The following is a 55,455-nucleotide window of genomic DNA, read 5'->3' on the forward strand; positions in this document are numbered from 1 at the left end:
GGCATCAGCTCGACACCGAGCTCGCCCGCCATCTCGGGGACGTACTTGATGTAGGAGTTCCAGAAGTCGGAGTCGGCGCGCGGGTGGTCGATGCCGACCTTGCCGCCTTCCCCTCCCGCTGCCGGGGTCGTGGTGGCGTCCGAACCGCACGCGGCGAGGGCGGCGACGAGGGCCGCGCAGGCGGCCAGCGGCTTGAGCTTCATCAGGGGGGTTACCTTTCTGGATGGTGCGGGCGGAGCCTCAGCCCCTGCATGCCGCCGTCCACGGCCAGGGCCGTGCCGGTGGTGGAGCCGGACTCGGGGCCGGCCAGATACGCGATGGCGGCGGCGACCTCTTCGGCGCTGACCAGGCGGCCCATCGGCTGCCTGGCTTCCAGCGCCGCCCGCTCGGCCGCGGGGTCGTCGGCGGCGTCGAGCAGCCGGGCGACCCAGGGGGTGTCGGCGGTGCCCGGGTTGACGCAGTTGACGCGGATGCCCTCGTGGATGTGGTCGGCGGCCATCGCCAGCGTGAGCGACAGCACCGCGCCTTTGGTCGCGCTGTAGAGGGCCCGCATAGGGAGACCGGCGGTGGCCGCGATCGAGCACGTGTTGACGATCGAGGCGTGCTCCGACCTGCGCAGGTACGGCAGCGCGGCCCGGCTGACGCGGACCATGCCGAACACGTTCACGTCGAACACCCGGCGCCACTCCTCGTCCGGGTTGTCCTCGACCGTGCCCTGGGCGCCGATGCCGGCGTTGTTGACGAGCACGTCGACGCCGCCGAGCCGGTCGGCCGCCTCGGCGACGGCCCGGCGCACCGCGGCGTCGTCGGCGACGTCGGCCGCGATGCCGATCAGCGGCTCGCCGGGCGGGTTCAGGTCGAGGCAGGCGACCTTCATGCCCCGCCCGGCGAGCAGGGTGGCGGTGGCCAGGCCGATGCCGGAACCGCCGCCGGTCACGATGGCTCTCAGGTTCACGTGTTCCTCCAGACCTCTCCGCCGGGGTAGGTGTGGGCGGCGATCGACTCGGCGTGCATCTCGGAGCTGAAGCCGGGCGCCGACGGGGCTCGGTAGCGGCCGTTCTCGATCACCACCGGGTCGGTGAAGTGCTCGTGCAGGTGGTCGACGTACTCGATCACCCGGTTCTCCATGGTCCCGGTGACGCTCACGTAGTCGAACATCGACAGGTGCTGCACCAGCTCGCACAGGCCCACGCCGCCGGCGTGCGGGCACACCGGCACCCCGAACCTGGCCGCGAGCAGCAGGATCGCGATGTTCTCGTTGACGCCGCCGACCCGGGCGGAGTCGATCTGCAGGTACGAGATCGCGCCGGCCTGCAGCAGCTGCTTGAACACGACGCGGTTCTGCACGTGCTCGCCGGTGGCGACCGGGACGGGTTTGATGCCCTCGGCGATGGCGGCGTGGCCGAGCACGTCGTCGGGGCTGGTCGGCTCCTCCACCCAGTGCGGGCCGAACGGCTTGAGCGCGGTCACCCACTCGATGGCGGAGGCGACGTCCCAGCGCTGGTTGGCGTCGACGGCGATGGGATAGTCGGGGCCGCACACCTCGCGGGCCACGGTGAAGCGGCGCACGTCGTCGGCGAGGTCGGCGCCGACCTTGAGCTTGATCTGGCCGAAGCCCTGGTCGAGCGCCTCCTGGCAGAGCCGGCGCAGCTTGTCGTCGTCGTAGCCGAGCCAGCCGGGCGAGGTGGTGTAGGCGGGGTAGCCGGCGCTCTTGAGGTGCTCGATGCGCTCCCGCTTCCCGCTTTCCGCATTTTTCAGGATCTGGAGGGCCTCGTCCGGCGTGAGCGCGTCGCTCAGATACCGGAAGTCGACGAGCTCGACGATCTCCTCAGGCGTCATCTCGGCCAGCAGCAGCCAGAGCGGCTTGCCCGCCCGCTTGGCCTTGAGGTCCCACAGGGCGTTGACCACGGCGGAGATCGCCATGTGCATGACGCCCTTCTCCGGCCCCAGCCAGCGCAGCTGCGAGTCGTAGACCATCTCCTTGTAGAGCGCGCCCAGGTCCTCGGCGTCGCGGCCGATCACGTACGGCTCCAGCGCGGAGATGGCGCCGGTCTGCACGTCGTTGCCGCGCCCGATGGTGAACGCGAACCCGTGCCCGGCGTACCCGTCGTCGGTCCTGAGCACCACGTAGGCGGCCGAGTAGTCGGGGTCGGGGTTCATCGCGTCGGAGCCGTCGAGCTCCCGCGAGGTCGGGAAGCGCACGTCGTGCGTCTCCATCGCGACGATCCGGTACGAGCCCGCGCCCTGTGTCGTCGTCATGCCTGACCCACCGTCTGCCGCTGCCGGCCGAGGCCCTCGATCTCCAGCTCCACGACGTCACCGGCCCGGAGGTAGGGCTGGCCGGGCATGCCCATGGCGACCCCGGCCGGGGTGCCGGTGTTGATGAGGTCGCCGGGCTCCAGCACCATGAAGTGGCTCAGGTAGCGGACGATCTCCGCCACGTCGAAGATCATGTCCTTGGTGGAGCCGTCCTGCCGCCGCTCGCCGTTCACCCAGAGCCGCATCGCCAGGTCTTGCGGGTCGCCGACCTCGTCGGCGGTCACCAGCCAGGGGCCGAGCGGGTTGAAGGTCTCGCACGACTTGCCCTTGTCCCATTGGCCGCCCCGTTCGAGCTGGAACTCCCGCTCGGACACGTCGTTGGCCACCGCGTACCCCGCCACCGCGTCGAGGGCCTCCTCCCGCGACTCCAGGTAGCGGGCGCGCCTGCCGATCACGACGGCCAGCTCGACCTCCCAGTCGGTCTTCACGCTGCCGCGCGGCACCAGCACCTCGTCGTACGGCCCGACCATGGTGTCGCTCGCCTTCATGAAGACGACGGGCTCGGCGGGCGGCTCGGCGCCGGACTCGGCGGCGTGGTCGCGGTAGTTCAGCCCGATGCACACGATCTTCCCCGGCCGGGCGACGGGGGCGCCGACGCGCAGGCCCCCGGCGTCGGCGACGGGCAGCGTGCCGCGCTCCAGGGCCTCCCGCACGCGCGCCACTCCGCCGGAGGCGAGGAAGGCGCCGTCGATGTCGGGCTCCCCGATGTCGCGGAGGTTACCGTCGGCATCCATCGCCACCGGTCGTTCCTGGCCTACGGGTCCTACTCGCAGCAGCTTCACACCGCGTCCTTCAGTCATACATCGGATGTCTCGCCTCCCGATGCTGAAGGCGGCCTCGGGTGCGTGTCAAGAGCCTCACGCTGGTTAAATCCGATCCGTGACCTGAGGGTCCGGCCCGCCGCGCTCTGACTGCCCGCCGCACGGAACAGGAGAAACATCGGAGGACATCACAGGCTTACGCGCAGGTGAAACAGCCGTTACAGGTTGACCGGCCGCTTTCCCGTCAACTTGACGGCCGTACAGACGCGTAATAGAACCCGTTTCAGCAGGGTTTCGCGAAGTGTTCGATCAAGAGGGTGAGCCGGGTGCACATCGACCTCGTAGACCAGGACCGTTACGCTGACGCGGGCCCCCCGCACGAGCAGCTCGCCTGGCTCCGGGAGCACGATCCGGTTCACTGGCACGAGGGCGAGCCGGGATTCTGGGCCGTCACCCGCCACGAGGACGTGGTGCACGTCTCGCGCCACTCGGAGCTGTTCTCGTCGGCACGGAAGCTGGCCCTGTTCAACGAGATGCCCGAGGAGCAGCGGGCGCTGCAACGCATGATGATGCTCAACCAGGACCCGCCCGAGCACACCCGCCGCCGCTCCCTGGTCAACCGCGGCTTCACGCCGCGTGCCATCGGCGCACTCGAACAACACATCCGCGACATCTGTGACGACCTGCTGGACCAGCTCGGCACCGAGGCCGACTTCGTCACGGAGGTCGCCGCCCCCCTGCCGCTCTACGTGATCTGCGAGCTCCTCGGCGCCCCCGTCGAGGACCGTGACAAGATCTTCAACTGGTCCAACCGCATGATCGGCGCCCAGGACCCCGACTACGCCGCCTCCCCGGAGGAAGGCAGCGCCGCCGCCGCCGAGGTGTACGCCTACGCCAACGAGCTGGCGGCCAAGCGCCGCGCCAACCCGCGCGACGACATCGTCACCAAGCTCCTGCAGACGGACGAGAACGGCGAGACGCTGTCGGAGGACGAGTTCGACCTGTTCGTCCTCCTGCTGGTGGTGGCCGGCAACGAGACCACCCGCAACGCGGCCTCCGGCGGCATGCTCGCCCTGTTCGAGCACCCCGGCCAGTGGGACCGCCTGGTCGCCGACCCCTCGCTGGCCGCCACGGCCGCCGACGAGATCGTCCGCTGGGTCTCCCCCGTCAACCTCTTCCGCCGCACCTCCACCAGGGACCAGACGCTCGGCGGCAAGACCATCAAGGAGGACGACAAGGTCGTCGTCTTCTACTCCTCCGCCAACCGCGACACCTCGATCTTCCCGGACGCCGACGTCTTCGACATCGGCCGCAACCCCAACCCGCACATCGGCTTCGGCGGCGGCGGCGCCCACTTCTGCCTGGGCAACCACCTGGCCAAACTGGAGCTCCGCGTCCTCTTCGAACAGCTCGCCCGCCGCCACCCCCGCCTCCGCCAGACCGGCCCCGCCCGCCGCCTGCGCTCCAACTTCATCAACGGCATCAAGGAACTCCCGGTCGCCATGAGCTGACGACGTCCGCGACACAGGGGTGGTGACAGTATGTGACCATGCGACCACCCCCAGCGAAGACCTTCAACACCGCCGGTCCGTGTGACCCCCGGCTTCACTACATGATCCCGCCCACGCCGCGGCTTCCCGAGGCGCGGGCGCTGATCGACCTGGACCGGTACTTCGTGGTCCACGCGCCCCGGCAGACCGGCAAGACGACCGCGCTGGAAGCCCTGGCGTCCGAGCTGACCGCCGAGGGTGACACCGCCGCCCTGATGTTCTCCTGCGAGACCGCCAAGGCCGCCGGCGAGGACGTCGCCCTCGCGGAGTCGCTGCTGCTGGATTCCCTCCGCGACGCCGCCGAGTGGTCGGGATGGCCGGAGGAGCTGCTGCCGCCGGATCCCTGGCCGCACTCCTCTCCCGGCAGCCGGCTCCGTGCGGCGTTGCGTGAATGGTGCCGCCGCAGCCCGCGCCGGGTGGTGCTGCTCCTGGACGAGATCGACGCCCTCCAGGGCAACAGCATGATCAGCATCCTCAGTCAGCTCCGTGACGGTCACAACTCGCGGCCGAAGGGGCGTCCGTTTCCCGCGTCCGTGGTGCTGTGCGGGCTGCGCGACGTGCGTGACTACAAGGTCGCCTGCGGCGGCGACGCCGACCGGTCGAACCCGATCAGCCCGTTCAACATCGTCACCAAGTCGCTGCGCCTGGGCGACTTCACCGCCGGCCAGATCGGCGAACTGTACGAACAGCACACGGAGGCGACCGGACAGGAGTTCACCAAGGACGCCGTCGACCGGGCCTTCGAGCTGACCCAAGGACAGCCATGGCTGGTCAACGCCCTCGCCCACGAGATCATCGTGGAGATGGGGGTGACCGATGCCGTCACCGTCGCGCGGGTGGATGAGGCCAAGGAGCGGCTGATCCGGGCGCGGGCCATGCACCTGGACTCTCTGATGGCGCGGTTGCACGAGCCCCGGGTCAAGCGGGTGATGGAACCGATCGTGGCCGGCGACCTCTACACCGACTCCGCCTTGTCCGACGATCTGTCCTACGTCCGTGACCTGGGGCTGATCAAGCAGAAACCCCCGCTGGAGGTGGCCAACCCGATCTACCGGGAGGTCATCCTGCGCGTGCTGGGCGATTCGTCGCAACAGAACGTGCGCGCGGATCCGCGGAGTTTCGTGCTGCCGGACGGCCGGTTCGACCTGCCCCGGCTGCTGGAGGAGTTCGTGGTCTTCTGGCGCGAGCACGGCGAGGTGCTCATCCGTCAGGAGAACTACCACGAGGCCGCCTGCCAGATCATCCTCATGGCCTTCCTGCACCGCCTGGTCAACGGCGGCGGCTACCTCGATCGCGAGTACGCCGCCGGCACCAAACGCCTCGACGTGCTCGTCCGCTGGCCCTACACCGGCCCGGACGGCGAACGCCTGGTGCAGCGCGAAGCGATGGAGCTGAAGGTCTGGCGAGCAGGCAAGGACGACCCGCTGACCGAAGGGCTGGCCCAGCTCGACGGCTACCTGGACCGGCTCAGCCTCACCACCGGCGTCCTGGTGATCTTCGACCGGCGCCCCGAGGCCGCGCCATGGAACCAGAGAGGCGCCTTCGAGGAGGCGACCACCCCGTCCGGCCGCCAGGTCACCGTTCTCCGTGGATGACCCCGAACGCGCCACGTAAAGGGGGTTCTACCCGTACCACCTGCCGCGGCGGGAGGTGCGGGGGCGGCGGGTGGCGCGGATGCGGGCGAGGATCCGCACCATGCCCTCGGGGCCCGGCTGCCACCCGCCCTCGATCAGGGCGTTGGCCACGGCCTCCAGGAGGTCGGCGGCCCGGCCGGGGATGACGTCGGGGCCCGCGACGACGATCCGCCAGCCGAGGCCGCGCAGCTCCTCCCGGCGCGACTCGTCATGGCGGCGGTCGGCGGGGGTGGTGTGATGCTCGCGGCCGTCGTACTCGACCGCCACCTTGTAGGCCTCCCATCCGAGGTCCAGGCAGGCGTGGCGGCCTCCGGGGAGAGTGACGCGGAGCTGCGGAGCGGGTCTGGGCAGCCCGCAGTCGGCGAGCATCATCCTCAGCAGGCTCTCCCTCGGGGACGCGGCCCGCCGGTCGGCGAGGGTGAGCACGTCACGGGCGCGGCCGGAAAGGGTGCGGTGCCACAGCGGGCCGAGGTCGACGCCCCGGCGCAGGAACTGGTCAAGCACCACCACCGCCTCGGCCCTGGGCAGCCAGTGGGCGCAGTCGAAGGCGGTCCTGGCGGGGGTGGTGACGCGGATGCCGGCATGGTGGGTGACGTCGCCGGCGAGCAGGGCCGCCGGATAGGTGACGCAGCCGGGAGCGTCCAGCCCTTCCGGGGTGATCAGCTCCAGGGGTTGCAGCGTGCCGAGGGGGTGCGACGTCTCCACGCCCCAGACGCGTGCCGCGCTCGCCCGGCACACCACGGCCTCGGGAATCGCCCGCGTGACCCGCCGGGCCTGGACCAGCAGGAGGACCCGTTCGCGCGCCCCTGCCCGCTTGCGCTCCTTCTGCGGGACCGGCTGAACCGCCGGGCCGAAACGGGGCTGCGGCTCCCGTGGCCTCCAGGAAGCATCGTCAGACTCACCGTGAGTACGGTCCGCGGGTTCAGACGATGTGGAGGCGGTCATGGGTTCAGGGTGCACCGGTGGCCCGCGCAAAGCGGGAGGTGAGCGGGGTTCTGTGGATGGGCGACGGCCGTCCACAGGACGTCACGGGTGCAGGTGGAGGCCCTTGAGGGTTTTGTCCACGGCGTTCTTGGGGCCGTACACCGCCAGGCCGACGAGCTGCAGGTCCGGCGCCGCCACCGCGCGCACGGCGGCCCGGTTGGCGTCGTCGTGGCCCGTCTTGAACATCTCCTCGATGTAGACCGCCACCCGCAACCCCCGCGCCACGGCCTTCTCACGGACCGAGGCGAGCGAGCCGGCCGTGTAGACGAGCACCGGCTGGCGGAACATCGGCAGGTAAGCGTTGCCCGACCCGTCCTCGTACGGCTCCCCGATCGTCTCCGGCGCGCCGCCGGCCACGGCGCTCGCGAGGAAGGCGGTGACGTTCAGTTTCTGCCAGGTGGCCAGGTCGTCGCGGACCACGATGCCGATCTTCGTGTCGAAACGCATGGCGTCCAGGCTGCCGTCACCGCCCCCCCGGGGTCTTGAACGCTGGTGCGGCTATCCGGCCAGCACCGGCTGCCAGCCGGGCACCTCGTGGTAGCGGCGCAGCTCGGCCAGCCCGGCGAGGTTGCCTCCCCAGGCGGCGAAGGGCGGGCGGTCGAAGCCGCTCTGGATCATGGTGAGCCGGGTCTTGCCGCCGGTGCCCTCCAGCTCCCAGGTGCCGACGCCGGTGGCGCCCCAGTCGACGCTGACCTTGCGGTCGGTCTCCAGCTCCAGGATCTTGGCCGGGTGGGGGTTGTTCTCGATCCGGCCCATCGCGAACCGCCCGCCGACGTGCGGCTCGATCTCGATCGGGTAGCCGAACCAGCGGGTGGCCGACTCGGAGTCGATCAGCGAGTGGAACACCTGCTCCGGGGACGCGTCGACCAGGACCGAGGCGCGCAGGTCGCCGGTGGCGGTGAAGTCGATCTTCGGGGTGAGCTCGCGGCCCTCGAAGTGCTCGGCCAGGTTGGTCAGCGCCAGGCACCAGTACGTCTGCAGCACTCCCCTGATCGAGCTCTCCGCCAGCGCCTCCTCCATGCTGAAATGGCTCTGCTCGACCGTGACGATCGTGGTCTCGGGCCCCTCCTCCTCCAGCCGGAGCTCGGTGGTCGTCTCGACGCCGTCCAGCGTCCAGGCGAACCGGACCGTACGGTCGTCGGCGTGCAGCAGCCGCTGGTGCGGCGCGTCGCCCTCGGGGGTGTGGCGGCCCCAGAAGGCGTAGCGGTCGGGCAGCTCCACCTCGGCGTGCTCGGCGAGCCAGACGCGCAGCGCGGCGGGGTCGGTGAGGGCGTGCCGGACCTCCTTGACCGGGGCCTGCACGCGGGCACGAATGATCATGGGCTCTCTCCCTTGGGGTAACAGGCGAGGGCGAGCTTGAAGGCGTCGCCTTCGGCTCCCCCGTAGCGCGTGAACAGGTCCCGCATCACGGTCTGCAGGTCGTCGAGGAACTCCTGCCGCTGCTCCGGCCGTACGTGGATCTCGCCGGACAGGCCGATGGACGGCAGCTCCGGGGCGGTCCTGTCGAGCGCGGCGATGTCGGCCTGGACCTCCTCCATGAGGTCGAGCAGGTAGCCGAGGCTGAGCTCGTCGCGTGCCCTGGTCAGCCCGATGCGGCCCACCAGGCGCGGCGACAGCCAGTAGGAGCGGGCGCCGGCCTGGTAGATGCCCTCGCTGATGCCGCGCACCTTGCGCTCGGCCACCTGGTCGACCAGCCCCGCGTCCACCAGCCGCTTGACGTGGTAATAGACCCGCTGCGGGGTCTGACCGAGCCGGGCCGCGACCTCGCTGCAGGTGCGCGGCTCGGCGAGCTGCCGCAGCACCTCGACGCGCTGCGGCTTGAGCAGCGCCTCGGCCTGCTCGATCTCTTCCAGATACAGGACTTCTCTCATCGCAAAAATCATCCTTTACGTAAAAACACTGTTTGTCAATAGAATCGGAGGCGTGGCACGTGAATGGTCCCGCTACTGGAGGTCTCCCGACCGGCCGATCGAGGCCATGCACGCCCACTTCGCGCGCCACGTCTACCACCGGCACAGCCACGAGACCTACTCGTTCGGCATGACCGAGGACGGCGCGCAGTCGTTCACCTGCCGGGGGTCGGCGCACACGAGCACCCCGGGCATGGTCATGGCCTTCAACCCCGACGACCCGCACGACGGCCGGCCCACCGACGCCCTCGGCTTCACCTACCGCATCGTCCATCTCGGCCCCGGCCTGATGTCGGAGGTGCTCGACGACCTGGCGGGCCGCCGCACGGGCCTGCCGCTGTTCGCGGAGCCGGTGGTGCACGACCCGGCGCTCGCCGCCGCCCTGCGCGCGCTGCACGCGGCCCTGCTCGGCGGCGCGCCCGCGCTGCGCCGCGACGAGCTGCTCGCCGACACGGTCAGGGCGCTGGTACGGCGCGCGGCCACCGGGGCGGTCACCGTGGCGGGCGGCTCCGGCGGGGTGGCGGCCAGGGTCAGGGCGGTGCTGCGTGACCGCCCGCTCGACGACGTGACGGCCGACGACCTGGCCAGGGAGGCGGGCACCAGCAGGTTCGCCGTCTACCGGGCGTTCCGCGCCGCCTACGGGATGGCGCCCAGCGACTACCAGCGCCTGCTCAGGCTGCGGGAGGCGCGACGGCTGATCGCGGGCGGGACCCCGATCGGCGAGGTGGCGGCGCTCACCGGGTTCGCCGACCAGAGCCATCTGACGCGCTGGTTCGGCCGCTGCTTCGGGCTCACCCCCGCCGCCTACCGCGCCGCCGCCTTGTGACCCGTCACGGCCAGGAGGACTCCTGGTCGGGGTCGCCGCCGTCGGTCAGCAGCCGCAGGTCCGACTCGACCATCATCGCCACCAGCTCGTCGAACGACACCGTCGGCTCCCAGCCGAGCTGCACCCTGGCCTTCTTCGGGTCCGCGCACAGCAGGTCGACCTCGGCGGGCCGGTGCAGCGCCTGGTCGGTGACCACGTACCGCTCCCAGTCGAGCCCCGCCGCCGCGAACGCGGCCTCGGCCAGCTCCCTGACGGACTTCATCCGCCCGGTGCCTATCACGTAGTCCTCGGGCTTATCAGCCTGGAGCATGAGGTGCATGGCGCGCACGTAGTCGCCGGCGAACCCCCAGTCGCGCCGCGCCTCCAGGTTGCCCAGCCGCAGCTCGCCGGCCAGGCCGAGCTTGATGCGGGCCACCCCGAGCGAGACCTTGCGGGTGACGAACTCGGCCCCGCGCCGGGGCGACTCGTGGTTGAACAGGATGCCGGAGACCGCGAACATCCCGTACGACTCGCGATAGTTCTGCGTGAGGAAGTGCCCGTACGTCTTGGCGACCCCGTACGGCGAGCGCGGGTGGAAACCGGTGCTCTCGTTCTGCGGGGTCTCGCCGACCTGGCCGAACATCTCCGAGGAGGAGGCCTGGTAGAAGCGGATCTGCCCGCCCGACGGGCGCCCGCCGCGTGAGACGCCGGAGCACACCCGGATGGCCTCCAGGACGCGCAGCACGCCCATCCCGGTGACCTCGGCCGTCAGCTCGGCCTGCTCCCACGACATCGGCACGAACGAGATCGCGCCGAGGTTGTAGACCTCGTCCGGCTGAACGCGTTCCACCGCGGAGATCAGCGAGCCCTGGTCGAGCAGGTCGCCCCTGACGAGGTGGACGTCGGCCAGAAGCTTGCGGATGCGCGACACGCGCGGGTTGGCCTGGCCGCGGGCCAGCCCCCATACCTCGTAGCCCTGATCGAGCAGGTGCTCCGCCAGATAGGAACCGTCCTGGCCGGTGATGCCGGTGATCAGAGCGCGCCTGGCCAAGGGTCCTCCAACTCTCGCCTACCCGGGGAATACTATCTAGAACACGTTCCACCGAACAACGCTCGGTCAGGCTAATGCCGCAGTTCGCACGGCTTGTCCGTGTGACTGTGAACCATTCCAGATGACCTACCGAATGGTAGCCTTCTCGGACTAAGGTCATCTTTCACGGTACACGCCCGCGTTCCGGGCCTACCGGCGGAGAAAGGGGTGTCCGTGAGCACGGACTCGCTGCGGATCGCGCTGCTGTCCTACCGCAGCAAGCCCACCTGCGGCGGCCAGGGCGTCTACCTCCGCCACCTGAGCCGCGAGCTGGTCGCGCTCGGCCACCACGTCGAGGTGTTCTCCGGCCAGCCGTACCCCGAGCTCGACGAGGGCGTCATCCTGCGCAAGGTGCCCAGCCTCGACCTCTACCGCGACGAGGACCCGTTCCGCACCCCCAGACTCGGCGAGTACCGCGACTGGATCGACCTCCTGGAGGTCGGCACCATGTGGACCGCGGGCTTCCCCGAGCCGCTCACCTTCACCCTGCGCGCCCACCGCGAGCTGAAGAAGCGCGTCGGCGACTTCGACGTGGTGCAGGACAACCAGACCCTCGGCTACGGCCTGCTCGGCATCCAGAAGCTGTTCCCGGTGGTCGGCACCATCCACCACCCGATCAGCGTGGACCGGCGCATCGAGCTGGAGGCCGCCCAGGGCGTCAAGAAGCTGACCATGCGCCGCTGGTACGGGTTCGTGAAGATGCAGGCCAAAGTGGCCCCCCGGCTGAACCCGATCCTGACGGTCAGCGAGTCGTCGCTGGCCGACATCCACCGCGACTTCAACGTGCCGCAGGCCAACATGCGCCTGATCCCGCTCGGCGTCGACACCCGCTACTTCCACCCCCGCCCGGACAAGCCCCGCCGCAAAGGCTCGATCGTGGCCGTGGCCAGCGCCGACTCCCCGATGAAAGGGGTCGCCACGCTGCTGCGGGCCGTCGCCAAGCTGGCCACCGAGCGCGACGTCAACCTCACCGTGGTGAGCCGGCCGACCCCCGGCGGGCCCACCGAGCAGCTCGTGCAGGAGCTGTCGCTGCAGGACCGGGTCCGGTTCGTGCACGGGATCTCCGACGACGAGCTGGGCGAGCTGATCGCCACCTCGGAGATCTCGGTCGTCCCCTCGCTGTACGAAGGGTTCTCACTGCCCGCCGTCGAGCACATGGCCTGCGGCACGCCGCTGGTGGCCAGCCGTACGGGGGCGCTGCCGGAGGTCGTGGGCGACGCCGCGGTCCAGGTGTCGCCGGGCGACGCCGAGGAGCTGGCCGCGGTGCTGCGCCGGCTGCACGACTCGCCGGAGGAGCGCGAGCGGGTGGGCCGGGCCGGCTACGACCGGGTCATGGAGCGCTACACCTGGCACGTGGTCGCCAAGAAGACCGTCGAGGCCTACCGGGAGGCCATCGCCGCCCGCCGGTCCCGCTGATCGCCCGTCCGAAGACAGGAGAACGTTTCTCGTGCTGACCGTCGACTTCGACCGGCTGCCCGTGGGCCCTGGGGTGCGCGTGCTCGACCTGGGGTGCGGCGGTGGCCGGCACGCCTTCGAGGTGCTGCGCCGCGGCGCGAACGTGGTCGCCTTCGACATGGACCAGACCGAGCTGGACAGCGTGGCGGCGATGTTCGCGGCGATGGACAAGGCGGGCGAGGTGCCCGGCGGGGGCACCGGCGAGACCGTCCAGGGCACCGCGCTCGACATGCCGTTCGAGGACGCGAGCTTCGACCGCGTGATCGCCGCCGAGGTGCTGGAGCACATCCCGGACGACATGACGGCGATGCGGGAGATCTTCCGGGTGCTGAGGCCCGGCGGCACGGCCGCGATCACGGTGCCGAGCTTCCTGCCCGAGCGCATCTGCTGGGCGCTGGACGAGGACTACCACACGGCCCCCGGCGGGCACGTGCGCATCTACACGCTGGCCGAGCTGTCGGCCAAGCTGAAGTCCACCGGGTTCGTCATCGGCCCGCACCACCACGCCCACGGCCTGCACGCCCCCTACTGGTGGATCAAGTGCGCCGTCGGCGTCAACAACGACGACAACCCGCTGGCGAAGGCGTACCACGAGCTGCTCGTGTGGGACATCATGAAGCGCCCTCCCGCCACCAGGATCGCCGAGGCTCTGCTGAACCCGATCATCGGCAAGAGCGTCGTGCTCTACGTGCGGAAGCCCGAGGCGTGATCTCGCGCGAGCAGGTCGTACAGACGGCCGAGAGCATCGCGGCCATCCAGCAGGACGACGGGGGCGTGCCCTGGCCCGAAGGACACGTCGACGCGTGGAACCACATCGAGTGCCTGATGGCCATGGCCGTCGCCGGGCTGCGCGAGCCGGTCGAGCGGGGCTACGCCTGGCTGGCGGCGCACCAGCGCGAGGACGGCTCCTGGCCGATGAAGGTGGTCGGCGACGCCGCGGTGGAGCGCGGCGGCGAGTCCAACCACGCCGCCTACATCGCGGTCGGGCTCTGGCACCACTGGCTGGTGACCGGCGAGCGGGCCTTCGCCGAGGAGCGCTGGCCGATGGCCAAGGCGGCGCTCGACTACGTGGCGGGGCTGCAGACCGAGCGCGGCGAGATCGTCTGGGAGCGCGACGCGCACGGCCGGTCGGCCACCTACGCGCTGCTGACCGGCTGCGCCTCCATCCACCAGGGGCTGCGCTGCGGGGTGCTGCTGGCCGACCGCCTGGGCGACCCGCAGCCGCACTGGGAGCTGGCCGCCGACCGGCTGGCGCACGTGCTCGCCGCGCACCCGGAGGCGTTCGCCGACAAGAGCCGCTACTCGATGGACTGGTACTACCCCGTGCTCGGCGGCGCGGTGCGCGGCCAGGCCGCCTTCGAGCTGCTGGAGCGGGAGTGGGGCACGTTCGTGGTCCCCGGGCTCGGCATCCGCTGCGTGTCGGACCAGCCGTGGGTGACCGGCGCGGAGACGTGCGAGCTGGCGCTGGCCCTGGACGCGCTGGGCGACCGTGACCGCGCGGTCGCGCTCTTCGCCGACATGCAGCACCTGCGGCACGAGGACGGCTCGTACTGGACGGGCTGGCAGTTCGCCAACCGCAAGCACTTCCCGTACGAGCGTTCCGGCTACACGTCCGCGGCCGTGATCCTGGCCGCGGACGCCCTGCAGGGGCTCACCGGCGGGGGCGGGATCTTCCGCGACACCGCCGCGCCGTCCGGCCTCACCGGCCGCCCGGAGCTGTGCGGCTGTACGCCCGCGCGGGCGTGACGCGCAAGCGGTTTTGCCGCGTCTTTGCGCGCGAGGCCCGTGCGGCTCCGTGAAAGCGCCCAATGCGGTTACTAGCTTCGGGAGCGACCGTACGAGGCGTCTTCGGGGGAAGCGTGGGCGACACGGGCACGACATCGTTCTTGGAGCACGCCGGAACCGAGCCGGTGGCGAGCCCGGCCCGAGGATGGCGGCGGCTGCTGTCGAGGGATCCGAGCGAATCGGACCTGAGCAGGCGGAGGTTCCGGCTCACCCGGCCGGCCTCCAGGGCCGTCATCGAAGGCGCGGAGAAGTCCTACCTCACCGGCTTCAACGCGGTCGTCTCACGGAATGTCGAACGGATCGAGGACATCTCCCGTGATCAGCTGGCCTTCGCCTACGAAGGGGCGGGGGCCGCGTGCGCGGTGCTCGATCTGGTCACCCTGACCCGGGGCCGGCGCCTTCGCGAGCTACTGGCCGGCCCCGCCGCGCACCACGCGTTCGCCGCCCATCTGGGCGCCGGCCGCGGCTACGCCATGCTGCGGATGCGGCCGGTGCGCGCCGCCCGGCGGGCCCACCCGCTGCTGCGCTGGCTGGCGCTCGACGGGTTCGGGTTCCAGTGGAGCATGGCGCGGGCCGACCGGATGGTGGGCGAGCGGGCCATGCCCGACCTGCTGTCGCGGGCCCACTGCGCGCTGTTCGACCAGGGGCTGGGGCGGCTGCTCTGGTATCACGACTGCGCCTCGCCCGACGACGTGGCGGCCAGGATCGCCGCCTATCCGGTGGCGCGGCGGGCGGCGCTGTGGAGCGGCGTGGGCTTCGCCGCCGCCTACACCGGCGGCGCGGAGGCCGACGAGCTGTGGTGGCTGACCGAGCACGCGGGCGCCGACGGCTTCCGCTCCCACCTGGCGCAGGGCTGCGCGTTCGCCGCGACGGCAAGGGCACAGGCGGGGCACCTGCCGGACCACGTGGCGCAGGCGGCGCCGATCCTGGCGGGCGGCACGGCCGAGGAGGCCGTCGCCTGGGCCGACCGGGCGCTGCTGACCCTCCCGGACGACCCGTGCGGCCACGAGGAGTTCCTCGCCTGGCAGGCGCACACCCGCCGCCTCTGGCTGCGCCGCCACCAGCCGGCCTGACCCGGCGCGCTAGATGCCGTCGGCGACGCGTTCCAGGACGCGCAGCGAGCCCGTCACGCCGACCTCGGCGAACGCCCCGGACTCCAGCGCCCGCAGGTAGACGCGGTAGGGCGCCTGGCCGCCGTCGGCGGGGTCGGGGTAGATGTCGTGGAAGACGAGCGCCCCGCCGGGCATGACGTGCGGCGCCCAGCCCTCGTAGTCGCGGGTCACCGGCTCCTCGGAGTGGCCGCCGTCGATGAACAGCATGCCGAGCGGCGTCGTCCACAGCTTCGCCACCCGGTCCGAGTGCCCGACGATCGCGATCACCTCGTCCTCCAGCCCGGCGGCCGCGATCGTGGCGCGGAACGTCGGCAGGGAGTCCATCTTGCCGAAGCGCAGGTCGACCAGCGTCGGGTCGTGGTGCGCCCAGCCGGGCTGGATCTCCTCGGAGCCGCGGTGGTGGTCGACGGTGACGACCACGGAGCCGGCCTCGCGGGCGGCGGCGCCGAGATAGATCGCCGACTTGCCGCAGTAGGTGCCGATCTCGCAGATCGGCCCGCGGGTCCCGTACGTCCGAGCCACCTCGTACAGGGCCAGGCCCTCCTGCGCGGGCATGAACCCCTTGGCGTGCTCAGCTGCGTAGAGCAGCGCGGGCGGCATCGTCATGCCCAGCACCCTAACGGCACCGAATCTTATTCGGGCGACCCCTTGCCCGCCATTATGCAACCTGTTCTACTTGGCAGCGTGAATCAGCGCGCTCGCATCTCCATGTCCGAGGAAGAGGTCGCCGCGTTCCTGGAAGCGGGACGTAAGCTCCAGCTGGCCACCATCAACGCCGACGGCACGCCCCACCTCGTGACCATGTTCTACGGCCTGGACGACAAGGGCAGGATCACGTTCTGGACGTACGCCAAGTCGCAGAAGGCGCTCAACCTGGCCCGCGATCCGCGGGTGAGCTGCCTGGTCGAGCTGGGCGACGACTACAGCGAGCTGCGCGGGGTGCTGGTGTACGGGCGGGTCACGCCGCAGGACAGCCCTGAGGACGTGCTCGACGTCGGCATGCGGGTGGCCCGCCGGATGACTCCCGGCGTGGCCGACGAGCAGCTGCGTCCCTACGTGGAGCACACCGGGCGCAAGCGGCTCGCCTACGTGGTCGAGCCTGTCAAAGTGGTCTCATGGGATCACCGGAGAATCACGTGAAAGTCAGTGTCGACGAGCTGGTCTGCGAGGCCAACGCCGTCTGCATGGGCCTCGCGCCCGAGGTCTTCGAGCTGGATGACGACGACCAGCTCCACATCCTGCTCCCCGAACCACCCCCCGAGATGCTCGACCGCGTCCGCCACGCGGTGCGGTCCTGCCCCAAAGCCGCCCTCTCCCTTGAGGATTAGCCGGAGGAGGAAACCATGCGCGCAGCTCTCCTGCACGCCGTAGGCGACGACAAGCTGGACATCCGCGACGACATCACGCTGGCCCCCGTCGGGCCGGGTGACGTCCGCGTACGGATCAAGGCGACGGGCGTCTGCCATTCCGACCTGTCGGCCATGACCGGCGTGCTGCCGCAACCCGTGCCGCTGATCCCCGGCCATGAGGGCGCGGGCGAGGTGGTGGAGGTCGGCGAGCACGTCGGCTCGGTCCAGCCGGGCGACCACGTGGTGATCAGCTGGCGGCCGGCCTGCCAGGAGTGCGACCTGTGCCTGGGCGGCCAGCCCTTCCTGTGCATGAAGTACATCATCGAGTCGTTCACCAAGGGCAACTTCCGCTTCGGCGGCGGCACCACCGCCTTCGGCATGGCCGGCTGCGGCACCTGGGCCGAGGAGATCGTGGTCCCGTCGGTGGGCGTCGTGAAGATCGACCCCGAGGTGTCGTGGGAGGCGGCGGCGCTGATCGGCTGCGGCATCACCACCGGCGTGGGCGCCGCGATCAACACCGCCAGGGTGCGCCCCGGCTCGACGGTCGCGGTGATCGGCTGCGGCGGCGTCGGCCTGTCGGTGATCCAGGGCGCGCGCATCTCCGGCGCCCGCACGATCCTCGCGATCGACCCGCTGGAGTCCAAGCACGAGCTGGCCAAGAAGGTCGGCGCCACCCACGCGGTCACCCCCGAGGGCGTGCCGGGCGCGCTGGCCGAGCTCACCGGCGGCGCCGGCTTCGACTACGGCTTCGAGGTCGTCGGCAAGTCGGCCACCATCCAGTCGGCCTGGCAGATCACCCGCGCGGGCGGCGACGTGATCGTGGTCGGCGCGGGCGCGGCCGACGACATGGTCTCGATCTCCGCCTTCAGCCTGCTGTTCGAGGGCAAGAACCTGCTGTCGAGCCTGTACGGGGAAGCGGACGTCCGCCATGACTTCCCGTACTTCGCCAAGCTCTACAAGGCCGGGCAGCTCGACCTGGAGTCGCTGATCAGCTCCCGCATCAAGCTCGCCGACCTCAACGACGCGGTGGCCGCGCTGAAGAGCGGCGAGGTGCTGCGCCAGATCGTCATCATGGACTGATCGCGGTTTCGGTCGCCGGCGCCCGGGTGGATCGTCCCGGGCACCGGCGGCCGCAGGAGGTCTCAGCCATGGCCGTGGGTCGCGCCGGCCGGGCACTTCACGCTCGGGTTCCACTGCTCGAACATGCCCTTCGGATTCTCCTTGAAGATCCAGAGGTGCAGGTCGTAGTGGATGGGCATGCCGTCCACGTGCGGCCCCATCGGCCCCTGGAACTCGTGCCCGAGCAGCGTGGGCCGGTCGTCGACGGTCGCGATGCGCTGGTCCCTGTCGCGCTGGAAGTATTCGACAGCCCCCAGCTCCCGCCCGCCGTGGCCGTCGGGCACGTACACGAGGATCTCCGGACGCATCAGCTCGATTTTCGGGTCCTCGATGAGCCGCGTGTTGGCGTAGTGGTAGCCCATGCCGCCGAGCCGCTCACCGCCGGGCAGCGTGTACGGGAACTCCCAGCAATCGTCGGCCCTTTCGTACCCGTCCTGCTCGGCGACCTTCGGGTCCTTGTACTTCGCCGTCGCCTGGCGCAGCTGGTCGAGCCAGTCCGCCGGAGGGGTGTCACTCCGGTCCACGTCGACGCCCTCCGCCTGGGCCGTCGCCGCGGCGGGCAGGACGACGACGGACGTCGCGCATGCGGCGGCCAGGAGCATGGATGCGATTCTTCTCATGCCCTTGTTTGTCCGCTAACGCCCCTCGTGTCAAACACCGAGGGTTTCCAATTCTTCACTGACGGTCAGCGGCGGGCGAGGGCCTCGGGTCCGAGGCCCTCGCCCGATGGTCAGCCGCTGCTGAAGGCCGCGTCGAAGGCAGCCGTCGGCGGGGTGATCGAGTTCATGGTGCGGATGTACGACAGCGCCTCCCTGGCCCCGTCGAGCCGGTCCATCCCGGCGTCCTCCCACTCGATCGAGATCGGTCCCTCGTACCCGATGGAGTTCAGCGCGCGGAAGCAGTCTTCCCACGGCACGTCGCCGCGGCCGGTGGAGACGAAGTCCCAGCCGCGCCGCATGTCCGCCCACGGCAGGTGCGACGACAGGCGGCCGCGGCGGCCGTCGCCGACGCGGACGCGGGTGTCCTTGCAGTCGACGTGGTAGATGCGGTCGGCGAAGTCGAGGATGAACGCCACCGGGTCGAGGTCCTGCCACACCATGTGGGACGGGTCCCAGTTGAGCCCGAACGCGGGCCGGTGGCCGATGGCCTCCAGGGTGCGCACGGTGGTGTGGTAGTCGTAGGCGATCTCGCTCGGGTGCACCTCCAGCGCGAACCGCACGCCGACCTCGTCGAACACGTCCATGATCGGGTTCCACCGGTCGGCGAAGTCCTGGTAGCCGGCGTCCACCATGGAGGCGGGCACGGGCGGGAACATCGCGACGGTGTGCCAGATGGACGAGCCGGTGAAGCCGACGACGGTGTCGACGCCGAGCAGGGCGGCGGCCCTGGCGGTGTTCTTCATCTCCTCGGCGGCGGCCTGGCGCACCGACTCGGGGTCGCCGTTCCCCCAGATGCGGGCGGGCAGGATCGCCTTGTGCCGCGCGTCGATCGGGTGGTCGCAGACGGCCTGGCCCACGAGGTGGTGGGAGATGGTCCACACCTTCAGGCCGTGCTTGTCGAGCTGGGCGCGCTTCTGCTCGACGTACGACGGGTCGGAGACGGCCTGGGCGACGTCGAAGTGGTCGCCCGAGCAGGCGATCTCCAGTCCGTCGTAGCCCCATTCGGCGGCGAGCCGGCACACCTCCTCGAACGGCAGGTCGGCCCACTGGCCGGTGAACAGCGTGACGGGTCTCATCAGTCCTCCACGGTGGTGTAGCGGCTGCCGTCGGCCGCGCTGCGCTCGACGGCGGCGAGCACGCGCTGGACGCGCAGCCCGTCGGCGAACGACGGCGTGGGATCGGCGCCCTGGCCGATGGCCTCCAGGAAGTCCTTGATCTCGTGGGTGAACGTGTGCTCGTAGCCGAGGCCGTGGCCGGGCGGCCACCACGCGCCCACGTACGGATGGTCGGGTTCGGTGACGAGGATGCGCTCGAAGCCGCGCCCGCCGTCGCTGACCCACAGCTCGTTCATCGCCTCGAAGTCGAAGGCGAGGCTGCCGAGCGAGCCGTTGAGCTCGATCCGCAGCGCGTTCTTGCGGCCGGTGGCGAACCGGGTGGCCTCGAACGAGCCGAGCGCCCCGCCGGACAGCCGTCCGACGAACAGGGCGGCGTCGTCGACCGTGACGGCTCCCCTGCCGGAGCCGCCGCTGGCGGCCAGGCCCGCAGAGCCTTCGGCCAGCGGCCGCTCCTTGATGAACGTCTCGGTCAGCGCGGACACCCCGACGAGGTGCTGGCCGGCGATGAACTGGGCGGCGTCGATGATGTGCGCGCCGATGTCGCCGAGCGCGCCCGAGCCGGCCTTGTCCTTCCGCAGCCGCCACACCAGCGGGAAGTCCGGGTCGACGATCCAGTCCTGGAGGTACTGGGCGCGCACGTGGCGGATCTCGCCGAGCCGGCCCTCCTCCACCAGGCGGCGGGCCAGCGCGATGGCGGGCACCCGCCGGTAGTTGAACGCCACCATGCTCTTGCCGGTGGCCGAGGCGGCGGCCGCCGCCATGGCCTCGGCCTCGGGCACGGTGTTGGCGAGCGGCTTCTCACAGATGACGTGCTTGCCGGCGCGGAGTGCGGCGATGGCGATCTCGGCGTGCGTGTCGCCGGGCGTGCAGATGTCGACCACGTCGACGTCCGCCCGCCCGACCACCTCCCGCCAGTCGGTCACCGCCTCGTCCCAGCCCAGCCGCTCGGCCGCCGCCTCTGTGGCGTCCTTCGACCGGCCCGCGATGACCCGCATGCGGGGCGTGACGGGCAGGTCGAAGAAGGCGGCGACGTTGCGCCAGGCCTGGGAATGGACGCGGCCCATGAAGGCATAGCCGATCATGCCGACGCCGACGGTTCTGTCTGACATGCAACCCCCGATCAGGATTCGAAGCCGAGTGGCAGATACTGCTCGACGTTCTCCTTGGTAATGGTCTCGGATGCCAGCGTGATCGACTGGGGAACCTGGTTCTCCACGAGATCACTCATGCCCTTCCCTTGGGCGATCAGGCGGGCGAGCTTGATCGCGGAGGAGGCCATGGTCGGGCTGTAGGTGACGGTGGCCTTCAGGACCGTGTTGTCCTCCTTGATCGCCCGCATGGCGTTGGCCGAGCCGGCCCCGCCGACCATGATGAACTCGTCCCGGCCGGCCTCGCTGATGGCGGCGAGCACGCCGACGCCCTGGTCGTCGTCGTGGTTCCAGAGCGCGTCGATCTTGCTGTGGGCCTGCAGCAGCGAGGTGGCGACCTCGTTGCCGGTCTCGACGGTGAACTGCGCGTCCTGCTGGGCGGTGACCTCGAAGCCGTACGTCTTGAGCGCGTCGGCGAAGCCCTTGCTGCGGTCCTGGGTCAACGGGAGGGTGGCGATGCCCTGGATCTCGACGATGACCGGGTTCGAGACGTTCTTCTCCTTGAGCGCGGTGCCGATGTAGTGGCCGGCGGCCACGCCCATGCCGTAGTTGTCGCCGCCGATCCAGGTGCGGTAGGCGAGCTTGTCGGGGAAGATCCGGTCCAGGTTGACCACGGGGATGCCGGCCTCGGTGGCCCGCAGCGCGATCTGGTTCAGCTGCTGGCCGTCGTTGGGCAGGATGACCAGCGCGTTCACCTTCGCGGCGATGAGCGACTCGACCGCGGAGATCTGCTGGTTGATGTCGTTGGTGGGCTCGACGGCCTGGAACTCGACGTCCGAGAACTGCCCGGCGGTGGCTTCGGCGTTCTTGGCGATGGCCGCGATCCAGCCGTGGTCGGCGGCGGGGGCGGAGAAGCCGATGGTCACCTTGGTGCCGGGCTCGTCGTTGCCGCCGGCCGCCTGGGTGGGCGCGGGGGCGGCCGAGGTCGGCGCGGCGGACGGCTCGTTGCTGGTGCAGCCGGCCGCCAGCAGCGCGGCTCCGCCGAGCCCGCCGATCAGGAAACCCCGGCGCGCGACGTTTTCACTCATGGTGCTCTCTCCTTCAAGTTCCGCCGCTGGAGGAGGACGGCGACGACGATGATCAGGCCCTTGGCGATCAGTTGGTCACTGGTGTTGAGCCCGTTGAGGATGAACAGGTTCGTGATGAGCGTGAAGATGAGCAGGCCGAGGATCGATCCGATGATCGTGCCCCGGCCGCCGGTGAGCAGGGTGCCGCCGATGATGACGGCGGCGATCGCGTCCAGCTCGTACAGGTCGCCGTGGGTGGACGAGCCCGTGGTGGTGCGGGCCATGATGAGGACCGCGGCGATGCCGCAGCACAGCCCCGACAGCGCGTAGAGCAGCATGGTGTGCCGGCGCACGTCGATGCCGGCGAGCCGGGCCGCCTCGGGGTTGCCGCCGACGGCGTAGGTGCGGCGGCCGAACGTGGTGCGGTTGAGCAGCACCCAGCCGAGCGCCACGACCAGCGCGAAGATGTAGACCAGCAGCGGGACGCCGAGCACCCGCGTGGTCGACAGCTCGACGATGGCGGAGTTCTCCGGCTGGATGAGCTGCGTCTTGCGGTCGGACATGCGCTGGGCGAGCCCGCGGGCGGCGACCAGCATGGCCAGGGTGGCGATGAACGGCACCAGCCGCCCGTAGGCGATGAGCACCCCGTTGACCAGCCCGGTCCCGGTGCCGACCAGGATGGCGCAGATCGCCATGACGACCGGGCCGAACTCCTGGGTGGCCACCGTCGTCGCCCACACCGAGGCCAGCGCCATGATCGCGCCGACCGACAGGTCGATGCCGCCGCCGATGATGACGAACGTGGCGCCGACCGTGATGACGCCGATGGTGGCGGCCAGCGACAGGATGCTGACCAGGTTCGAGGTGGTGGCGAAAGCGGCCGGCTTGGTCACCAGGCCGACGACGACGAGCAGCGCGATCGCCACCAGCAGGCCCATGTGGCCGGCCTCGGTCAGCCTGCCGAGCGGGTTGCCGCCTGCCCGCCCAGGCAGCGCGATGCCTGGCGGCCCGGTGTCCGACCGTGGTTTCGTGGGGTCGCTCATCAGGCCGCCCTCCCGTTCATGATCATGTCGAGTACGAGGTGCTCGTCGAGCTCGCGGGCGTCGCCCTCGTGGATGACCGACCCTTCGCGCAGCACCAGCACGCGGTCGGCGAGGCCCAGCACCTCAGGCACCTCACTGGAGACCAGCAGCACGCCGATGCCGCGGTCGGCCAGGTCGCGGATGACCGCGTACAGCTCCGCCCTGGCGCCCACGTCGACGCCCCGGGTCGGCTCGTCGAGCAGGAGCAGCTTGCGGCTGCCGAGCAGCCAGCGGGCGAGCACCGCCTTCTGCTGGTTGCCGCCCGACAGCGTCTTGACGGGCCGCTCCGGGTCGGGCGGGCGGATGTCGAGTGCCTTGGCCAGCCGCTCGGCCTCCGCCCTCTCCCGGGTACGGTCCAGCCAGCCGAACTTCGCGAACCCGGGCAGGCTGCCCAGGGTGATGTTGGCCGTGACGCTCTGGTCCAGCAGCAGCGCCTGGGCCTTGCGTTCCTCGGGGGCCAGGCCCATGCCCCGGCGCACGTTGCCGACGACGCTCTTCCGTACCTGCTTGCCGGAGAGCACCACCCGGCCGGAGGACGGGCGCGCCCCGTACACGGCTTCGAGGATCTCCGAGCGCCCGGAGCCGACCAGGCCAGCCAGCCCGACGATCTCGCCGGCGCGCACCGAGAAGGACACGTCGCGGAACGCGCCCGGGGAGGTGAGCCCCTCGACCCGCAGCACCTCCTCGCCGGGCGGCCCGTCGGCGGGCGCCTCCGGCCGCGGCGGGAACACGTACTCGACGTTCCTGCCGGTCATCAGCGAGACGATCTGGGAGGTGGGGGTGTCGCGGGCGGGCAGCCCCACCGCGACGGTGCGGCCGTCCTTCAGCACGGTGACGCGGTCGCCGATCTCGCGGATCTCCTCCAGCCGGTGGGAGATGTAGACCACGGCCACGCCCTGGCTCGTCAGCTCGCGGATGATGCGGAAGAGGTTGGCCACCTCGTCGTGGGCGAGCGCGGCCGACGGCTCGTCCATGATGATCAGCCGGGCGTCGTGGGACAGCGCCCTGGCCATGGACACGACCTGCTTGGCGGCCGGGGACAGACGGCCCACCTCGGTGGTGGGGCGGATCTCGGGGTGGCCGAGGCGTTCGAGCACCTGGCGGGCGGCCCGGTTGCCCGCGGCCCGGTTGACGAAGCCGAGCCTGGCGTGCTCGTGGCCGAGGAAGACGTTGTCGGTCACGCTGAGCCCGTCGACCAGGTCGAGCTCCTGGTAGATGGTGGCGAAGCCGAGCTTGATCGCGTCGTTGGGACCGGACGGGCGGACCCGCTGACCGTTGAACTCGACCGTGCCCTCGTCCGGCTGGTGCACGCCCGCCATGACCTTGATGAGCGTGGACTTGCCGGCGCCGTTCTGGCCCAGCAGGCAGTGCACTTCTCCCGCCCGCACGTCGAGGTCCACGCCGTCGAGCGCGCGCACGCCGGGGAACTGCTTGACGATGCCCCTCATGACGAGCATGGGGCTCCCTTTCAGGCGTTGACGATCTTGTTGATGTTGTCCGGGGACAGGTAGTGCTCGATCGCCAGGATTCCGGCGCCCATGACCGCGGCGTCGACTCCCATGCGACTCGGCACGATCGACAGATGGTGGGTGGCCAGCGGCAGCGAGCGGCGGTAGATCGTCTCCCTGATGCCCGCGAGCAGGTGCTCGTGGACGCGGGAGAGCGCGCCGCCGATGACGATGGCCTCGGGGTTGAAGAAGTTGACCAGGCTGGCGAGCACCTCGCCGATGAGCCGTCCGGCCTCCCGGACCAACCGCAGCGCCTGGGTGTTGCCGGCCTGGACCAGGGCGACGACGTCGGCGCCCGTCTCGGCGGGGACGCCGAGCTCGGTGAGCCGGCGCGCCACCGCCGCGCCGCCCGCCACCGCCTCCAGGCAGGCGCTGTTGCCGCACCGGCAGCCGGACTCCTCGTGGCCGCTGACGCGGATGTGGCCGATGTCGCCGGCCGAGCCCTGGGCGCCCCTGTGGAGGGTGCCCTCGGCCACGATGCCGCAGCCGATGCCGGTGCCGACCTTGACGAACAGCAGGTGGCGGGCCGCCGGGAAGGCGTTGCGGTGCTCGCCGAGCGCCATCACGTTCACGTCGTTGTCGACCAGGACGTCGACGCCGGGGAAGTAGTCGGGGATCGGGTAGTCGTTCCAGCCGGGCATGATCGGCGGGTTGTTGGGCCGGCCGGTGGCGAACTCGACCGGCCCCGGCACACCCATGCCGATCACCCGCAGCGCCGCCCTGGGCCGGCCCGCCTCGGCGAGCAGCCGGTCGATCCGCCCGTCGACGTGGGCCAGGACCTTCTCCGGGCCTTCGCCGATGAGCAGCGAGTCCTCGCACTGGGCGAGCAGGTCGCCGGTCATGTCCATGAGCGCGATCCGGCAGTGGGTGGCGCCCAGGTCGACGCCGGCGAACGCGTGCTCCTCGGCGTGCAGGCGGAGCTGGCGCGGCGGCCGTCCGCCGGTGGACTCGCCGCTCTCGGTCTCCTCGACCAGCCCGCGTTCGATCAGCGCGTCCACCCGTTGCGAGATCGTGGAGCGGGCCAGGCCGGTGAGCCGGGCGAGATCGGAACGGGTCGTGGCAGAGCCTGCGCTGATGAGCGTCAGGACGTCACCGGGCGAGCCCGGGGCGGGGGTCATGCCGCGACAATAAGATCACACAACGCGCAATTCAAGAGGGCGAGGTGACATAACTCCCCATACTTACGCCGTTCATCGAACAAAGTCTGATTGGCCGGACATGACGAAGGCCGGACGGGGGTTCCCCCGCCCGGCCTTGACGTGCCGCGATCAGAGCATGCGCTGCATGGACTCCGTGGCCGACTGGACGTACGGCTGCTCGGCCATGACCTCGTCCCAGTGGTCGGCGATCGTCTCGGGCGTGAGGTCGTCGGTCTTCCAGCCCGGTCCCTCGGCGACGAACACCCGGGCCACCCGGCCCCCGCCCACGCTGAACACCTCGCCGCTCACCTCGCACGACTCGTGCACCAGGTAGGCGACCAGGGCGCTGATCCGCTCCGGGGTGAACTTGGCCTCGAACTCCGCGGGCAGCAGCGCCTCGGTCATCCGGGTCCACGCGATCGGGGCGATGGCGTTGGCCTTGATGCCGTTGCGCGCGCCCTCGATGCCGATGGTCTTGGTCAGCCCGACCAGGCCCATCTTGGCCGTGGAGTAGTTGGCCTGGCCGAAGTTGCCGAACAGGCCGGCCGGGCTGGAGGTGTTGACGACGCGGCCGTAGCCGGCCTCCTTCATGTGCGGATAGGCGGCCTGGCTGACCAGGAAGGACCCGCGCACGTGCACGGCGAGCACGTTGTCGAAGTCCTCGACCGTCATCTTGCCCAGGGACTTGTCCCGCAGGATGCCGGCGTTGTTGATCACGATGTCGACCTTGCCGAAGGCGTCGACCGCGGACTTGACGATCGCTCGCGCGCCCTCGGGGGTGGCGACGTTGTCGGTGCTGGCTATCGCCTGCCCGCCGTTCTTGGTGATCAGCTCTGCCACCTCGGCGGCGGGGCCCGTCGAGGCGCCGGTGCCGTCGAGCGCGCCGCCGAGGTCGTTGACGACCACCTTGGCGCCGCGCTCGGCCAGCAGCAGCGCGTGTGAGCGGCCGAGGCCGTGCCCGGCCCCCGTGATGATCGCGACCCTGTCATCGAACCGCAGCATCGAACCTCCAGCACAGGAGAACAACATTCTGTTACCTGCACGATAACCCAGCGCCCCGCGGTCAGCCCTCAGCTCCGGTCCACAGCTCCGGTCCACAGCTCCGGCTCCCCCGGCAGGCGGCGGGCCCGGCCGCGCGACTCCAGCCACACCAGGTGGGCGAGCGTCTCGTTGCCGGCCGCGCGGCGCATGAACGACGGGATCGACTCCCAGGGCCGCGACCAGGTGAGCTTGGTGGCCACGTCCCAGCAGGTGACGCCGTCCGTGCCGGAGACGACCTCCTCGATCTCGGCCAGCCGCTCGCGGTGGTGCTCCATCACGTAGTCGACCCGCCCGGCCAGCTCCAGGAACCGGTACTCGTGCGCGGGGAGCACCTCCTCCACGTCGAACGCGCGCAGGGCGGCCAGCGCGTCCAGGTAGTCGGCCAGCGGGTTCGGCGCCGACTGCGGGTGCACGGCGACGGCGGAGGTGATCCTGGGCAGCACGTGGTCGCCGGTGAACAGCAGCTTCCTGGACGGCTCGGCGAAGCACAGGTGGCCGGGCGAGTGCCCCGGGGTCCACACCGCGCGCAGGTCCCAGCCGGACAGGTCGAGCCGGTCGCCGTCCTCGATGAGCCGGTCGGGCGCGGCCATCGTGACGAAGGTGCGGATCATCATGGACGCGCCCGCCAGCTCGTCCACGGTCGAGGCGGGCACGCCGCACCGCAGGAGCTGCGCGCGCTCCTTGGCGACGAGCGCGTCGATGAACTCCTCGTCGTACCGCTCGCGCAGCAGCCCGGCGTCGGCGGGGTGCAGCCCGATCCAGGCGCCCGACGCCTCGCGGACCCGCCCGGCGAGCCCGTAGTGGTCGGGGTGGATGTGGGTGACGAGCACCGCCCTGACGTCCGCGATCGTGTAGCCGGCCACGCCGAGCCCGGCCGTCAGCGCCTCGTACGCCTCGTCGGTGTCCCACCCGGCGTCGATGATCGCCACGCCGTCGGCCAGCTCCAGCGCGTAGACGAGCACGTACCGCAGGGGGTTGATCGGGATGGGCACCGGGATCGACCAGAGACCTGGCCGGACCCGCTCGACCTCCGGGATGCCGCCGCCCGTCCATGCCGCACGCTGCTTCTCGCTGGAGGGAGTCACCACGAACTTCGCCATGCCCGTGATTCTGCCCGTACTTCCCGAACCATGTTCTACTGGGGTCATGGACGCGGTACGGGACGGGCGCTGGGTCAGGCAGGCCAACCACTTCACCGGCCGGCTGGGGCCGCCCGAGCCGGGCCGCTACCGGCTCTACGCCTCCTACGCCTGCCCGTGGGCGCAGCGGGTGCTGATCGTCCGCGAGCTGCTCGGCCTCCAGGACCTGCTCGACGTCGCGATCGTGGACCCGATCAGGGACGAGCGGGGCTGGCGGGTGCCGGGCGGCGGGTTCCTGTCGGAGCTCTACCTGGCCACCGACCCGGGCTTCGAGGGCCGCCACACGGTGCCGTGCGTGTGGGACGTCAAGGAACGGCGCATCGTCACCAACGACTTCCCGCAGATCACCCTGGATCTGGAGACCCGCTGGGGCGGCACGCCCGACCTGTATCCGAAGGAGCTGCGCGACGGGATCGACGCCGTGAACGACCGCCTCTACCACGGCCTCAACAACGCGGTCTACGAGGCGGGCTTCGCCAGGAGCCAGGAGGCGTACGAGGACGCGGTGCGCCGGGTGTTCGCCACGCTGGACTTCCTGGAGGAGCGGCTGACGGGGTCGGAGTTCCTGTTCGACCGGCTGACCGAGAGCGACGTGCGTGCCTACACGACGCTGGCGAGGTTCGACACGGTCTACTACGCGCACTTCAAGTGCTCGGTCCGCCGGCTGACGGACTATCCCGCGGTGTGGGCGTACGCGAGGAGGTTGTACGCGATCCCGGCCTTCCGCGAGACCACGGACTTCGACCACATCAAGCGCCACTACTACATGACCCAGACGACCATCAACCCGAACCGGCTCGTGCCGATGGGACCGGAGCTCGACTGGAGCCTGTGACCGGCATCCGGACGAACAGCAGCGCCGAGGCCAGCACCACGGCCGCGCTCACGCCCCAGGCGGCGGCCACGCCGGCCTGCACGGCGAGCGTGCCGAGCGTCAGGTTGGCCAGGATGCCGCCGGACTGCAGGGAGAGCGAGGACGTGGAGGTGACGGTGGTGCGCTCGGCGGCCGTGACGGCGTTGTGGGTCATCTCCAGGCACAGCAGCCCGGTCACCGAGGAGCCGACGAACAGCGCGACGTAGGCCGCGCCGGCGGTCAGGAGCCCGGCCGCGCCGCCGAGCCCGGCCGTCGCGGCCAGCGCGCCGACGGAGAGCGCGGTCGCCACGAGACCGGCGATCGCTCCCCTGGCCGAGCCACCGGCCAGGCGGGCCGCCCGGGGCGCGAGCGCGCTGCCCGCGGCGCTGCCGGCGAATCCCAGCGCGGCGACGACCGCGTACGCCGTGCTGCCCTGCTCGGCCGTGCCCGCCAGCTGGGCCAGACGGCCCGGGGTGAGCAGCTCGATCGACATCAGCATCACGCCCGAGGCCGCGGACGCGAGCATCAGGCGGCGCAGCACGCGCCCGCCGGCCGCCAGCCGCACCCCGGAGACGACCGTGGCGGGCACCTCGCGCAGCACGCCGCCGAGCGACCTGCGGGCATGCGGCGGCTCGGGCAGCGCGAGGAGCACGACCGCCAGCAGGACCGCCGCCGCCACCGCCCCGACCAGGCTCGGCGCGGCCAGCGGGAACACCAGCTCAGGCGGCACGACGAGCGGCAGGGCGCCGCCGGCCAGCACGCCGAGGCAGAGCGCCACGGACTCCATGGCCGCGCCGCGGGACAGCCCCGGTTTGAGGTCGGCGTCGCGCCCTTCGAGGCGGTGCAGCGTGTCGACATACCAGGACGTGGCGGGACCGCTGGACAGGGCCCTGGCGACGCCCTTGAGCGCCCCGCTGACCAGGAACATCCAGAACGCCGTGGACACGCTCATCAGCAGGAGCGCCGCTGTCAGGAACATGGCGGAGACGGCCAGCATCACGCGCCGCCCCACGACGTCGGACAGGCCGCCGGTGGGCAGTTCCAGCGCCACGGTGACCGTCGAGAAGACCGTGACCACCAGGCCGATCTGCGCCAGGCCGAGACCTCTCTCGGTCATCAGCAGCACCATCGAGGGGACCTGCAGCCCGACCGGCAACCAGGCCAGGAAGCAGACGAGCGTGTAGCGGCGTAACGCGGAACGGGCGGTCATGACTCCTCCTCCTGGGACGTGCGGGGGACGGCGCCCAGCCAGACGTGCACCTTCCTGGCGCCGGGGTCGCCGGCGTGGCGGGCGACGAGGTCGCGCAGGAGCTCCTCGGCCCGGTCCTTGAACTCGCGGAGCGCGGCGGGCGGCAGCGTGAGGAGGTGGTCGCTCATCCCGGAGACGTCCGCCCACTCCTCGGACCAGCCGGCCTGGCCGTACTCCTCCATCACCCGCCCGACCATCTCGGCCTGCCGCAGGTGGATGATCCTGAGCGCCTCGCGGCCCTCGGCGCTGGCGGACAGCTCGACGGCGTCCCACGAGGTGTAGCGGTGGCGGGCGCGCCAGCGGCGCTCGCGGCCGTCGCGCTGGTCGGCGTCCTCCTCGATGAAGCCGTACTTGAACAGCTCGCGCAGGTGGTAGCTGGTCGAGCCCGAGCTCTCGCCGACCTTGCGGCCCAGCTCGCTCGCGGTGGCCGGCCCGTCGCCGCGCAACAGGCCGAGCAGGCGCACCCGCAGCGGGTGGGCGACCGCCTTGAGCACCCGCGGGTCACTGATCGTGTACTGCTCTTCCATACGGTCGAGCGTAAACCGCAAAGAGTTTTTTGCAAAGGCAATTTTGCGGTTTTCCGAGATCGATAGACTGGGTGGATGCTGGACGACATCTGGGTGGACGACGCGGTCGCCGCGCTCCGCCCCGACTTCACGGTGCTCGCGATGACGGCTCTCGGCCTGCGCAACGGGCCCACCGACGACCGGTCCCGCGCCTGGCTCGCCGAGGCGGCCGAGGCGGCGCGGCCGGTCCAGGACGCCAAGATCGACGCCTGGAAGGACGCCTACCGCGCCTTCGGCGCCAAGCCGCAGCGCACCCGCCCGTCGGTCGACGCGCTCACCCGCAGGCTGCCGCTGCCGGAGATCAACCTGGTGGTCGACGCCTACAACTCCGTCAGCGTCAGACACGCGCTGCCCATCGGCGGCGAGGACCTCGACCGCTACTCCGGCCCGGCCCGCCTGGTCAGGGCGACCGGCGACGAGGCGTCCGAGGAGGCGCTGGGGCAGCCTGAACCCGGCGAGGTGATCTGGCGCGACGACGTGGGCGTGACCTGCCGCAGGTGGAACTGGCGCCAGGTGGTGCGCACCCGGCTCACCGAGGAGACCACCAACGCGATCTTCCTGCTGGAGCGGCTGGAGCCGATGACGCTGGAGGAGCTGAAGGAGGCCGGCGAGGAGCTCGCCGACCTGCTGACCCGGCTCACTCCCGAGGTCCGCATCACCACCAGGCTCGTATCAAGCGGGAAGTAAACACCATCCAGTGATGTTGATACCAAAAGGTAATATTTTCAGCACCGCCTGTACTGACGAGGGAGGCGTGACCTCTTTGGACACCCCTGAGAGGATCAGCCGTGGCGCAACGGCCTAGGCTGCGCGCTGTGCCGGTCCGGGCGAGTAGCCTTGGACAAGTTCTCTATCATCAACGCCGATCTGCGGAAGAGGGCGATTTCCGCCGTGTCGTCTGAGTCGTCGCGGACAAACCCGCTGGCAAGCTTTGGTCAGAATGAATGGCTTGTCGACGAGCTGTACCAGAAGTACCTCCAAGACCCCGAGTCTGTAGACAAGGCCTGGTGGAACTTCTTCGCTGACTACAACCCTGACTACGGACCGGGGCGCACCCCGGCCAGGGAGGCGGCGAACGGCACGGCTACCGCGCCCGCGCCTGCCCCCGCAGCACCAGCGAAGGAGCCGCCCAAGGCGGCGCCACCCAAGGCGGCACCGGCCGCCGTGAAGCCGAAGCAGCCGCCTGCCCCGGTGCCCAAGGGCGCCGAGGAGGTCAAGCTGCGCGGCGCCGCGGCGCGCACGGCCGTCAACATGGACGCCTCGCTGGCCATCCCGACCGCCACCAGCGTCCGGGCCATCCCGGCCAAGCTGATGGTCGACAACCGCATCGTGATCAACAATCACCTCAAGCGGGGTCGCGGCGGCAAGGTCTCCTTCACCCACCTGATCGGCTTCGCCGTGGTCCGGGCGCTGGCGGCCATGCCGGACATGAACCACTCCTACACCGAGGTCGACGGCAAGCCCACGCTGGTCAAGCCGGAGCACGTCAACCTCGGCCTGGCCATCGACGTGCAGAAGAGCAACGGCGAGCGCCAGCTGCTCGTGCCGTCGATCAAGGCGGCCGAGGAGATGGACTTCCGGCAGTTCTGGATGGCCTACGAGGAGATCGTCCGCAAGGCGCGCGCCGGCAAGCTCGGCGTCGACGACTTCGCCGGCACCTCGATCTCGCTGACCAACCCCGGCACGATCGGCACCGTCCACTCCGTGCCCCGCCTGATGCCCGGCCAGGGCACCATCATCGGCGTGGGCGCGATGGAGTACCCCGCCGAATACCAGGGCGCCTCCCCCGAGACGCTCTCCCGCCTGGCCGTCTCCAAGGTCATCACGCTGACCAGCACCTACGACCACCGGATCATCCAGGGCGCCCAGTCGGGCGACTTCCTGCGCACGATCCACCAGCTGCTGCTCGGCGAGAACGGCTTCTACGACGAGATCTTCGAAGCCCTGCGCATCCCGTACGAGCCGGTCCGCTGGGTGCAGGACGTCTCGGCCTCGCACGACGACGACGTGTCCAAGTCCGCCCGGGTGCTGGAGCTGATCCACGCCTACCGGGTGCGCGGTCACCTCATGGCCGAGACCGACCCGCTGGAATACAAGCAGCGCAAGCACCCCGACCTCGACATCCAGTCCCACGGGCTCACCCTGTGGGACCTGGAGCGCGAGTTCGCCACCGGCGGTTTCGGCGGCCGCCCGCTGATGCGGCTCCGCGAGATCCTGGGCGTGCTCCGCGACTCCTACTGCCGCACCGTCGGCATCGAGTACATGCACATCCAGAACCCCGAGGAGCGGGCCTGGATCCAGGCGCGGGTGGAGAAGCCGCACGCCTCCCCGGCCCGTGACGAGCAGCTCAACATCCTGAGCCGGCTCAACACCGCCGAGGCGTTCGAGACCTTCCTGCAGACCAAGTACGTCGGCCAGAAGCGCTTCTCGCTGGAGGGCGGCGAGTCCCTCATACCGCTGCTCGACTCGGTGATCAGCGACGCCGCCGACGAGGGCCTCGACGAGGTCGTCATCGGCATGGCTCACCGGGGCCGGCTCAACGTGCTGGCCAACATCGTGGGCAAGTCCTACGGGCAGATCTTCGGCGAGTTCGAGGGCAACATCGACCCCCGCACCGCCCACGGCTCCGGTGACGTGAAGTACCACCTGGGCGCCTCCGGCGAGTTCACCGCGCCGAGCGGCAAGACCATCACCACCTCGGTGGTGGCCAACCCGTCCCACCTGGAGGCGGTCGACCCGGTCCTGGAGGGCGTCGTCCGCGCCAAGCAGGACCTGCTGGAGCGCGGCGAGGAGGGCTTCACGGTCCTGCCGGTGCTCGTCCACGGCGACGCGGCCTTCGCCGGCCAGGGCGTCGTGGCCGAGACGCTCAACCTGTCGCAGCTGCGCGGCTACCGCACCGGCGGCACCGTCCACGTCGTGGTCAACAACCAGGTCGGCTTCACCACCTCGCCCGCCTCGTCCCGCTCCTCGGTCTACGCGACCGACGTGGCGCGGATGATCCAGGCGCCGATCTTCCACGTCAACGGCGACGACCCCGAGGCCGTGGTCCGCGTGGGCGAGCTGGCCTACGAGTACCGCCGGGCGTTCCGCAAGGACGTCGTGATCGACCTCATCTGCTACCGCCGCCGCGGCCACAACGAGGGCGACAACCCGGCCTTCACCCAGCCGCTGATGTACGACCTCATCGACGCCAAGCGTTCGACCCGCAAGCTCTACACCGAGGCGCTGATCGGCCGGGGCGACATCACGGTCGAGGAGGCCGAGTCGGCTCTCCGCGACTACCAGGCCAAGCTGGAGCAGGCGTTCACCGAGACCCGCGAGGCGGCGAAGAAGCCGCTGGAGGCGGGGGCGATGCGGGTGCCGCCGACCGAGGTGGTCAAGTGGTCCCACGCCGACACGGCGACCTCGATCACCGACGAGACGCTCAAGCGCATCGTCGACACCCAGCTCAGCCTGCCCGAGGGCTTCACGGTGCACCCGCGCCTCGCGCCGGTGCTCCAGCGCCGGGGCCAGATGGTGGAGCAGGACTCCATCGACTGGAGCATGGGCGAGACGCTGGCGTTCGGCGCGCTGCTCATCGACGGCCACCCGGTCCGCCTCGTCGGTCAGGACTCCCGCCGCGGCACGTTCACCCAGCGCCACGCCGTGCTGGTCGACCGCGTGACCGGCGCCGAGCACACCCCGCTCAAGGCGTTCAACCAGGGCACGACCAAGTTCTACGTCTACGACTCGCTGCTGAGCGAGTTCGCGGCGCTGGGCTTCGAGTACGGCTACAGCGTCGTACGCCCTGACGCGCTGGTGCTGTGGGAGGCGCAGTTCGGCGACTTCGTCAACGGCGCCCAGACGATCATCGACGAGTTCATCTCGTCCGGTGAGCAGAAGTGGGGCCAGCGCTCGGGCGTGGTGCTCATGCTGCCGCACGGCTACGAGGGTCAGGGGCCCGACCACTCCTCGGCCCGCATCGAGCGGTTCCTCCAGGTCTGTGCGCTCGACAACATGACGGTCGCGCAGCCGACCACCCCGGCCAACCACTTCCACCTGCTGCGCTGGCAGGTGAAGTCGGGGCGGCACAAGCCGCTGGTCATCTTCACGCCGAAGTGGCTGCTGCGCCACAAGCGGGCCACCTCGAAGGCCGCCGACTTCACCTCGGGCACCTTCCAGCCGGTCATCGGCGAGACGCTGATCGACCCGGGCAAGGTCACCAAGGTGGTCCTGTGCTCCGGCAAGGTCTACTACGACCTGCTGGCCAAGCGGGAGGCCGACGGCCGCGACGACGTGGCGCTGGTCCGCGTGGAGCGGCTCTACCCGTACCCGAAGGAGGAGCTCGACGCCGAGCTGGCCCGGTTCGGCCCGCAGGCCGAGCTGCTCTGGGTGCAGGACGAGCCGATCAACATGGGCCCGTGGCCCTACCTGTCGCTCAAGCTGGCCGAGGACCCGCAACTGCTGGGCGGCCGCCCCCTGCGGCGGGTCTCCCGTCCGGCCAACAGCTCGCCCGCGGCCGGCTCGCACGCCGCCCACGACGCGGAGCTGGAGGAGATCCTGCGCCAGGTCTACGGCTGACCTGATCACGTGAGTCGGCCCCCGCCCAGGCGGGGGCCGACTGCTTTCGCCGCGCACCCCGCCGGGACGTGCGGGTCGCTTGGAGAGTCGAGGAGACGGAGCACGATGTACTTCACGGATCGGGGGATCGAGGAGCTGGTCGCTCGCCGGGGCGAGGAGGAGGTCACCCTGCTCTGGCTCGGCGAGCGGCTGCGCGAGTTCGTCGATCTCAACCCCGAGTTCGAGACACCGGTCGAGCGTCTGGCCACCTGGCTGGCCAGACTCGACGACGAGGACGAGTGACACCCGCCCGCCCGTAGACGCGATACATCTTGAGATTTCGGCGGACGCGACATATCGTGTTCACTGTCAAGATGCGTCGCCAGAGAGGGCGGGATCATGCGGCAGTGGACCATCGAGAGTCCAGAGCAGCTCACGTTCGGGCACGTTGACGCCCTCGACGTGCGCATCGTGGCGGGCAGGCTCGCCGTGCTGGCCAGCGACGGTCCACCGGCGCTCGAAGTGACCGAGTTCGACTCGGCCTCACCGCTGCTGGTCACCTACGACGAGGACGCCCGGCGCCTGAGCGTCACGTACAAGGATCTGACCTGGGACGGGATGCTCGGCTGGCTGCGCCGCGACCGGCGCAGGACCGTCGCGACGCTCACCGTGCCGCGCCGCTGCGCGGTCAACGCCGGAGTCGTGTCGGCGTCCGCCGTGGTGGCCGGGTTCGAGGCGTCGACGCAGGTCAAGAGCGTGTCCGGCGAGATCGTGCTCGACGGCGTGAGCGGTGAGGTGAGCGCCACCACCGCCTCCGGCGCGGTGGAGAGCCGGGCGATGGAGGGCGATCTGTCGTTCAAGAGCGTCTCCGGCGACCTGACCGTCGCCGACGGCCTGCCGCGCAGGCTGCGCGCCAACACCGTCTCCGGCCGCATCACCGCTGACCTCGCGCTCAAGCCGACCGGCTACGTCACGCTGAACACGGTCTCCGGCTCCATTCTGGTCCGGCTGCCCGAGAACGCGGCGACGGACGTCACGATCAGGTCGACGTCCGGCCGCCTGGTCAGCGCCTTCGAGGAGGTGTCGCAGACCGGCGGCCCCGGCGCCCGGTCGATGTCGGGCCGGCTGGGCGGCGGCATGGCCTCCCTTTCCGCGACGACCGTCTCCGGCGAAGTCACGCTGCTCAAGAGGGAGAAGCAATGAGTCCCGTCTTCGGCCACGGCCGGCTCCGGCTCTACCTGCTCAAGCTGCTGGAGGAGAGCCCCCGACACGGGTACGAGGTCATCCGGCTGCTGCAGGACCGTTTCCTCGGCGTCTACTCGCCCTCCCCCGGCACCATCTACCCGCGCCTGGCCCGCCTGGAGGCCGAAGGCCTGGTCACGCACGAGGTGGCCGACGGCAAGAAGGTGTTCTCCATCACCGACAAGGGCCGCGAGGAGCTGAACGCCCGCCTCGACGAGCTCGACGACCTGGAGCGGGAGATCTCGGCCTCGGTACGCGACATCGCCCGCGAGGTGAAGGAGGACGTCCGCGACACCGTCAAGTCGCTGCGCGAAGAGCTGACGCGGATGGCCAGGGACGTGCGCACCGGCACCGGCGACGACATCCGCCGTACGCGTGAGCGGCAGAAGCAGGAGTTCACCCGGCTCAAGGAGGAGCAGAAGCGCCAGTGGAGCGAGCACGCCCAGCACTGGCAGGGCGAGAGCGAGCGGCTGGCCGGCGAGTGGCGGCGCATCTGGACCGAGGTGTGGCGCACGGTCGGCGGCGCGCCGGAGAGCCGGGCGGAGCTGGACGACGAGCTGGGCGAGGCGCTCGCCGACTTCGTGGCGAAGGTCCGCGAGGAGGCGTCGGAGTCCAGCATCACCCGCGAGAAGCTCGACGACCTGCGGCGCACGCTCGACGAGACGTCCGCCCGGGTGCGTGACACGCTGCGGTCGTGATCCGCCGGAGAGCGCCTGGTCCCCCGCCACCCGGGACCAGGCGCTCTCCGAAGTCAGGCGGTGAAGACGATCTTGCCGAAGACGTCGCCCTCGTGCATGGCCGCGAACCCGTCCCGGGCCTCGGCGAGCGGCATCGTCCGGTCGACGACCGGCCGGACCCCGGTCTGCTCCAGGAAGACGCCCAGCCGCTGGAGCTGGTCGCGGGTCCCCATGGTGGAGCCGACCACCGAGAGCTGCAGGAAGAAGACCCGGTTCAGGTCGGCCGGCGGGACCGCCCCGCTGGTGGCGCCGCTGACCACGATCCGCCCGCCCGGTCTGAGCGACTTGAGCGAATGGTCCCAGGTGGCCTGACCGACCGTCTCCATCACGGCGTCCACCCGCTCGGGCAGCCGCGCGCCGGACTCGAAGACCTGGTCGGCGCCGAGCTCGCGGGCCCGTTCCCGCTTGGACTCGGAGCGGCTGGTCGCCCACACGCGGAACCCGCCCGCCCGGCCGAGCGCGATGAGCGCGGTGGCGACGCCGCCGCCGGCTCCCTGCACGAGCACGGTCGAGCCGGGCTCCAGCCCGGCCTTGTCGAACAGCATCCGGTACGCGGTCAGCCACGCGGTCGGCAGACAGGCGGCCTCCTCGAAGGAGAGCGCGGCCGGCTTGGGCACGAGGTTGCGGCGGGGCACGGCCACGCGTTCGGCGAACGTGCCGTCGTACACCTCCGACAGCAGCGACCGCTTCGGGTCGAGCGTCTCGTCGGCCCCGGTGCCGACCACCGCGTGCACGACGACCTCGTTGCCGTCCTCGTCGACGCCGGCCGCGTCGCAGCCGAGCACGATCGGCAGCCGGTCCTGCCTGATGCCGACACCCTTGAGCGTCCACAGGTCGTGGTGGTTGAGCGCGGCCGCCCGCACCGAGACGGTCGTCCAGCCGTCGGGGACCTTCGGCTCGGGGCGCTCACCGAGGGTCAGGCCGGCGAGAGGATTGTCGGGATCGGTCTGTGTGGCGGTAACGGCGAACATGGCCGCACCTTACTTGACGCTGATCCGGATGCCGTCGAGCGCCTTGCCGACGAACGCGTCGTCGCCCATCGCGACCACGCGCATCCCGTCGCGGCACACGTCCGCGACCGGGTGTCCGCGCCCCCGGACGCCCCGGGGCAGGCCGCGCGCCTTCTCGCAGCCGGGGGTGGGGATGAGCGCCACCATGTCGGTCGCGCCGCCGCCGAACCAGAGCTGCGGCCCCACCGGTTCGCCGCGTTCGGTGTCGCCCGGCGCGGCCAGCCGCACCCGCCCGGAGCCGGACAGCACCAGGTGGCCGTCACCGGTCACCCGGCCGCGCACCCCGCTCGCGACCGCCAGCCGCTGGTCGAACCCCAGCCCGGGCGGGCGGTCGTACATGGCCATCCGCCACGGGCCGAACGCGAACAGCAGCACCTGCCCGAACGAGCCGCTGCCCGCCTGGCGTGGCCAGAGCGTCACGTTGTCGCCGAACGACCTGATCGGCTCGCCCCCTCGGGTGATCTCCAGCTCGCCGTTGTAGGGGGCGGTGAGCTGGCGGAACTCGTCGTCGACCCACACGCCCTGGAACGGTCGCAGGCCGAGCCGGTCGAGGCGGAGCTCGGCGGGGTAGCGCACGGTGGCCCGGACGCCGTCGGGGAACGTCACCTCGATCCGGGCCGTGCCCTTCTTCTCGTCCGCTTCCGGATGCAGCAGGTTGGGGCGGCTGTCGACGCGGGTGAGCGACCGGATGGGGGCGGCGGCCTCGCGGGGCGGTTCCCGCTCGGGCGCGGGTTCGGGCCCGCGGCTGAGGATCAGGCCGGCGACGGACGCGCCCAGGAGCGCGAGCACGACCAGCAGCCCGATCGGACGGCGGCGGTCGCGCTCGCCCGCTTCGATGACATCGAACTGATCGGCCACGACGGACCTCGCTAGCGAGTTGTACTGCCTTCAGTTCAGTTGAGCGGCGACCGCCAGCGCAACCCCTCGAACTTGGCGAAATCCCGGTCACAGGTCACGAATTCGCATCCGTGCTCGATGGCGAGCGCGGCGAGATACGCGTCGGGCGCGAGCTTGCCGGCCACACCCGCCTGACGGCACAAGCGGGTGAAGATCTCCCAGTGCCGGGCCTCCGGGGCGACCAGCACCGCTTGGGGCTGGTTGCGGTAGGCCTGCGCGAACGCCAGGGCGCGGTCGAGCGGATCCGGGGTGAGGTAGACCTTCCTGTTGGTCACGATGCGGATGAAGCCGTTGACGACGAAGTCGCTCACGGCATAGCTCGAGTCACCATTGATCAGATCGTCGAGGAAGGCGGTGTAGCGCTTGTGCTCCACGGCTTCGGCGCGGAAGGCGTTGACGAGGACGTTGATGTCAAGAAGCAGCATCGCGCAACGCCTCCAGCATCTCCGCGTCGTCGGGCTCGAAGACGATGTGCTCCAGCTTCTCGCCGGCGTCGAGCCGCACCTGCACCCACGGCTGGTAGCCGGGCTCCGCGTCCGAAGTGATCAGCTCCACGCGCGGCCGATCGGCCACGCCGGTGGAACGGTTGAGAAGTTGACGCAAGGCGTCCTCCATCACTGAGTTGAGACTGCGTCCGTTTCTGGCCGCGTACGCCTTCGCCTCGTTGAGGAGTGTCTCGTCGATGCGCACCGTGGTCCTCCGCATGACTCCAGCGTCCGCCAGTGACATTTAAATGTCAATAGCGAAGCGTAGTCGAGCAGTCACAATCTTTGCACCATCTTTGCCACCTCACCAACTCGCCACATTGACCTTGCCGTCCGTCGTCAGCTCGACCCGCTGCCCCACCAGCTCCCGCGACACGGCGTCCGCCATCAGCTCTTCCCTGGTCACGTGCGCGTACGCCCGCGCCCCCGACGGAAGGTCGGCGACGAGGATGCCCCGCCACGGCACGCCGTCCTTGTCGTAGGCGACCGTGTATCCCGCCACGACCGCCGGTCCCTCGTACGAGTCCGCGATCGGCACCGGCTCGGCGGTGAAGACCGGCTCCGGCCCGCCCAGGACACCGCCCGGCTCCGCGGACCAGATCGCGTACGTGTGCTTGGTCAGGTGCATGCCGACCCCGGTGACGAGCCCGTGGCCGCCGCCGGCGCGCAGCAGGCCGGCCATGGTGACGGTGGAGTGCAGCACGTAGTCGCTGGCCGGGCCGCCCGCGTACGGCAGGCCGCCGGTGACGGTGAGGCCGCGCGGGTCCATCGGGTCGAGCTTGATCGCGTCGCACGTCTGGCGGAGCGCGATGGCGAAGCAGCTGTAGACGTCGAGCGCGCGCATGTCGTCCAGGGTGAGCCCGGCCCTGGCGAACGCGGACTCGGCGGCCCTGCCGACGGCCTGCGAGGCGCCGAGCGCGGGCCGGGCGGCCACCTCCCACGTGTCCTCGGCGTAGGCCCAGCCGCGCAGGTAGACGCGCTGGTCGGAGGGCACCCCGAGGCGGTCGGCGAGCGCGGTGCTGGCCAGCACGACCGCCGCCGCCTGGTCGACCTCGATCACGGCCACGGTGCTCCGGTTGTACGGCCAGCCGACGAACCGGTTGCCGCCGATCAGCTCTTCGGGGGTGCGCGGGGTGCGCCGCCAGGCGTGCGGGTTGGCGGCGGCCACCCGCGTCATCGGCGCCATCATGCGGCCCCGGTCGAGCATCTCCTGCTCGATCGTGTGGCCGAGGGCGGCGCGGCGGGCGGTTTCCATGATCGGGTACGTGTGCACGGGCAGGAAGAGCTCGTGCGCCAGCTCGCTGGGGTGCGGCGGCCGTTCCCAGGCGTACGGCGGCCTCGGGTCGGCGGCGTGGCTCCACGGCGCGTGCTCGCCCGCCAGCCGGTACGCCCGGCGGGTGGCCAGCGCCTCGGCTCCGGTGATCAGCGCGGAGTCGAGCTCGCCGGCCGCGATCCGGGCCGCCGCCTCGCCGATGAGCGTCTGTGGGGCGGTGCCGCTGACCTTCGAGTACGCGGTGTGCCCCGGAGTGGCGCCGAGCCGCTCGGCGAGCCGGCCGGTGGGCGTGTCGTACTGCCAGGAGTCCGTGTGGACGACCTGGATCGATTCGAGGCGTTCCACCGGGAGCCGCGCCTGGGCCGCGGCGGCCCGCGCCGTCTCCTCCCACAGGTCGAGCGGTTCAGGGCCGGGCTGCTCGCGGACGGTGCGCTGGGCCGCGCCGATGAGGCAGGGGGTGCGTGGATCCATGCCACCCATCCAACCAGAACAAGATTCGGTTGATAAGGAACGGTTTCGACCAGCACCGGAGGCCGGGTCGAGTGATCATCGAATCCGCCACGCCGGGAAGAACATCTTCCGCGCGAACGTGACCTTCCACCATTTGACCGTCGACCATCGCGAATTGGCCTCGCAAATCCGGCGTCTAGCTGGGATGACGTCATACAATGAAGATCGTTTATAGGCACGTTCCAGCACGCTTGACATGGTTCTTATGCGACGCAAGTCACGCTTGCTCAGATAACGAATCTCCATCCAAGCTGCAATAGCCCCAGTTGATCTGGAAAAATCCACCGTTACAACCCCAGAAAGGCACTTTCATGATCTCCCGGGCCAGGCACCTGCTAGCCGCCGCCGTCAGCGGCGCGCTGCTGATGCTGCCTGCGTTCACCGGGAGTGCGAACGCCGCCGCGGCGAGCCACGTCTTCCACGTCTCGCTCGCCAAGACGAAGGCGGACGTGCAGAAGGTCGCCGACTACTGGAAGCCCGAGAAGCTCAAGAAGGCCGACAGCTACACCCCCGCCGCCCCCACCTCGAACGGCTCGCCGAAGTCCGGCACCGCGGGCGGCGGCACGGTGGCCAGCCAGCGGATCACCGCCCTGCGCAAGACGGCCGGCCCGGTCAACGCCGTGGCGCCGAAGACGGGCCGGGCCAGCACGACCGGCAAGGTCTTCTTCCGGTTCGGCGCCAAGGAGTACTGGTGCTCGGCCGCCGCCGTGGCGGCCGGCAACCACAGCGTGGTCGCCACCGCCGCACACTGCGCCTACGACGCACGCCAGGGCAAAGAGGCCGACTCCTGGATCTTCGTCCCGGAGCCCGGGGCCGACGGCACCACGCCGCACGGCATCTACGTGGGCTCCTCGATCAGCATGCACGAAGACTGGGCCGGCAAGAACGACTACGACTTCGACTACGCGTTCGTCACGGTCCACCGCGGCTTCACCTGGGTCAAGCAGGGCAACACCTACGTGGCCAAGGACGTCGGCCGGCTGCAGGACAACGTCGGCGGGCTCGGCCTGGAGCTGGCCAAGAAGCCGCCGCTCGCCCAGGTGCACGCCTTCGGCTACCCCGCCGGCCCGCAGCCCGACGGCAGCAGGCCCTTCAACGGCCAGACGCTGAAGAGCTGCGTGGGCGGCACCCGCAAGGCCGTCGCCCCCAGCCTCGACCTCGACCACGGCGTGCAGCTCCACCCCTGCAACTTCAGCAAGGGCGCCAGCGGCGGCCCGTGGATCACCGGCCTGCACAACAACCTGGGCAACCTCATCGGCGTCAACAGCCTGACCTGGAACCGGGACGCGAAGGGCGAGTTCGACGCGGTGTCCTCGCCGTACCTCACGGCCGCCGCCGGAGACGTCTACCGGCACGCCGCCGCGCAGAAGACCCCGGCAAATGTGATCTAGTTAACAAGTTACCGATCGGTCACTCCGGGCGATCAGCCCAGACATTGGTCTCGGTACGATCACGGCGGCCTTCCGCGCGCCGACCGCGCCCGGTGGGAACCCGCGTGACCAGGATCGACGCTGTACGGTTCCGGCTGTCCGTTTGCTGGCATCCGGGGCGCACCAAGGCGCCGCGCCAGCGTAAGGCAAAGCCTGGAGTTACCTTGAAGCGAATCCTCCTCCCCGTCGGCGGCGCCACCGTGGCGACCGGCATGCTGCTCGCCGGCCTCAACGGCACCGCGCAGGCCGCCGGCGACGTCGCCAACGACCCCATGGCCAGGAACACCAGCCAGGCGGCCTCGGTCGCGTCCTTCTGGTTCGCCTCGAACGGCGCCGCCCTCCGTCGCGCCACCGCCTACACCTGGGATTCCAAGGACGTCAGGAAGGTCGTCTCCAAGGGCGGCTACAGCCCTGACGGCAGGCCCGGCACCGCCGCCCCCACCAGCGGCAACAAGGCCGCGGGCGGCTCGCAGAACGTCAACCTGCCCAAGACGGTCGGCAAGGTGTTCTTCGTCGACGGCTCCGGCAAGTTCCGCTGGTGCTCGGCCACGTCCATCCAGTCGAACTACCGCAACCTGGTCGCCACCGCCGGCCACTGCGTGTACGACACCGAGAGCAACAAGGCCCTTCTGAACAACTGGGTCTTCGTGCCCGGTTACTACCAGGGCAAGACCCCCTGGGGCATCTACGTCGGCAAGCAGGCCTTCACCCACTACGACTTCGACGTCTACGAGGACTACGACCGCGACTACGCGTTCGTCACCGTCTACAACGGCATCCAGTTCACCGGGGCCGAGCGCGTCAACCGGCGCGACTACCAGCGCTTCAGCGGCCCCAAGCGGTCCTGGGGCGGCCAGCGCTACATCCTGAAGTCCAGGGACGTCGGCCGGCTCGGCGACAACGTGGGCGGCCAGGGCTTCGCCTGGAACCAGCCCGCCAACCGCACCGTGCGCACCTTCGGTTACCCCTCCGCGCCGCACCCCGACGGCAGCAAGCCGTACAGCGGCGTCACCCCGAAGCACTGCTACGGCAGGACCACCGCCAAGGCCGTCGGCGCCTCCTGGCTGAAGATCGACGAGCACATCGGGCTCAAGTGCGCCGTGACCCCCGGTTACGACGGCGGGCCGTGGCTCACCCAGTACAGCAACGCCAAGCGGGTGGGTTACGTCAACGGTGTGACCAGCACCTTCGCCGACCAGGACGGGAACGACCGGATCGACTACATCACGTCGCCGTACTTCGACGGCGAGACGGCCGCGGTGTACAACGCGGCCAGGAACGTGTGGTCGGGCAAGATCGTCGGCCCCAACGGCGAGCTCTACCGCTGACCCAGTCCGCTTCGTGAAGGGCCCGGCCACCGCCGGGCCCTTTTTCGTGCCCGCGGAGGCTAGGTGTCAGCGCAAGGCCCAGACGGGCAAAACCGCCCAGACAATCATGAATTCTCCGGAACCTGAACGTTCCCTGGCAGAAGACTGGCTACTTAGACGGAGGATAGGTTCCATTCGGTTCCTGTGATCTGAGTCACATTTCCCTGACTACAGCCCGTGAGGCGATGCTAACGGAACTTTCGTCCCAATCTTCACACCCCCTACATACCCTGGGAAAACGTACCGACCCGATCACGTACGGCGAACATCTCTGACAGGTCACGGAATGGTCACGGCGATCCGGGTCCGTGCCGGACCCTTCGATTCGGCTTTCACCTGCGGAGATCACCGCGCTATGTTCCTTGCTATCCCTTTACTGACGCATGGGGCGCAAGTTGCGGCCCACGACAGACCAAGGAGCAGTTCCCTTGAAGCGCATCCTCATCCCCGCCGGTGGTGCCGTTCTGGCCACCGGTCTCCTGGCCGCCGGTCTGGCCGGTACGGCTCAGGCCAACAACGACGTCGCCACGGACGCGATGGCGAAGAACGCCGCCGCGGCCAAGGCCATCGCCTCGTTCTGGGCGGACAACAACGGCGCTGCTCTGAAGGCCGCCAAGGAGTCCAACGTCTGGGACAAGACGGACGTCACCAAGCTGCAGAGCAAGGGCGGCTACAGCGCCGACACCAAGGCGGGCTCCACCGCCCCCATCGGCCAGGAGAAGAAGACCTCCGCCAAGGTGCAGAACGTCAACATGCCGAAGACCATCGGCAAGGTGTTCTTCGTCAACGGCAAGGGCGAGAAGAAGTGGTGCTCGGCTACTTCGATCCAGTCGAAGTACCGCAACCTCGTCGTCACCGCCGGCCACTGTGTCTACGACGTCAAGGCCAACTCGGACGTCATGGACAAGTGGGTCTTCGTCCCCGGTTACTACCAGGGCAAGTCCCCGTTCGGCATCTACGTCGGCAAGCAGGCGTTCACCCACTACGACTTCGACGTCTACGAGGACTTCGACCGCGACTACGCGTTCGTCACCGTCTACAACGGCGTCAAGCTCGGTGGGGGCACCGCCAAGAAGGTCTCCAAGGCCGAGTTCGAGAAGTACGAGGGCCTCAAGGAGGCCAAGGACGTCGAGATCAGCCGCGAGGAGTTCCGCGCGTGCCGGCTCGACCCCACCTCCACTGAGGCCTGCTGGGTGAAGCGCGGCTCCAAGGCCGAGCCCACCGGCCCGGACTTCCCGGGTGCCGAGGTCGCCAAGATCGAGGTCTCCGAGGCCAAGTACAAGGCCGCTCGGGTGGGCAAGGGCAACGGGCGCAAGTTCGGCGAGCCCATCGAGGAGCACGTCACCTGGCGCGAGGCCGAGAAGTACCTGGAGAACCAGAAGAAGGACGCCGAGAAGTACCCGGGCACCGTCAAGCTGGACCGCAGGGGCAACAGCACCATCACGCACTTCTTCGTGCAGCAGTGGTACAAGCCCGGCTCCGACACGAAGTTCTACAAGACCGTCTTCACCATCATCGAGAACGCCGCCACGGACGCGGGCCGGCTCGGTGACGTGGTCGGCGGCCAGGGCTTCGCGTGGAACCAGCCGACCGGCAAGTACGTGCGCGTGTTCGGCTACCCGGCGGCTCCTCACCCCGACGGCCACAAGAACTACACCGGCATTACTCCGAAGTGGTGCTACGGCAAGACCACGAAGAAGCTGGTGGGTGACGCGGCCAAGAAGATCGAGGAGCACGTCGCGCTCAAGTGCGCGATGACCGAGGGCGCCGACGGTGGCCCGTGGCTCTTCAAGTACAGCAACGCCAAGCGTCTCGGCTACGTGAACGGTGTCACCAGCACCTTCAACGACCAGGACGGCAACAAGCGCGTCGACTACATCTCGTCGCCGTACTTCGACGGCGAGACCAACACGGTCTACAAGGCCGCCGCCAACGTGTGGTCCGGCAAGATCATCTAAGTTGCGACGCCCCTGACGGTCACCCGTCGAGAGATCGTCACCTGTAAGACCCGAAGGGCCCGGCACACCAGCCGGGCCCTTCGGCGTTCCGGGCCCGGAAAGTGCGGGCGCTTTGGACGCACGGGAGACACGGATGGTGCCATGAACCAAGTGTGATGTGCGTCACATCAGCGAGAGAGGCGCCCCGAGGGGGCCGCACCGCTCTCGCCAGTCACACTAACAACATCCTTATGCTGATCTGCGAGAACACCCGGCCGGTGTCCTTCCCCCGGCTCCTGCGCTGAAGCCTCTCAAACATCACAGATCGATCACGCCCGACATGTCGCCTCTTTTTCATTCAAAGCGGCTTCCTGTTAGCAAGATCGACACTGTATCTTCCTGGCTATCCCTTTACTGACGCATGGGACGCAAGAGGCGTTCCACGACAGCGCAAGGAGTTACCTTGAAGCGCATCCTCCTTCCGGCCGGTGGCGCCGTTCTGGCCACTGGTCTCCTGGCTGCCGGCCTGGCCGGTACCGCTCAGGCCGACGCGAAGATCACCGACGAGGTCCTGGCCAGCCAGGCCAAGGCCGCTGAGATCCTCGACTTCTGGACCAAGTCCAACAACGCCGCCCTGAAGCAGGCCTCGGCCTACCACTGGGACAGCAAGGACGTCACGAAGGTCGTGTCCAAGGGCGGTTATTCGCCTGACGGCAAGCCTGGCTCCACCGCGCCCATCGGCGAGGAGAAGAAGTCCGCTGTCAAGACCCAGAACGTGAACCTGCCGAAGACCATCGGCAAGGTCTTCTTCGAGGGTCGCGACGGCAACCTGTACTGGTGCTCCGGCACCTCGATCCAGTCGAACTACCGCAACCTGGTTGCGACCGCTGGTCACTGCGTCTACGACGTGTCCGGCAACGCCGAGGTTGTGTCGCGCTGGGTCTTCGTCCCGGGCTACTACGAGGGCAAGACGCCGTACGGCGTGTACGTGGGCAAGCAGGCCTTCACCCACTACGACTTCGACGTCTACGAGGACTTCGACCGCGACTACGCGTTCGTCACCGTTTACAACGGCATCGGCGGTTCCCTGAACAAGCCGAAGGCGGTCACCAAGGCCGAGTACGACGCCTACAAGGGTGAGAAGTTCACCAAGAAGGTCGAAGTCAGCGAGGACGAGTTCAAGAAGGGTCGCCTCGACCCGAAGAACGCCAACCTGTACTTCCGTGACTGGGGCAAGAAGGACCAGGTCTCTGGCCCGGACTACCCCGGTGCCGAGGTGGCCAAGCACGAGGTCTCCAAGGAGGTCTACGACAAGGCGCGCACCGGCCAGGGCAACCTCCGCAAGTACGGCGAGCCCGAGGTCGAGCACGTCACCTGGCGCGAGGCCGAGAAGTACAAGGGCCCGGGCGAGGTCAAGATTGACCGCAAGGGCAACAGCACCATCACGCACTACTACGTGCAGGTGTGGTACAAGCCCGGCACCGCCACCAAGTACTACAAGGCCGAGTTCTACATCGTGGTCCACGAGGTCAAGGACGCTGGTCGCCTCGGCGACGTCGTCGGCGGCCAGGGCTTCGCGTGGAACCAGCCGACCGGCAAGTACGTCCGTACCTTCGGTTACCCGTACGGCAAGCACCCCGACGGCAGCAAGCCCTACACCGGCAAGACGCCGAAGTGGTGCTACGGCAAGACCGGCGCCAAGACGACTCAGGCCGCGAAGTACAAGGTCGAGGAGCACGTGTCCCTGAAGTGCGCCGTCACCGGCGGCTACGACGGTGGCCCGTGGCTCTTCAAGTACAGCAACGCCAAGCGTCTCGGCTACGTCAACGGTGTCACCAGCCTGCTGTACGACGCCGACGGCAACGACCGCTGGGACCACATCTCCAGCCCGTACTTCGACGGTGAGACCGCTGCGGTCTACAACGCCGCGAAGAACGTCTGGTCGGGCCAGATCACCCCGATGCCCAAGTAAGTCGGGTTGATCTCCCGGAGTCGGGGGTCCAAACCTCGGTTCCTTCTGCTTCACCCGAAGGGCCTGGCTCGCGCCAGGCCCTTCGGCCATTTCTGATGACATTTCTGACAAGATCCCTGTTCGTTTGTGACCAGAGGGACAGGAGTGTCGATAGGGTCTTTACACCCCTTGTAGATATACGTGTGGAGCCATCCCGTGAAGCGCCTGCTCATCCCCCTCGCAGCCGCCAGCCTGAGCGTCACCGCTCTGGCCATACCGGCCCAAGCCGCCCCCCACTGGGTCAAGGACCCTCTGACACCCCAAGCGAAGGACGCCTACGGCGCCGCCTTCTTCTGGCTCGACGCCAACGGCGCGGCCCTCAAGAAGGCCACCCAGTACCACTGGGACGCCAAGAAGGTCGACAAGATCGTTCGTAAGGGCGGAACCACTCCCGACGACGGCAAGCCGGGCGCCACGGCTCCTGCGACGACCGGCTCGGGCGGCAAGACCAAGAACGTCAACCTGCCGAAGACCATCGGCAAGGTCTTCTTCGTCGACAAGGCCGGCAAGCACCGCTGGTGCTCGGCCACCTCGATCCAGTCGCGCCACCGCAACCTCGTAGCCACCGCCGGCCATTGCGTGTACGAGAGCGGCGAGGACGTCTTCGCCAAGTGGGTCTTCGTCCCCGGCTACTACCAGGGCACCGCCAAGTTCGGCGTCTACGTGGGCGCCTACGCCTTCACGACCTACGACCTCGACACCTACGACGACTACGACGGCGACTACGCGTTCGTGGCCGTCCACAACGGCTTCGCGCTGGCCGGTGAGAAGGAAGTCACGCCCAAGGAGTACAAGGCGTGGGCCGGCGACAAGTGGGTCAAGCCGCGCGAGATCACCCGCGAGGAGTTCGGCAAGTGCCAGCTCAACCTCGGCGAGTGCTGGTCCGAGGGCAAGGACACGAACCCCGACCTGGTCGGCCCCGACCACCCGGACGCTGTCCTGGAGAAGGTCGAGGTCAGCCCGGAGACGTACAACAAGGCCAAGGTCGGCCGCGCGCAGGGCGCCAAGTACGGCGAGCCGGTGACCGAGGCGGTCACCTACGCCCAGTGGAAGGCCTACAAGGGTCCCGGCACCAAGGGCAAGGACAAGGTCGGCAACTACACCATCACGCGCTACCACGTGCAGCGCTGGGTGAAGCCCGGCACGTCCCGCAAGTACTTCGAGGGCCGGTTCGTCATCGGCGTGGCCAAGGACACCGGCCGCCTCGGTGACGTCGTCGGCGGCCAGGGCTTCGCCTGGAACCAGCCGATGAACCAGCAGACGATGGTCTTCGGCTACCCCGCCGCCCCGCACCCCGACGGCGACAAGCCGTTCACCGGCGTGACGCCGAAGTACTGCTACGGCAAGACGGGCACCAAGACCATCCAGGCGAACATGTTCAAGGTGGAGACCCACCAGGTGCTCAAGTGCTCGATGACCCCGGGCGCCGACGGCGGCCCGTGGCTCATCAAGTGGAACAACTCGAAGCGCACCGGCTACGTCAACGGCGTGACCAGCGTGTTCTACGACAACGACGGCAATGACCGGGTCGACCACATCAGCTCGGCCTACTTCGACGGCGAGACGGCGGACGTCTACAACAAGGCGAACTACGCCCAGACGAAGTCGATCGTCGGCCCGAACGGCGAGCTCCTGCAGTAGTCGTCAGAACGTGAAGAGCCCGCCGGTGCGCCCGGCGGGCTCTTTCGTCTTCAGACCCCCGCGAGTTCCCGCGTCCGCTCCCTCAGCGCCCTGACCGGGGCCTCGTTCTTGTACGGCTCCAGCCGCCTGCGCAGGTCGGCCATGTACGTGCGGGAGCGGGCCGACTGCAGCTCGCTCCCCAGCGTCATGGCGCCGAGCGCCACCGAGCAGGCTTCCTCCAGCTCGCCGCACTGCAGCAGCCCGGCGGCCAGCAGCGACAGGTTGAACATGCGGCCGCGCACGAAGCGGCCGTCCATGTCGAGCGAGCGCCGCGCCTGTCGTACGGTGCGCTCGCCCTCCCCCAGGTCGCGGAAGCAGTGAGCGATCTTGGCCGACAGGTAGGCCTCGTCGAAGTAGCCCAGCCAGGGCGGCTCGCCGGCCGGCTTGCGGACGTCGAACGCGCGCTCGGCCTCGTGCAGCGCCCCGCCGCAGGCGCGGGCGTCGCCCAGCCCGGCGTGCGCGTGCGCCTCCAGCACGTGGCTGGAGGCCAGCAGGGTGGCCACCCCGGCGCGGCGGGCCGAGAGCTGCGCGGCCCGGGCCAGGTCGAGCGCGTGCGCGTGCTGGCCCATGTAGATCGCCTGGTGTGCCATGCCCGCCAGGATCTCGCCGCCCAGGGCGTGGTCGTCGGAGCCCCTGGCCAGGCGCAGCGCCTGGATGAGGTAGCGCTGGGCGAGGCCGTGCTGCTCCAGGTCGTAGGCCATCCAGCCGGCCAGCCTGGTGAGCTCGGCGGCGGCCGCGGCCAGCTCGCGGCCGGTCTTGTCGCCGTACGAGCCGTCCTTGAGGAGCGGCGTCACGGCGGTGTCCAGATATCTCACGACAGACGAGCGCACGCGCCCGCTGCCGAACCGGTTGTCGAGCTCCCCGAACGAACGGGTGACCTCGTGGATGGCGGCGATGTCCGCACTGCCCACCCTGCGGGCGCCCGCCGCGCTGGGCCGCCCTTCCGGCGGGGAGGTGAGCCACCGCACCGCCCCTACGGAGCCCGCCCCGATCGCGAACGTCGAATCGAGCAGGAACCTCCGTCTCTCCACATCGGCCCGCCACAGCGCCGTCACGGTCGCGACCCCCTCCTGCCACGTGTGCGTGAACTCCTGCCCGAGATCGAGGGGCGTAGCGGCGGCGGGCATGCCCAGGTCATCAGCCGTGACGGGCCTGCCCAGCCGCTGTGCGAAGATCTCGGTCAGGAGCCCGGGCACCGGGTCCCGCGGCCGCTGGCCACCGATCCATCGGAGGACGGAGCTGTGGTCGTACTTCAGGCCGGGGGTGCCACGCGTGGCTCCCAGATCGTTGAGGCGCCTGGCCAGACCCTTGTGGGAAAAGCCCGCCTCCACGATGAGCTGCCGCAGCAGTCGATTGGGCTCGCGTTTCATCGCTCTCCTCCAGGCAGGAGCCGGCGCCCGCATCCTTACAGAGGGCTCTTGTTATAGCACGCTGGGTAAAGGATGTTTGAGGAATCCTTCACTCGCTGCCGACCCGGCGGGCTCCTGCCTGGAGAGAAGACGATCAGGCGCGGGCGACTCCGTCGGCCCTGGCCTGCGCGGCGACGGCGGCCGTGACCGCGGGGGCGACCCGCTCGTCGAACGGGCTCGGGATGACGTAGTCGGCGCTGAGGTCGTCGCCCACCACGCCCGCGAGCGCGTCGGCGGCGGCCACCTTCATGTTCTCGGTGATCGTGGTGGCCCGCACGTCGAGGGCGCCGCGGAAGACGCCGGGGAAGGCCAGCACGTTGTTGATCTGGTTGGGGAAGTCGGAGCGGCCGGTGGCCACGACCGCCGCGTGGCGGGCGGCGACGGCGGGCTCGACCTCGGGCGTCGGGTTGGACAGCGCGAACACGATGGCGCCGTCGGCCATGGCGGCGACCGCCCGCTCGGCGACGGTCGAGCCGGACAGGCCGACGAACACGTCCGCCCCTGCCAGCGCGTCCTCGGTGGATCCGGTGTGCTTGGCGCGGTTGGTGTCGCGGGCCAGGGCCTCCTTGACCGGGTTGAGCCCTTCGCGGCCGGAGTAGATCATGCCCTTGGAGTCGGCGACGGCGATGTCGCCGATGCCGGCCTCCAGCAGGATGCGGCTGACCGCGACGCCGGACGCCCCGGCCCCGGCCACCACGGCCCGCAGGTCGCCCAGCGAGCGGCCGGTCAGGCGGGCGGCGTTGCGCAGCGCGGCCAGCACCACGATCGCCGTGCCGTGCTGGTCGTCGTGGAAGACGGGGATGTCGAGCCGCTCGCGGAGCTGCCTCTCGACCTCGAAGCAGCGCGGCGCGCTGATGTCCTCGAGGTTGATGCCCCCGAACGAGGGCGCCAGCCGCACCACGGTCTCCACCAGCTCGTCGACGCCGGTGCAGGCGAGGCAGATGGGCACCGCGTCGACGCCGCCGAACTCCTTGAACAGCAGCGCCTTGCCCTCCATGACCGGCATGGCGGCCACGGGTCCGATGTCGCCCAGGCCGAGCACGGCGGTGCCGTCGCTGACGACGGCGACCACGTTGGAGATCCAGGTATAGGTGTCGGCCAGCGCGGGCGTCTCGGCGATGGCGCTGCAGACGCGTGCGACGCCGGGCGTGTAGGCGAGCGCCAGATCGTCGGCGTTGCGCACCGGAACGGTCGAGCGGACCTCAAGCTTCCCCCCGCGGTGCAGGGCGAAGGCCGGATCGGATTCGTGAGCGGATGTGATGGACACAGCGACCCCAGTAGTGGTTGTGACGGAAGAGACCTTGGGCAGACGGGCGGAGATGCCTGGCCTCGGTTCGCCAGGATCCCCTCGTCGATGCCTCGGAGGGGTACGGGGGTCACCCGTCGCTCCATAGTGACACATGCTGAGACGGGATCAGGTAGCCCCCCTGACGCCGCTTCGTTGACGCATCGTTAAAAGCCCGATGACTGACTGCAGCTAAACCCGCTCTAAACTGCACAAAGCTCAACCTTTCTCCGCATACCACTTCGAGGAGGCCTCCCCGTGGCCCTCTGGTCCATGAAGCGCCGAGGCATGGCCGCCGGCGCCCTTGCGTTGACCGCCACCCTGACCCTGTCCGCGTGCGGCAGCGACTCGGGAGGTTCCGGTACGACCTCCGCCAGCGCCTCCGCGGACGCCGGTGACGCGGCGGGCGGCGCCAAGCTGGTGCAGCCCGGCAAGCTGACGGTCTGCACCAACGTCCCCTACGAGCCGTTCCAGTTCAAGGAAGGTGACAAGATCGTCGGCTTCGACGTCGACATCGTGGACCTCGTCGCCAAGAAGCTCGGCGTCGAGCAGGAGATCGTCGACATCGACTTCGCGGTGATCAAGAGCGGCGCCGCCATGGCCACCAACAAGTGCGACCTGGCCGCCGCCGGCATGACCATCACCGAGGAGCGCAAGGCGAACATCACGTTCTCCGACCCGTACTTCGACGCCACCCAGGCCCTCCTGGCCAAGAAGGGCACCGGCGCCACGTCCCTGGAGGACGTCAAGGCCAAGGGTCTCAAGCTGGGCGCCCAGGCCAGCACCACCGGCCTCGACTACGTCAAGAAGAACGGGTTCGACCCGACCGAGTACGCCGACTCCCCCAAGGAGCTCCTCGCTCTGCAGGCCGGCCAGGCCGACGTGATCGTCCAGGACCTCCCCGTGGTGCTCACCTGGCTGAAGAAGCCGGAGATCGCGGAGAAGTTCGAGCTGATCGCCAGCCTCGACACCGGCGAGCAGTACGGGCTCGGCATGAAGAAGGACGCCGACCCGGTGCTGGTCAAGACCGTCAACGAGGAGCTCGCGGCGGCGAAGTCGGACGGCAGGTACGAAGAGATCTTCGTGAAGTGGTTCGACAAGAAGCCCGGCGAGCTGGGCTGATCCATGGCGGACCAGCCGAAGGCGGCTGAGCCGGCCCGGCGCCGGCTCAGCCCTCGCAAGAGGCAGCGCATCTTCCGCGGCGTCCAGTACGCCATCCTGGTCGCCGCCTTGGTCGCCCTCGCCCTTTACGCCGACTGGGCCAGCCTGGCCCAGAACTTCGCGCGGCTGGACATCGCCGAGCTGATGCTGCCCGACCTGTTCACGGTCGCGCTGCTCAACACGATGGTGTACGCGGTCGGCGGGTTTCTGTTCTCCTTCGTGTTCGGCCTGATCGTGGCGCTGATGCGGCTGTCCACGGTGGGCCCGTACCGGTGGCTGGCGACGCTCTACATCGAGATCTTCCGGGGCGTGCCCGCCCTGCTGGTCTTCCTGATGATCGTCTTCCTGCCGCTGGCGCTGCCAGGTTTCGCGGTGCCCTTCGGCACCTACGGCCAGGCCATTCTCGGCCTCGGCCTGGTCGGCACCGCCTACCAGGCGGAGATCTTCCGGGCGGGCCTGCAGGCGGTGCCCCGGGGGCAGACGGAGGCCGCCAGGTCGCTGGGCATGTCGGCGACCAGGGCCCAGTTCACCGTGGTGGTCCCGCAGGCCATCCGGATCGTCATCCCGCCGACCACCAACCAGTTCGTGGCCCTGCTCAAGGACTCCTCGCTGGTGCTCTTCCTGGGCGTTTCGGGCCAGTACGTCGATCTGACCAAGTTCGGCAACGACATGGCGTCCACCCACGCCAACGCCACGCCCATCCTGGTCGCCGGTCTGACGTACCTGATCGTCACGGTGCCGCTGGGCTACCTGGCGGGACGTCTGGAGAAGCGCAAGGGGACGAGCCGATGACGCACGCGATCGAGATCAGGGACCTGCACAAGCACTTCGGCCAGAACCAGGTGCTGCGCGGCATCGACATGACCGTCGAGCCCGGCCAGGTCGTCTGCGTCATCGGGCCGTCGGGCTCCGGCAAGTCGACGCTGCTGCGCTGCGTCAACCTGCTGGAGGAGCCCACCCGGGGCAAGGTCTTCGTCGACGGCGTCGAGGTGAACGACCCCGACGCCGACATCGACGCGGTACGACGCCGCATCGGCATGGTGTTCCAGCAGTTCAACCTGTTCCCGCACATGACGGCGCTGCAGAACGTGATGATCGCCCAGCAGCGGGTGCTGAAGCGCGGCAAGCGGGACGCCGAGAAGATCGCCAGGGAGAACCTGGAGAAGGTCGGCGTCGGCGAGAAGTGCGACTCCTTCCCCATCCAGCTCTCCGGCGGACAGCAGCAGCGGGTGGCCATCGCCAGGGCGCTGGCCATGGACCCCGGCCTCATGCTGTTCGACGAGCCCACCTCCGCGCTCGACCCCGAGCTGGTCGGCGACGTGCTCGCGGTCATGCGCAAGCTGGCCGAGGAGGGCATGACCATGCTCGTGGTCACCCATGAGATGGGGTTCGCCCGCCAGGTGGCCGACCGGGTGGTGTTCATGGACGGCGGCGTCATCGTCGAGGACGGCCCGCCCGCCCAGGTGATCGGCGATCCGCAGCACGAGCGGACCCGCACCTTCCTGGAACGCGTGCTGCACCCCGAGGAGTGACCGCTGGACGCCCGCGCGACCGGGCGTCCAGCACTTTTCGTGTAATACTCCCGCATGGACTTGACCTCTTACGCCGAGTGGGCGGTCCGTCTCGTCAACGACCCGGAACCGCCGCCCGGCCTGCGGGAGCTGCGGGCCGAGCTGGCCGCCGTGTTCGACGCCGCGGGCGCGGAGGAGCGGCTGGTGGCCCTGCTCAACGACCTGCTCGTGCGCTACCCCGTACGGCCTCAGCTCACCGACCACGACGGCCGGGGCTGGCACCTGCACCTGGCCGGCCACACCGGCGCCGCCGCCGTGATGGGGCTCGCCTCGGTGGTGGCGGAGCTGGGCGCCGACCGGCTCGGCCGCTGCCTGGAGACGCGCTGCGACCGCGCCTTCCTCGACACCTCGTCCAACCGGTCGCGCCGCTACTGCTCGCCCCGCTGCGCCAGCAGGGCCAACGTCGCGGCCTACCGGGCGCGCCGCCGCGGCGGCCAGTAGCGCAGCACGACGCGGCCCACGAGCTCGGGGACCGCGCCGAAGTCCCAGCTGTCGCGGCGGCCGCTCGCGCGCTGGTTGTCGCTCTCCAGCC

General features: G+C 69.9%; 54 protein-coding genes (2 of these 54 running past the window's edge). 25 read left to right on the top strand and 29 right to left on the bottom strand.

Going from position 1 to position 55,455, the window contains the following annotated elements:
* The 4 genes in view from ACIBF7_RS32420 to ACIBF7_RS32435 are tightly spaced (at most 8 nt apart) and all read right to left on the bottom strand, a layout consistent with a single transcriptional unit that may run on beyond the window.
* Positions 1 to 203 carry the 5' portion of a sugar ABC transporter substrate-binding protein gene (locus ACIBF7_RS32420; RefSeq protein ID WP_271277217.1) on the bottom strand. It extends 826 nt beyond the left edge of the window, so 203 of the gene's 1,029 nt are visible here — the first part of the coding sequence; the start codon lies at positions 201 to 203; its stop codon lies beyond the left edge, outside the window.
* 8 nt (positions 204 to 211) lie between these two features.
* Positions 212 to 955, bottom strand: coding sequence for an SDR family NAD(P)-dependent oxidoreductase (locus ACIBF7_RS32425; protein ID WP_271277218.1), 744 nt, complete (start codon positions 953 to 955; stop codon positions 212 to 214).
* Complete coding sequence (locus ACIBF7_RS32430) at positions 952 to 2,259, bottom strand: L-fuconate dehydratase (RefSeq protein WP_271277219.1); 1,308 nt, start codon at positions 2,257 to 2,259, stop codon at positions 952 to 954. Before ACIBF7_RS32430 ends, ACIBF7_RS32425 begins: the two co-directional genes overlap by 4 nt.
* Positions 2,256 to 3,053 carry a fumarylacetoacetate hydrolase family protein gene (locus tag ACIBF7_RS32435; protein WP_271277220.1) on the bottom strand — a complete coding sequence of 266 codons (798 nt, stop codon included), beginning with the start codon at positions 3,051 to 3,053 and terminating at the stop codon, positions 2,256 to 2,258. The genes ACIBF7_RS32430 and ACIBF7_RS32435 overlap by 4 nt, the downstream gene beginning before the upstream one ends.
* 353 nt (positions 3,054 to 3,406) lie before the next feature.
* On the opposite strand from ACIBF7_RS32435, the gene ACIBF7_RS32440 reads away from it, so the two are divergent.
* The gene (locus ACIBF7_RS32440; RefSeq protein WP_271277221.1) at positions 3,407 to 4,591 is read left to right on the top strand and encodes a cytochrome P450; all 1,185 of its coding nucleotides are present in this window, start codon (positions 3,407 to 3,409) and stop codon (positions 4,589 to 4,591) included.
* A 38-nt stretch (positions 4,592 to 4,629) separates the two neighbouring features.
* A complete protein-coding gene (locus tag ACIBF7_RS32445) occupies positions 4,630 to 6,225 on the top strand; it encodes an ATP-binding protein (RefSeq protein WP_397198831.1) in 1,596 nt (531 codons plus the stop codon).
* Between the two features lie 27 nt (positions 6,226 to 6,252).
* Here ACIBF7_RS32445 and ACIBF7_RS32450 read toward each other — a convergent pair whose 3' ends face one another.
* The 4 genes from ACIBF7_RS32450 to ACIBF7_RS32465 form a co-directional block, all read right to left on the bottom strand.
* The gene (locus ACIBF7_RS32450) at positions 6,253 to 6,969 is read right to left on the bottom strand and encodes a hypothetical protein (protein ID WP_271279967.1); all 717 of its coding nucleotides are present in this window, start codon (positions 6,967 to 6,969) and stop codon (positions 6,253 to 6,255) included.
* A 321-nt stretch (positions 6,970 to 7,290) separates the two neighbouring features.
* Positions 7,291 to 7,695: a DUF2000 family protein gene (locus ACIBF7_RS32455; protein ID WP_148029390.1), complete on the bottom strand. Its 405-nt coding sequence runs from the start codon at positions 7,693 to 7,695 to the stop codon at positions 7,291 to 7,293.
* 51 nt (positions 7,696 to 7,746) lie between these two features.
* Positions 7,747 to 8,568, bottom strand: coding sequence for an SRPBCC family protein (locus tag ACIBF7_RS32460; protein ID WP_397198832.1), 822 nt, complete (start codon positions 8,566 to 8,568; stop codon positions 7,747 to 7,749).
* Positions 8,565 to 9,119 (bottom strand): helix-turn-helix domain-containing protein, encoded by a 555-nt coding sequence (locus ACIBF7_RS32465; protein WP_148029388.1) that lies wholly within the window; start codon positions 9,117 to 9,119, stop codon positions 8,565 to 8,567. Before ACIBF7_RS32465 ends, ACIBF7_RS32460 begins: the two co-directional genes overlap by 4 nt.
* A gap of 52 nt (positions 9,120 to 9,171) precedes the next feature.
* Here ACIBF7_RS32465 and ACIBF7_RS32470 point away from each other — a divergent pair, with 52 nt between their 5' ends.
* Positions 9,172 to 9,984 carry an AraC family transcriptional regulator gene (locus ACIBF7_RS32470; protein WP_364236967.1) on the top strand — a complete coding sequence of 271 codons (813 nt, stop codon included), beginning with the start codon at positions 9,172 to 9,174 and terminating at the stop codon, positions 9,982 to 9,984.
* Positions 9,985 to 9,988: 4 nt separating this feature from the next.
* Here the strand turns inward: ACIBF7_RS32470 and ACIBF7_RS32475 are convergent, their stop codons facing one another.
* On the bottom strand, positions 9,989 to 11,014 hold the full coding sequence (locus ACIBF7_RS32475; protein ID WP_148029387.1) for a GDP-mannose 4,6-dehydratase: 1,026 nt from the start codon (positions 11,012 to 11,014) through the stop codon (positions 9,989 to 9,991).
* A gap of 213 nt (positions 11,015 to 11,227) precedes the next feature.
* On the opposite strand from ACIBF7_RS32475, the gene ACIBF7_RS32480 reads away from it, so the two are divergent.
* From ACIBF7_RS32480 to ACIBF7_RS32495, 4 genes are all read left to right on the top strand, one after another.
* On the top strand, positions 11,228 to 12,469 hold the full coding sequence (locus tag ACIBF7_RS32480; protein WP_372452505.1) for a glycosyltransferase family 4 protein: 1,242 nt from the start codon (positions 11,228 to 11,230) through the stop codon (positions 12,467 to 12,469).
* A gap of 31 nt (positions 12,470 to 12,500) precedes the next feature.
* Positions 12,501 to 13,217 (top strand): class I SAM-dependent methyltransferase, encoded by a 717-nt coding sequence (locus ACIBF7_RS32485; protein ID WP_148029385.1) that lies wholly within the window; start codon positions 12,501 to 12,503, stop codon positions 13,215 to 13,217.
* Complete coding sequence (locus ACIBF7_RS32490; RefSeq protein WP_148029384.1) at positions 13,214 to 14,254, top strand: prenyltransferase; 1,041 nt, start codon at positions 13,214 to 13,216, stop codon at positions 14,252 to 14,254. The genes ACIBF7_RS32485 and ACIBF7_RS32490 overlap by 4 nt, the downstream gene beginning before the upstream one ends.
* Before the next feature lie 140 nt (positions 14,255 to 14,394).
* A complete protein-coding gene (locus tag ACIBF7_RS32495; RefSeq protein WP_187280960.1) occupies positions 14,395 to 15,366 on the top strand; it encodes a DUF1702 family protein in 972 nt (323 codons plus the stop codon).
* A 9-nt stretch (positions 15,367 to 15,375) separates the two neighbouring features.
* Here the strand turns inward: ACIBF7_RS32495 and ACIBF7_RS32500 are convergent, their stop codons facing one another.
* Positions 15,376 to 16,011 carry a class I SAM-dependent methyltransferase gene (locus ACIBF7_RS32500; RefSeq protein ID WP_187280959.1) on the bottom strand — a complete coding sequence of 212 codons (636 nt, stop codon included), beginning with the start codon at positions 16,009 to 16,011 and terminating at the stop codon, positions 15,376 to 15,378.
* A gap of 78 nt (positions 16,012 to 16,089) precedes the next feature.
* Here ACIBF7_RS32500 and ACIBF7_RS32505 point away from each other — a divergent pair, with 78 nt between their 5' ends.
* The 3 genes from ACIBF7_RS32505 to ACIBF7_RS32515 are packed head-to-tail and all read left to right on the top strand — an operon-like array spanning position 16,090 to position 17,834.
* Positions 16,090 to 16,545: a pyridoxamine 5'-phosphate oxidase family protein gene (locus tag ACIBF7_RS32505; RefSeq protein ID WP_148029382.1), complete on the top strand. Its 456-nt coding sequence runs from the start codon at positions 16,090 to 16,092 to the stop codon at positions 16,543 to 16,545.
* Positions 16,542 to 16,733: a ferredoxin gene (locus ACIBF7_RS32510; RefSeq protein ID WP_148029381.1), complete on the top strand. Its 192-nt coding sequence runs from the start codon at positions 16,542 to 16,544 to the stop codon at positions 16,731 to 16,733. Before ACIBF7_RS32505 ends, ACIBF7_RS32510 begins: the two co-directional genes overlap by 4 nt.
* 15 nt (positions 16,734 to 16,748) lie before the next feature.
* A complete protein-coding gene (locus ACIBF7_RS32515) occupies positions 16,749 to 17,834 on the top strand; it encodes a Zn-dependent alcohol dehydrogenase (protein ID WP_148029380.1) in 1,086 nt (361 codons plus the stop codon).
* Between the two features lie 62 nt (positions 17,835 to 17,896).
* Here ACIBF7_RS32515 and ACIBF7_RS32520 read toward each other — a convergent pair whose 3' ends face one another.
* The 9 genes from ACIBF7_RS32520 to ACIBF7_RS32560 all read right to left on the bottom strand — a co-directional run bounded on the left by ACIBF7_RS32520 (position 17,897) and on the right by ACIBF7_RS32560 (position 27,672).
* Positions 17,897 to 18,493 carry a hypothetical protein gene (locus ACIBF7_RS32520; RefSeq protein ID WP_148029379.1) on the bottom strand — a complete coding sequence of 199 codons (597 nt, stop codon included), beginning with the start codon at positions 18,491 to 18,493 and terminating at the stop codon, positions 17,897 to 17,899.
* A gap of 110 nt (positions 18,494 to 18,603) precedes the next feature.
* On the bottom strand, positions 18,604 to 19,611 hold the full coding sequence (locus ACIBF7_RS32525) for a sugar phosphate isomerase/epimerase (protein WP_148034296.1): 1,008 nt from the start codon (positions 19,609 to 19,611) through the stop codon (positions 18,604 to 18,606).
* Entirely contained in the window at positions 19,608 to 20,756 is a 1,149-nt protein-coding gene (locus ACIBF7_RS32530) for a Gfo/Idh/MocA family protein (protein ID WP_187280958.1), read from the bottom strand. The genes ACIBF7_RS32525 and ACIBF7_RS32530 overlap by 4 nt, the downstream gene beginning before the upstream one ends.
* Positions 20,757 to 20,767: 11 nt before the next feature.
* Positions 20,768 to 21,823, bottom strand: coding sequence for a substrate-binding domain-containing protein (locus ACIBF7_RS32535; RefSeq protein WP_148029378.1), 1,056 nt, complete (start codon positions 21,821 to 21,823; stop codon positions 20,768 to 20,770).
* Positions 21,820 to 22,845, bottom strand: coding sequence for an ABC transporter permease (locus ACIBF7_RS32540; RefSeq protein WP_148029377.1), 1,026 nt, complete (start codon positions 22,843 to 22,845; stop codon positions 21,820 to 21,822). Before ACIBF7_RS32540 ends, ACIBF7_RS32535 begins: the two co-directional genes overlap by 4 nt.
* Positions 22,845 to 24,341, bottom strand: coding sequence for a sugar ABC transporter ATP-binding protein (locus ACIBF7_RS32545; protein ID WP_271276602.1), 1,497 nt, complete (start codon positions 24,339 to 24,341; stop codon positions 22,845 to 22,847). The genes ACIBF7_RS32540 and ACIBF7_RS32545 overlap by 1 nt, the downstream gene beginning before the upstream one ends.
* Before the next feature lie 11 nt (positions 24,342 to 24,352).
* On the bottom strand, positions 24,353 to 25,510 hold the full coding sequence (locus tag ACIBF7_RS32550; RefSeq protein ID WP_148029375.1) for an ROK family transcriptional regulator: 1,158 nt from the start codon (positions 25,508 to 25,510) through the stop codon (positions 24,353 to 24,355).
* Positions 25,511 to 25,660: 150 nt separating this feature from the next.
* Positions 25,661 to 26,533, bottom strand: coding sequence for an SDR family oxidoreductase (locus tag ACIBF7_RS32555; protein WP_271276601.1), 873 nt, complete (start codon positions 26,531 to 26,533; stop codon positions 25,661 to 25,663).
* Positions 26,534 to 26,601: 68 nt separating this feature from the next.
* The gene (locus ACIBF7_RS32560; RefSeq protein ID WP_397198833.1) at positions 26,602 to 27,672 is read right to left on the bottom strand and encodes an MBL fold metallo-hydrolase; all 1,071 of its coding nucleotides are present in this window, start codon (positions 27,670 to 27,672) and stop codon (positions 26,602 to 26,604) included.
* Positions 27,673 to 27,718: 46 nt separating this feature from the next.
* Between ACIBF7_RS32560 and ACIBF7_RS32565 the strand changes: the two genes are divergently transcribed.
* Entirely contained in the window at positions 27,719 to 28,546 is an 828-nt protein-coding gene (locus ACIBF7_RS32565) for a glutathione S-transferase family protein (RefSeq protein ID WP_397198834.1), read from the top strand.
* Here the strand turns inward: ACIBF7_RS32565 and ACIBF7_RS32570 are convergent.
* Both ACIBF7_RS32570 and ACIBF7_RS32575 read right to left on the bottom strand, forming a co-directional pair.
* A complete protein-coding gene (locus ACIBF7_RS32570) occupies positions 28,494 to 29,774 on the bottom strand; it encodes an MFS transporter (RefSeq protein ID WP_397198835.1) in 1,281 nt (426 codons plus the stop codon). The genes ACIBF7_RS32565 and ACIBF7_RS32570 overlap by 53 nt on opposite strands.
* The gene (locus ACIBF7_RS32575; RefSeq protein WP_148029370.1) at positions 29,771 to 30,340 is read right to left on the bottom strand and encodes a helix-turn-helix domain-containing protein; all 570 of its coding nucleotides are present in this window, start codon (positions 30,338 to 30,340) and stop codon (positions 29,771 to 29,773) included. The genes ACIBF7_RS32570 and ACIBF7_RS32575 overlap by 4 nt, the downstream gene beginning before the upstream one ends.
* Before the next feature lie 75 nt (positions 30,341 to 30,415).
* Here ACIBF7_RS32575 and ACIBF7_RS32580 point away from each other — a divergent pair, with 75 nt between their 5' ends.
* The 5 genes from ACIBF7_RS32580 to ACIBF7_RS32600 all read left to right on the top strand — a co-directional run bounded on the left by ACIBF7_RS32580 (position 30,416) and on the right by ACIBF7_RS32600 (position 36,858).
* A complete protein-coding gene (locus ACIBF7_RS32580; RefSeq protein WP_219548919.1) occupies positions 30,416 to 31,066 on the top strand; it encodes a B3/4 domain-containing protein in 651 nt (216 codons plus the stop codon).
* Between the two features lie 204 nt (positions 31,067 to 31,270).
* A complete protein-coding gene (locus tag ACIBF7_RS32585) occupies positions 31,271 to 34,939 on the top strand; it encodes a multifunctional oxoglutarate decarboxylase/oxoglutarate dehydrogenase thiamine pyrophosphate-binding subunit/dihydrolipoyllysine-residue succinyltransferase subunit (RefSeq protein WP_271276595.1) in 3,669 nt (1,222 codons plus the stop codon).
* Positions 34,940 to 35,044: 105 nt separating this feature from the next.
* On the top strand, positions 35,045 to 35,221 hold the full coding sequence (locus ACIBF7_RS32590; RefSeq protein ID WP_187280957.1) for a DUF6104 family protein: 177 nt from the start codon (positions 35,045 to 35,047) through the stop codon (positions 35,219 to 35,221).
* 96 nt (positions 35,222 to 35,317) lie between these two features.
* Positions 35,318 to 36,121, top strand: a complete 804-nt coding sequence (locus ACIBF7_RS32595; protein WP_148029367.1) for a DUF4097 family beta strand repeat-containing protein — start codon at positions 35,318 to 35,320, stop codon at positions 36,119 to 36,121.
* The gene (locus ACIBF7_RS32600) at positions 36,118 to 36,858 is read left to right on the top strand and encodes a PadR family transcriptional regulator (protein WP_397198836.1); all 741 of its coding nucleotides are present in this window, start codon (positions 36,118 to 36,120) and stop codon (positions 36,856 to 36,858) included. The genes ACIBF7_RS32595 and ACIBF7_RS32600 overlap by 4 nt, the downstream gene beginning before the upstream one ends.
* Before the next feature lie 53 nt (positions 36,859 to 36,911).
* Here the strand turns inward: ACIBF7_RS32600 and ACIBF7_RS32605 are convergent, their stop codons facing one another.
* From ACIBF7_RS32605 to ACIBF7_RS32625, 5 genes are all read right to left on the bottom strand, one after another.
* Positions 36,912 to 37,868, bottom strand: a complete 957-nt coding sequence (locus ACIBF7_RS32605; protein ID WP_148029365.1) for a zinc-binding dehydrogenase — start codon at positions 37,866 to 37,868, stop codon at positions 36,912 to 36,914.
* 9 nt (positions 37,869 to 37,877) lie between these two features.
* Positions 37,878 to 38,765, bottom strand: a complete 888-nt coding sequence (locus ACIBF7_RS32610; RefSeq protein ID WP_397198837.1) for a hypothetical protein — start codon at positions 38,763 to 38,765, stop codon at positions 37,878 to 37,880.
* 35 nt (positions 38,766 to 38,800) lie between these two features.
* Entirely contained in the window at positions 38,801 to 39,229 is a 429-nt protein-coding gene (locus ACIBF7_RS32615) for a type II toxin-antitoxin system VapC family toxin (RefSeq protein WP_364236994.1), read from the bottom strand.
* Positions 39,216 to 39,494: a hypothetical protein gene (locus ACIBF7_RS32620; RefSeq protein ID WP_364236996.1), complete on the bottom strand. Its 279-nt coding sequence runs from the start codon at positions 39,492 to 39,494 to the stop codon at positions 39,216 to 39,218. The genes ACIBF7_RS32615 and ACIBF7_RS32620 overlap by 14 nt, the downstream gene beginning before the upstream one ends.
* 99 nt (positions 39,495 to 39,593) lie before the next feature.
* The gene (locus ACIBF7_RS32625; RefSeq protein WP_397198838.1) at positions 39,594 to 41,033 is read right to left on the bottom strand and encodes an acetyl-CoA synthetase; all 1,440 of its coding nucleotides are present in this window, start codon (positions 41,031 to 41,033) and stop codon (positions 39,594 to 39,596) included.
* A gap of 350 nt (positions 41,034 to 41,383) precedes the next feature.
* Here ACIBF7_RS32625 and ACIBF7_RS32630 point away from each other — a divergent pair, with 350 nt between their 5' ends.
* The 5 genes from ACIBF7_RS32630 to ACIBF7_RS32650 all read left to right on the top strand — a co-directional run bounded on the left by ACIBF7_RS32630 (position 41,384) and on the right by ACIBF7_RS32650 (position 49,458).
* Entirely contained in the window at positions 41,384 to 42,463 is a 1,080-nt protein-coding gene (locus ACIBF7_RS32630) for a trypsin-like serine peptidase (protein WP_397198839.1), read from the top strand.
* Positions 42,464 to 42,666: 203 nt separating this feature from the next.
* Positions 42,667 to 43,830, top strand: a complete 1,164-nt coding sequence (locus tag ACIBF7_RS32635; RefSeq protein ID WP_271276590.1) for a serine protease — start codon at positions 42,667 to 42,669, stop codon at positions 43,828 to 43,830.
* A 467-nt stretch (positions 43,831 to 44,297) separates the two neighbouring features.
* A complete protein-coding gene (locus ACIBF7_RS32640; protein WP_271276589.1) occupies positions 44,298 to 45,827 on the top strand; it encodes a serine protease in 1,530 nt (509 codons plus the stop codon).
* 442 nt (positions 45,828 to 46,269) lie between these two features.
* A complete protein-coding gene (locus ACIBF7_RS32645; RefSeq protein ID WP_397198840.1) occupies positions 46,270 to 47,778 on the top strand; it encodes a trypsin-like serine peptidase in 1,509 nt (502 codons plus the stop codon).
* Positions 47,779 to 47,973: 195 nt separating this feature from the next.
* Positions 47,974 to 49,458, top strand: coding sequence for a hypothetical protein (locus ACIBF7_RS32650; RefSeq protein ID WP_364237010.1), 1,485 nt, complete (start codon positions 47,974 to 47,976; stop codon positions 49,456 to 49,458).
* A gap of 50 nt (positions 49,459 to 49,508) precedes the next feature.
* Here the strand turns inward: ACIBF7_RS32650 and ACIBF7_RS32655 are convergent, their stop codons facing one another.
* Both ACIBF7_RS32655 and ACIBF7_RS32660 read right to left on the bottom strand, forming a co-directional pair.
* Positions 49,509 to 50,867, bottom strand: a complete 1,359-nt coding sequence (locus ACIBF7_RS32655; RefSeq protein ID WP_219548952.1) for a hypothetical protein — start codon at positions 50,865 to 50,867, stop codon at positions 49,509 to 49,511.
* A gap of 133 nt (positions 50,868 to 51,000) precedes the next feature.
* The gene (locus ACIBF7_RS32660; RefSeq protein ID WP_271276585.1) at positions 51,001 to 52,173 is read right to left on the bottom strand and encodes an NADP-dependent malic enzyme; all 1,173 of its coding nucleotides are present in this window, start codon (positions 52,171 to 52,173) and stop codon (positions 51,001 to 51,003) included.
* A gap of 291 nt (positions 52,174 to 52,464) precedes the next feature.
* Here ACIBF7_RS32660 and ACIBF7_RS32665 point away from each other — a divergent pair, with 291 nt between their 5' ends.
* Genes ACIBF7_RS32665 through ACIBF7_RS32680 form a run of 4 tightly spaced genes read left to right on the top strand, consistent with a single transcriptional unit; the run spans position 52,465 to position 55,364 of the window.
* Positions 52,465 to 53,313, top strand: coding sequence for an ABC transporter substrate-binding protein (locus ACIBF7_RS32665; protein ID WP_148029353.1), 849 nt, complete (start codon positions 52,465 to 52,467; stop codon positions 53,311 to 53,313).
* Between the two features lie 3 nt (positions 53,314 to 53,316).
* On the top strand, positions 53,317 to 54,144 hold the full coding sequence (locus tag ACIBF7_RS32670; RefSeq protein WP_148029352.1) for an amino acid ABC transporter permease: 828 nt from the start codon (positions 53,317 to 53,319) through the stop codon (positions 54,142 to 54,144).
* On the top strand, positions 54,141 to 54,884 hold the full coding sequence (locus ACIBF7_RS32675) for an amino acid ABC transporter ATP-binding protein (RefSeq protein ID WP_271276584.1): 744 nt from the start codon (positions 54,141 to 54,143) through the stop codon (positions 54,882 to 54,884). The genes ACIBF7_RS32670 and ACIBF7_RS32675 overlap by 4 nt, the downstream gene beginning before the upstream one ends.
* Before the next feature lie 54 nt (positions 54,885 to 54,938).
* Complete coding sequence (locus ACIBF7_RS32680; RefSeq protein WP_148029350.1) at positions 54,939 to 55,364, top strand: CGNR zinc finger domain-containing protein; 426 nt, start codon at positions 54,939 to 54,941, stop codon at positions 55,362 to 55,364.
* Here ACIBF7_RS32680 and ACIBF7_RS32685 read toward each other — a convergent pair.
* Positions 55,334 to 55,455, bottom strand: partial view of a S24 family peptidase gene (locus ACIBF7_RS32685; protein ID WP_148029349.1) — the 3' end only. It continues 175 nt past the right edge of the window; only the last 122 of its 297 coding nucleotides appear in the window; the start codon falls outside the window, past its right edge; the stop codon is at positions 55,334 to 55,336. The two genes, ACIBF7_RS32680 and ACIBF7_RS32685, sit on opposite strands and share 31 nt — an antisense overlap.

The organism is Nonomuraea sp. NPDC050478 (assembly GCF_044458265.1).
GTDB classification, from domain to species: Bacteria; Actinomycetota; Actinomycetes; order Streptosporangiales; family Streptosporangiaceae; genus Nonomuraea; species Nonomuraea ferruginea.

Coding starts and splice junctions, on each gene's coding strand:
- ACIBF7_RS32430 (WP_271277219.1), bottom strand. CDS start 2,259: ATGACGACGACACAGGGCGCGGGCTCGTACCGGATCGTCGCGATGGAG.
- ACIBF7_RS32435 (WP_271277220.1), bottom strand. CDS start 3,053: ATGGATGCCGACGGTAACCTCCGCGACATCGGGGAGCCCGACATCGAC.
- ACIBF7_RS32445 (WP_397198831.1), top strand. CDS start 4,630: ATGCGACCACCCCCAGCGAAGACCTTCAACACCGCCGGTCCGTGTGAC.
- ACIBF7_RS32455 (WP_148029390.1), bottom strand. CDS start 7,695: ATGCGTTTCGACACGAAGATCGGCATCGTGGTCCGCGACGACCTGGCC.
- ACIBF7_RS32460 (WP_397198832.1), bottom strand. CDS start 8,568: ATGATCATTCGTGCCCGCGTGCAGGCCCCGGTCAAGGAGGTCCGGCAC.
- ACIBF7_RS32465 (WP_148029388.1), bottom strand. CDS start 9,119: ATGAGAGAAGTCCTGTATCTGGAAGAGATCGAGCAGGCCGAGGCGCTG.
- ACIBF7_RS32500 (WP_187280959.1), bottom strand. CDS start 16,011: ATGACGATGCCGCCCGCGCTGCTCTACGCAGCTGAGCACGCCAAGGGG.
- ACIBF7_RS32515 (WP_148029380.1), top strand. CDS start 16,749: ATGCGCGCAGCTCTCCTGCACGCCGTAGGCGACGACAAGCTGGACATC.
- ACIBF7_RS32520 (WP_148029379.1), bottom strand. CDS start 18,493: ATGAGAAGAATCGCATCCATGCTCCTGGCCGCCGCATGCGCGACGTCC.
- ACIBF7_RS32530 (WP_187280958.1), bottom strand. CDS start 20,756: ATGTCAGACAGAACCGTCGGCGTCGGCATGATCGGCTATGCCTTCATG.
- ACIBF7_RS32535 (WP_148029378.1), bottom strand. CDS start 21,823: ATGAGTGAAAACGTCGCGCGCCGGGGTTTCCTGATCGGCGGGCTCGGC.
- ACIBF7_RS32540 (WP_148029377.1), bottom strand. CDS start 22,845: ATGAGCGACCCCACGAAACCACGGTCGGACACCGGGCCGCCAGGCATC.
- ACIBF7_RS32545 (WP_271276602.1), bottom strand. CDS start 24,341: ATGCTCGTCATGAGGGGCATCGTCAAGCAGTTCCCCGGCGTGCGCGCG.
- ACIBF7_RS32550 (WP_148029375.1), bottom strand. CDS start 25,510: ATGACCCCCGCCCCGGGCTCGCCCGGTGACGTCCTGACGCTCATCAGC.
- ACIBF7_RS32555 (WP_271276601.1), bottom strand. CDS start 26,533: ATGCTGCGGTTCGATGACAGGGTCGCGATCATCACGGGGGCCGGGCAC.
- ACIBF7_RS32560 (WP_397198833.1), bottom strand. CDS start 27,672: ATGGCGAAGTTCGTGGTGACTCCCTCCAGCGAGAAGCAGCGTGCGGCA.
- ACIBF7_RS32565 (WP_397198834.1), top strand. CDS start 27,719: ATGGACGCGGTACGGGACGGGCGCTGGGTCAGGCAGGCCAACCACTTC.
- ACIBF7_RS32570 (WP_397198835.1), bottom strand. CDS start 29,774: ATGACCGCCCGTTCCGCGTTACGCCGCTACACGCTCGTCTGCTTCCTG.
- ACIBF7_RS32575 (WP_148029370.1), bottom strand. CDS start 30,340: ATGGAAGAGCAGTACACGATCAGTGACCCGCGGGTGCTCAAGGCGGTC.
- ACIBF7_RS32580 (WP_219548919.1), top strand. CDS start 30,416: ATGCTGGACGACATCTGGGTGGACGACGCGGTCGCCGCGCTCCGCCCC.
- ACIBF7_RS32590 (WP_187280957.1), top strand. CDS start 35,045: ATGTACTTCACGGATCGGGGGATCGAGGAGCTGGTCGCTCGCCGGGGC.
- ACIBF7_RS32595 (WP_148029367.1), top strand. CDS start 35,318: ATGCGGCAGTGGACCATCGAGAGTCCAGAGCAGCTCACGTTCGGGCAC.
- ACIBF7_RS32600 (WP_397198836.1), top strand. CDS start 36,118: ATGAGTCCCGTCTTCGGCCACGGCCGGCTCCGGCTCTACCTGCTCAAG.
- ACIBF7_RS32605 (WP_148029365.1), bottom strand. CDS start 37,868: ATGTTCGCCGTTACCGCCACACAGACCGATCCCGACAATCCTCTCGCC.
- ACIBF7_RS32615 (WP_364236994.1), bottom strand. CDS start 39,229: ATGCTGCTTCTTGACATCAACGTCCTCGTCAACGCCTTCCGCGCCGAA.
- ACIBF7_RS32625 (WP_397198838.1), bottom strand. CDS start 41,033: ATGGATCCACGCACCCCCTGCCTCATCGGCGCGGCCCAGCGCACCGTC.
- ACIBF7_RS32630 (WP_397198839.1), top strand. CDS start 41,384: ATGATCTCCCGGGCCAGGCACCTGCTAGCCGCCGCCGTCAGCGGCGCG.
- ACIBF7_RS32655 (WP_219548952.1), bottom strand. CDS start 50,867: ATGAAACGCGAGCCCAATCGACTGCTGCGGCAGCTCATCGTGGAGGCG.
- ACIBF7_RS32665 (WP_148029353.1), top strand. CDS start 52,465: ATGAAGCGCCGAGGCATGGCCGCCGGCGCCCTTGCGTTGACCGCCACC.
- ACIBF7_RS32670 (WP_148029352.1), top strand. CDS start 53,317: ATGGCGGACCAGCCGAAGGCGGCTGAGCCGGCCCGGCGCCGGCTCAGC.
- ACIBF7_RS32675 (WP_271276584.1), top strand. CDS start 54,141: ATGACGCACGCGATCGAGATCAGGGACCTGCACAAGCACTTCGGCCAG.
- ACIBF7_RS32680 (WP_148029350.1), top strand. CDS start 54,939: ATGGACTTGACCTCTTACGCCGAGTGGGCGGTCCGTCTCGTCAACGAC.